Here is a 56027-nt window from a genome sequence, read left to right as displayed (position 1 = left end):
GGAGCAGGGCGAGCTGCCCAATGGCCGCCACTTCGTCACCTGGGAGGACCCGCACCCCAAACCGAGCTATCTGTTCGCGCTGGTCGCCGGCAGCCTGGAGAAGGTCGAGGATCACTTCACCACCCAGAGCGGCCGCGAGGTGCTGTTGCAGATCTGGGTCGAGCCGGAGAATCTCGACAAGACCGACCATGCCATGGCGTCGCTCAAGCGCTCGATGCGCTGGGACGAGGAGACCTACGGCCGCGAGTACGATCTCGACCGCTTCATGATCGTCGCCGTCAATGACTTCAACATGGGCGCGATGGAGAACAAGGGGCTCAACATCTTCAACTCGGCGGCGGTGCTGACCCATCCGCAGACCGCCACCGATGCTGCCTTCCAGCGGGTCGAGGGGATCGTCGCCCACGAGTATTTCCATAACTGGTCGGGCAACCGGGTGACCTGCCGCGACTGGTTCCAGCTCTCGCTCAAGGAGGGCTTCACCGTCTTCCGCGATCAGACCTTCTCCGCCGACGTCAACTCGGCCCCGGTCAAGCGGATCGAAGACGTCTCCTTCTTCCGCACCGCCCAGTTCGCCGAGGATGCCGGCCCCACCGCCCACCCGGTGCGCCCGGACCACTACATCGAGATCTCCAACTTCTACACCCTGACCATCTACGAAAAGGGTGCCGAAGTGGTGCGCATGCTGCGCCATCTGCTCGGCTGGGAGGATTTCCGCCGCGGCAGCGATCTCTACTTCGCGCGCTTCGATGGCCAGGCGGTGCGCATCGAGGATTTCGTCGCCTGCATGGCGGAGGTCTCGGGGCTCGACCTCGATCAGTTCATGCGCTGGTACGCCCAGGCCGGCACCCCGGAGATCGACGCCCACGGCGAGTACGACTACGCCACCGGCGAGTACCATCTGCGCCTCTCCCAGCGCACCCCGGCAACCCCGGGGCAGAGCGAGAAGCTGCCGCTCCACGTGCCGATCCGGCTGGGCCTGGTGGGAACCAAGTCGGGCCACGACCTGACCCTCAAGCTCGCCGATGGACAGGGCGGCAGCGAGACCCTGGGCAAGGATGCGGTGATCCATCTGCGCGAGGCGGAGCAGACCTTCGTCTTCCAGGATGTCGAGGAGGCGCCGGTGCCGTCACTGCTGCGCGGTTTCTCGGCGCCGGTGAAGCTGCGCTACCCCTACTCGCGCGAGGAGCTGGCCTTCCTGCTGACCCACGACAGCGATGGCTTCAACCGCTGGGATGCCGGTCAGCGCCTGACCATGCTGGCGCTGGACGATCTCATTGCCGCGCACCGCAACGGGGTCGAGAAGGTCATGGACGTGCGCCTGGTCGAGGCCTATCGCAGCCTGCTTGACGAACCCGGTGACGACCAGGCGGTGCTGGCAGAGATGCTGACGCTGCCCTCGGAGGCCTATATCGCCGAGCAGCAGCCGGTGGTCGATGTCGACGCCATCCACGCCGCGCGCGAGTTCGTGCGTCAGTCGCTGGCCTGGGCGCTGCGCGATGCCTTCCTCGCGGTCTATCGCGACAACCAGACCGACGAGCCCTATGCGCCGACGCCCGAACAGATCGGTCGGCGCAAGCTCAAGAACGTCGCGCTGGCCTATCTGATGAGCATCGCCGACGACGAGGCGATCGCCCTGACCCAGGCGCAGTTCGCAGAGGGCGGCAACATGACCGACGTGCGCGCCGCGCTGACGCTGCTCGCCCACAGTGATCGCAGTGACCTGGCCGAGCCGGCGCTCAAGGCGTTCGGCGAGCAGTGGGCCCACGACCCGCTGGTGATGGACCAGTGGTTCACCATCCAGGTCACCCGCCCCCAGCCGGACGTGATCGAGCGCGTGCGCTTTTTGATGGAGCATCCGGCGTTCTCGCTCAAGAACCCCAACAAGGTGCGCGCCCTGATCGGCGCTTTCGCCCAGAACCGGGTCAACTTCCACCGTCTTGACGGTCAGGGCTATCGGCTGCTGGCGGACGTGGTGATCGAGCTCAATCGTCTCAATCCGGAGATCGCGGCGCGCATCATCACCCCGCTGACCCGCTGGCAGCGTTTCGACGAGGCGCGCCAGGCGCTGATGAAGGCCGAGCTCGAACGCATCCGCGGCGAGAAGCTCTCGCCCAATGTCTACGAGATGGTCGAGCGCGCGCTGGCCGACGCCTGATCCGGCGCCGCTGCAACACAAAACGGCCGCTCATCGAGCGGCCGTTTTTCTGTGCTGCCAACATGGCACGACCCTGAGGTCGTGCCGGTGGCTGTCAGGCGATGCGGTTCAGGCAATGTAGGTCAGGCGTCGTGGGGCGGGGGCCGCGGCTCAGGAATAGTGCACGTACATCGTCTTGCTCTTGACGTAGGCCTCCAGCCCGTACTTGCCGTCCTCGCCACCGAGCCCGCTGTTGCGGTAGCCCTTGTGGAAGCCCTGGACGGATTCGCCGGCCCCGCGGTTGACGTAGATCTCGCCGAAGTCGAGCTCCCGGGTCAGCGCCATCAGATGGCGCACGTTCTGGGTGAACACATAGGCCGAGAGGCCGTACTCGGAGGCGTTGGCGTAGGCCATCGCCTGTTCGAAGTCATCGATCTTCATGATCGGCACCACGGGCCCGAAGATCTCCTCCTTCATGATCTGCATGTCGTTGTCGACGCCGGTGAGAATGGTCGGGGCGTAGTAGTTGCCCTTGTCGTAGTCGCCACCGCTCAGGCGCTTGCCGCCGGTGAGCAGCTGTGCACCGTCACGCTGGGCCTGTTCGACCATGGCGTGAATCTTGTCGAGTTCGGCGGCGTTGATCTTGGGCCCCATGTCGACGTCTTCGTCGGTCAACGGGTTGCCTACCTTGAGCGCCTCGACGCGCTGCTTGAAGCGTTCGAGGAAGCGGTCGTAGATGCCGGACTGGACGTACATGCGCTCGTTGCAGGTACACACCTGGCCGCAGTTGTCGAAGCGCGAGGCGATGGCGGCATCCACCGCCGGGTCGAGATCGGCGTCGTCGAGCACGATGAACGGCGCCTTGCCGCCCAGTTCCAGGCGCACGATCTTGAGATGCTCGGCGGCAGCCTTGTTGATCTCGCGGCCCCCGCGCACGCTGCCGGTCATGCTCACCAGCTGGGTAATCGGGCTGGCGATCAGCTGATTGCCGATATCGCGCCCGCGGCCATTGACCAGATTGACCACTCCTGAGGGAATGCCCGCCTGGCGTGCCAGCTCGACGATCTCCAGCGCAGTCAGCGGGGTCTCTTCCGAGGGCTTGAGCACGATGGTGTTGCCCGCGGCCAGCGCCGGGCCGAGCTTGCGGCCGATCAGCGCGGCGGGGAAGTTCCAGGCGGTGATGCCGACCACCACGCCGTGGGGCACCTTCTGAATCCAGATCTGCTCGTCGGGGTCGTCCGCCGGGATGATGTCGCCCTCCAGTCGGCGGGTGTTCTCGGCGGCGAAGCGGATCAGATTGGCGCACATGCCGACATCGGCATCGGCTTCGTCCAGCGGCTTGCCCTGCTCGGTGGTGATCAGCCGCGCCAGGCGCTGGCGCTGTTCGAGAATCAGCTCGACCAGCCGGTAGAGGTGATCGGCGCGCTCCACCGCGGTCTTGCGCGACCATGCGGGGAAGGCGCGCTGAGCGGCCTCCAGGGCACGGTTGGCCAGGGCCTCGTCGGCCAGGGAGACACGCGCGATGATCTCGCCGGTGGCCGGGTTGAGCACGTCCAGGCGCTCGCCGCCGCCGGTGGTCCATTCGCCGTCGATGAACTGGTTGTAGAGATCGACACCTTCGTGGGATGACTTCATTGACTGGGTCATGCTCGACGCCTCCTTGTCGGTCCTGCGGCGCCCGCGGGCGCCGCCTCGTGTATCCGGACTCTCAAGGTGGTAGAGGAAGGGCGGACTGACAAGCCGCACCCCAAAGCGTCACAGGATCGGGCACGTCGGCAGCAGGATGATGCCGACGCCTGTCCTACTGGATCAGCCAGCCCAGCACCAGCAGCCCCAGCAGCAGGCCGATCACACCGCCGACCACGCCGCCGCGCAGCAGGGCGCGCACGCCGCTGATCAGCAGCAGCACGCCGATCACCAGCACGCCGAGGCTGAACAGCGAGTCGCTGATGCCCAGCGCCTGGGTGAGGCCGTCGACGAAGCCGTCCATCGCGCGCCACAGGCCGCCGAACACACTGTCGAGCAGGCCGACGACGGTGCGAATGACGCGACCGATGGCATCGCCGAGCCAGTTAAAGAATCCGTCCATGGGGGTATTGTCCTGTTCCGAGGCGCGGCGTGCGAGTCGCCGCGCAAGCTATGAATATCAGAGGTGGGCGTTCGCTGTAGACGTCAGGTGTCAGGTGCCGAGCTGCTGGTCGCGCAGCCACTGGATCTCCTGGGGCCAAATCGTCGGCTCGATGGTCTCCAGGATCAGCGGGATATCGTCGGTGCGTGGGTCGCGCATCAGCGCGGCGAAGCCCTCGCTGCCGATATTGCCCTGGCCCAGGCTGTGGTGGCGGTCGACGCGGCTATTGAAGGCGCTCTTGGCGTCGTTGAGATGCATGCCGCGCAGATAGCGCAGCCCCACCACGCGCTCGAAGGTATCGAGCATGGCGGTAGCGTCTGCGGCGCTGCGTAGCTCGTAGCCGGCGGCGAAGGCGTGGCAGGTATCGATGCAGGCGCCGACCCGCGACTTGTCCTCGACCTGGTCGATGATCTCGGCCAGATGCTCGAAGCGAAAGCCCAGGTTGGTGCCCTGGCCGGCGGTGTTCTCGATCACCGCGACGACGAACTCGGTCGCTGCGTGGGTCTGGTTGATCGACTCGGCGATCCGCGCCAGGCAGTCGCTCTCGCTGATCTTGTTGAGATGGCTGCCGGGGTGAAAGTTCAGAAGCTCGAGCCCCAGTTGCTCGCAGCGCTGACACTCGTCGAGAAAGGCCGCGCGGGACTTGGCCAGGCCCTCCGGCTCGGGGTGGCCCAGATTGATCAGGTAGCTGTCGTGGGGCAGGATCTGGCCGGGGCCGAAGCCGTGGGTGTCACAGGCGCGCTTGAACGCCTCGATGGTCTTCGCCTCCAGCGGCTTGGCTTGCCACTGACGCTGGTTCTTGGTGAACAGGGCAAAGGCGTTGGCGCCGATCTCGGTGGCGCGGATCACCGCCTGGTCGACACCGCCTGCGGCACTGACGTGCGCTCCGATGGTCTTCATGGCTTCTCTACTCGTCACTCGTCACTCGTCACTCGTCACTCGTCACTCGTCACTCGTCGTGGGTCGCTGGGCTTCGAGTTTACCAGCCGCCAGCCCTGGCGGCTGCGCGCGGCCGCTCATCCGTCCAGGTGCAGGCCGGTATTGATCTCGCGCAGAGCTTGCCATGCCGCATCGCGGGAGAAGGGCGCCTGACGCGGCGGATCGTAGACCTCACCGTTGCTGCCCTCGACGATCAGATCGACGGCGTAGCAGGTCGCCGCGATCACGCTGCGATAGCTCTCGACCTCGCGGAAGTGGTTCATGCCGGCGTCGCTCTGTGTGAATAGGGTGGCATCATGCCCGCCGAGGGTGCTCGGGCCCGGCTGGCGCTGGGCATTGGCAGGCAGGCGCTGGCAATGGCGCACCGCCGCCGGGTCGCGGCTGATACCCAGGCGCCAGAGCCCGGTGGTGATGGCGTTCGAGCCGGGCAGGGCGAGCGTGATCAAGGTCTTGCCGGGGGCCGAGGCGTAGAGCTGCCAGCTGCCGTTGTCGAAGTAGCCTCTGACCGCCGGTGTGTCGGCATTGCCGTCGACGCGCTCGAGCGTCGCCGGGTAGGCGAGGGTCACGCCGGCCTCGGCGTCATGGAAGGTGCGCTGCGCCTCACCGCTGCCGGCGGCGGCGCTCTGTGTTTGGGGCTGACAGCCGGCCAGCAGCGCCGCCGCGACGCCTGTTGCGGCCAATATCGCGGCGACGCGCTTGCGCAGCGATCGTGAAAGCTGAATCATCGAAGCATCACCTCCGCATGGGCACTGGCGTGCCGAGTGTCGAAACCGGCAGTCTATAAGCTAAAGCCTGAGGCGACAGCCGCCGATACAAGATCTGAGGGTAATCCCTCTCAACCGAGAACAGGAAATAGGGAGTCTCCTATGGATAGTGCAGTCAATGCTGTCGTCGGTGCCGGAGTCGCGCTGCAGCAGTTCAATCAGGATCAGGACATGCAGGCGTCGCTGCTCAAGCGCTCGCTCGACAATCAGTCCGCGCAGGTCGCGCAGCTGATGGACTCGATGGCGCCGGAGCCCAAGCTGGCCGCCACTGGTACCGTTGGCACCCAGATCAACACCTACGCCTGAGCAATGGTGGGGGTCGTCACTCGGCCGAGCCGGGCGTCGATCCCTGATCGTGTGACAACGCCAAGATGCTGCCAATGATCGACGCGCTGCGACGATGAATCTATGTCGTCTTGTCCTGCAGCACTACCGAACCGTGACTCTGGCGATATATGACCTGGGGTTGCGGTTTTTTTCTATCGCACGCTCGACGGATATCGAGCACTTTTTTCGATAAGCATATTGACGCGTATAACGGCTCTCGCTTTTAATCGAAAGGGCCGCGAATGTCATTCAGACACGCCGGCATTTCTGCCGATTTTCGGCATTTTCCCTGGACGCGATCATGACCCTATTCCATCGCCCGACTTTTTCGATGTTCTCGATCAATGTGCGCCAGCATAATCGTCGAGTTCGTCGTTGCGTCGCGCGCCTGGGATAGCAGATCGTTATCGGCCGCGACGAGTATCGCGGCCGATAGAGAGTGGAAGATCCAACCCGCCATGATCGCGATACTTGTCCGGCCTCCGCCTGAAGGAGTGGACAAGTATGACGCTCAAGACTCTCATCGATGCCCTCAAGGCCCGTCTGGCCCTGGCTCGTCGCCGCCGGAACGACTGGCGCGCGCTCTCCCATCTCGATGCCCACATGCTGCGCGATCTCGGTCTGCGCGCAGAGCAGGGCACGATCGTGCCGATCGCCACGGACCTGACGCAGACTGCGGTGCCGGCACCGACCGCCGCCGATAGCCAGAAGGCAGCGGCTGCCGAGGCGCCGCAAAAAGTAGTAAGAGTGTGTCGATATTGTGGAGAAACGCTCGCTTAGCGAAGCCCCGGTCACGCTGTGTGGCCGGGGCTTTTCATCACCCTGAAACGTGGGTTCATCGACCTGGCGTGGGCAGGAATTGCCCGCGCTATTGGTGCTTGTGTGGCATCAATAGCCCACACTCGAGGACGCCGGTGAGATGTCCTTTTTATACCGCGACACCGTCTCGATCGCGGCCCGACGCAGCAGGCTGATATCGATACCCACGGCGATGAAGTCGAAGCCCCATTCGGCGTAGCGCTTGGCGTCCGCTTCGGCCGGCGCCAGGATGCCGGCTGCCTTGCCTGCGGCCTTGGTGACCTCCAGGGTATGGCGGATCATCGCCTGGACGTCGGGATGATTGGGGTTGCCGACATGGCCGACGCCGGTGGAGAGATCGATCGGCCCGACGAAGATCGCATCCACGCCTTCGGTGGCGGCGATCGCGGCGGCGTTGTCGACCCCGGCACGGGATTCGACCTGGACGATCAGGCACAGCGTCTCGTGGGCGCGGGCGAGATAGTCGGGGATCGCGTCCCAGCGCGTGGCGCGGGTGAGGCCGCCGCCCACGCCGCGGAAGCCGCGGGGCGGGTAGCGGGTCGCCGCGACCAACTGCGCGGCCTGCTCGGCGTTATCGACCATCGGTACCATCAGCGTCTGGGCGCCGATATCGAGCAACTGCTTGAGCAGCGCCGGGTCGTGATTGACGCAGCGCACCACCGGCGCGCAGGGGTAGGGCGCCACCGCCTGCAGCTGCGCCAGGATGCTGGGCACCGTATTGGGTGCGTGCTCACCATCGATCAGCAGCCAGTCGAAGCCGGTGGTGGCGAGTATCTCGGTGGCATAGCCGGTGCCGAAGCCGGCCCAGCAGCCGTAGCGGGTCTGCCCATCCAGCGCGGCGTAAAACGGATTGTGCGGGAGCTGCATGCGTATCGGTCCTTGGTGGTCCGGCGTCCGGCGACGCCGGTGTCAGGATGGTGGCCTCAGTGGGCCAGCCCCATCTGTTTCATGATCTCGCCGAACTTGGCATCGTCCTCGGCCATCAGGGTCTCGAAGTCGTCGGCATCACGCCACACCACGCCATAGCCCTGCTTGGCCATGAAGTTCTGATAGGCATCGCTGTCGTAGGCCGTCTTCAGCGCCGTCTCGAGCCGCTTCACCACCGCCTCGTCGAGCCCCTTGGGGCCGACCACACCGCGCCAGGCGCCGAGGCTGAAGTCGCTGCCGAGCTGCTCGTGGAAGGTGGGGATGTCGGGAAAGCCGCTCAGGCGCTCCGGGGTCATCACGCCGAGGCTACGAATCTCGCCGGCCTCGATCATGGCGCGCGCTTCCGGCAGCGAGGAGGCGACCACGTCGATGCTGCCGGAGGCGAGCTCGGTCATCGCCGGTGCCGACCCCTGGCTGGGAATCCAGGTCAGCTTGCCGGCGGCGATGCCCTGATCCATCAGGAAACCGTTCAGGGCCACGTGCCAGATGCCGCCGAGACCAGTGCCAGAGGCGGTATAGGTGCCCGCCGGGTGGGATTTGACCTGCGTCACGAAATCCTCGAGGTCCTTGAAGGGGGATTCCTTGCCCACCGAGAGGCTGGCCGAGTCGAAGTTGATCTGGCCGATCGGGGTAAAGTCCTGGTAGGTCAGGCTGGTGAGCCCCTGCCAATGCATCATGTCCAGCTCCACCGTGGCCAGGCCCAGGGTGTAGCCATCCGGGCGGGCGTTGGCGATGGCGGTGTGACCGACGACACCGCTGCCCCCGGTGCGGTTGACCACGTTGATCGTCTGGCCCAGTTCCTGCTCCAGCGCGCTGGCGATGATCCGCGCGGTGGCATCGGTGCCGCCGCCGGCGGCCCAGGGCACGATCAGGGTGATGGGCTTGTCGGGATACTCCGCCCAGGCCGCCGGGGAGGCCACCACGGCGGCGGCGAGCAGGAGCTTCAAGGTGCGCTTGACGTTCATGGAACCTCTCGGGGGATATTTTGGGCGCGGGCGGCGTGCCGGCGCGGAATGGGATGAGATGACTTTTGCACACAAAGTCATATCAAGCCGGCAGGGCGGGCACAATTGCGCCAACGTCTAAGAGGGTGTTTACAACACCGCTGACTATGGGTGCCGGGGGCAGGGCAAAGCGAGTGTCCTTGGCCAGGGATGGCAAAGGTAGCGCCCAGGGAGGGGGTCACAGCGCCGGCCAGGGGCGCTGCCGAGATCGGCCCGGCGCAGGGCGCCGGACCGAATATCTCGAGGGGAAAAAGCGTTACTGCGAGTCGATGCGCTGGCTGGCGCTGGTGAAGCCCATCAGCGAAAGATCCATGTCGAGGCGCTTGCCGTCCGGGGCGATGGCGCTGACGGTGGCCTTGTTGCCGCCACGCAGCTGGGCGAGCAGCTGCGGCGACAGCGCCAGATTGGCGCGGCAGCCCTGCTGCAGGCAGACCTGATAGGGCATGCCCACCGGCTCGTTGTCATCCACCTGCAGCTGGATACCCGGTGCCAGGCGCACGCCCAGTGGCAGCAGGAAGACCATGACCGGGCCATCGGCCTGGGCCGGGTGGCCGACCATGGCGCGCATCAGCGGATCGTTGCTGTCGGGGTTGTTGACTATCTGACTCATCACGCAGCTCTGGCGCTCACCGCCCTTGGGGCAGCGCACTTCCCAGGACTGGAACTGCTGGGTATCGACCTGCGGTGCGCTCGGCTGCTGAGCTTGAGCCGGCGTCATGATGGCGGCGGCCAGCGGCAGCAGCGAGGCGAGCAGGGTACGGCGCAAAGACATGGCATTTTCCTGTGTTGTGATCGGTCACGCGGTGTCATGCATGAGTATGGTCGAATTCACGCGAGGCGTGAGACGGCGTTCACTTCATTCCAGCACGCCCGATGTCGGAGTGGCCAGTCGCGGCCTGGGCGACGCCGGTCGGTGTCGGTTACGCCCTCAGGGCGCCACCGGCACGCCGCGATTTTCGAACACCGGTCGCAGCACGAAGTTGGAGTGAACGCCGGAGACGCCCTCGATCGGCGTGATGTGCTGCAGCAGAAGCTGCTGATAGTCGTCCATGTCCTCGACCCGGATCTTGAGCTGATAGTCGACCTCCTGGCCGGTGATCATCAGGCACTCCTGGACCTGGGGCAGGGCGGCCACCTGACGCTCGAAGTTGGCGAAGCGCTCCGGGGTGTGGCGATCCATGGAGATGTGCACCAGTGCCATTAGCCGATAGCCGAGCTGGCGCGCATCGACCAGAGCGCGGTAGCCGAGGATCAGGCCGCTCTCCTCCAGCGCGCGCAGGCGGCGCAGACAGGGTGAGGGCGACAGCCCGATGCGTTCGGCCAGTTCCTGGTTGCTGATCCGCCCCTCCTGCTGGATCAGTTCGAGAATGCGCCGGTCGTAGCGATCGAGTGCGAGAGTCTGTGGCGTATTCATTGGCATTATCCGTCTGGTTTTTCTTTCCCGTTGGCAGATTATGCCATCTGGCGTTGAGAAAGATCGATCTTCGCAATGTCCTGTCGGCATAAAAGCCGTACACTGTCTCTGCTGCCACAAGCAGCTTAGGGCCGGCTCCCGCATCCGGGGTCCGGCCCCCTTTCCGCCGCCATCCGCGGCGGCTCAACAGCGGGGCTCGCGCCCACGGCGCGCCCCACAATCCGTCGGCTCTATTTACCTCGTCAGGATGGTTGCCATGTCTGCCTTCGATCATCGCGCCTTCGATCACAGAAAATACCGCCCGGCTCCCCGGGTACCCGCCTTCGACCGCCAGTGGCCGGATCGTGATCTCGATCACGCCCCGATCTGGGTCAGCGAAGACCTACGCGATGGCAACCAGGCCCTGCTCGAGCCGATGAGCGTGGCCCAGAAGCAGCGTTTCTGGCACCAGATCGTCAAGGTCGGGATCAAGGAGGTGATGGTCGGCTTCCCCTCGGCGAGCCAGCCTGACTACGACTTCGTGCGCTGGCTGATCGAAGAGGATCAGATCCCCGAGGACGTCACCATCGCCGTGCTGGTGCAGTGCCGCGAACACCTGATCGAGAAGACCTTCGAGTCGCTGGTCGGCGCCAAACGGGCGATCGTCCACCTCTACAACTCCACCTCCACCACCCAGCGCGAGCGGGTGTTCGAGATGGACCGCGCAGGGATCGTCGATATCGCCGTGCAGGGGGCGACCTGGGTCAAGACCTACGCTGCGCGCTATCCGCAGATCGAGTGGTGCTTCGAGTACACGCCGGAGAGCTTCTCCAGCACCGAGATCGACTTCTCGCTGGAGATCTGCGAGGCGGTGATGGATGTCTGGCAGCCGACCCCGGACAACAAGTGCATCCTCAACCTGCCGACCACGGTCGAAGTCGCCGGACCGCACCACCACGCCGATCAGATCGAGTACTTCTGCCAGCACATCAAGAATCGCGACAGCGTGATCATCTCGGTGCACACTCATAATGACCGTGGTGGTGCCGCGGCCTCCGCCGAGCTCGCGCTGCTGGCGGGTGCCGAACGCGTCGAGGGGACCCTGCTGGGCAACGGCGAGCGCACCGGCAACATGGATATCGTCACCCTGGCGATGAACCTCTACAGCCAGGGGATCGACCCCGAGCTCGATCTCTCCAACCCGGACGAGATCATCCAGGTGGTGCAGGAGTGCACCGGTATCGCGATGCATCCGCGCCACCCCTGGGTCGGCGAGATGGTCTACACCGCCTTCTCCGGCAGCCACCAGGATGCCATCCGCAAGTCGCTCAAGAAGCAGCGCCCCGATGAGCCGTGGCAGGTGGCCTATCTGCCCATCGACCCGCGCGACATCGGCCGCGACTACCAGGCGGTGATCCGCGTCAACAGTCAGTCCGGCAAGGGTGGGATGGCGTTCCTGCTCGAGCGCGACTATGGCATCAGCCTGCCGCGCTGGATGATGCTGGCGCTGGCGCCGCACGTGCAGAAGGAGAGCGAAGTGCGCGCCAGCGAGCTCTCCAGCGAGATCATTCGCCAGGTGATGTTCGACAACTTCCAGCGCGAAGCGCCGCTGTCGCTGGCCGACTACCGTCTCTCCAAGGGGCAGGAAGAGGGCATCGAGGTGACCCTGTGGCAGGGTGCCGAGACCCTGCGCCTGTCGGGCAAGGGCAACGGCGCGATGTCCTCCTTCACCGATGCCTGGCAGCGTCATACCGGTACCAGCGTGGGGATCATCGACTACAGCGAGCACTCGCTGGGCGGCGACAGCGACGCCAATGCCATCGCCTTCGTCCAGCTCAATGTCGGCGGTCAGCGTATCTGCGCGGTGGCCGAGGACAGCGATACCGTCAGTGCCTCGCTCAAGGCGATTCTCTCCGGGATCAACCTGGCCGAAGCCCAGGGCGCGCCGCAGAGCACCGAGGCCCGCGCGACCACCGTCGACTGAACGTCACCGACATCCACGACGCAAGACGAGAAGGGCGCCCACTGGGCGCCCTTCTGCGTTGTCGAGGTCGTCTCGCGGTGAGCTCGGTTCAGGGGTAGTTGGGCGGCAGCAGCGTGCGCAGGTCGTTGTTGAGCGGCAGCTCGAAGCTGGTCGCGCCGAGAATGGCGCGATCGGCGATACGTACCACCCGGGCATTGACGAACAGCCGGTCCTGGGCCTGGGCGTAGGTGCCCACCAGCACCGCGCTGGCATCGTAGTCCTGACTCAGCCGCTGCACGTTGCGCGACAGGATCAGTTCGCCGGTGTTCTCTTCGATGTAGAGGCTGTTGCGCAGCTTGACCTCGATCACCTGCATACCCGATTCGACCAGCCGCGAGACGAACATCTCGCTCAGGGTGCGGCCCAGGGTCGAGGATTGCCCCAGGTGGTCGACGTCGACGAAGGTGGTGGCGACCAGCGGTGCGCCGTCATCGAGCCGCCCCCGGCTGTTCTCGACCAGTGCCTTGGCCGCCGCGTCGACCCGCTCCAGCGTGGTCGGCTGGTGCGGGCGGCCGTTGGGGTCGAGCATCGAGCAGCCTGTCAGTGCCGCCAGTAGCAGCACCAGCAACCAAAGCCGAGCGCAGCCGGATACGGACATTGCGGAACTCCCTGTGCTGCGCCTCACCATTGTGACGATACCTTGAGCTGGCCCCGCTCGGCGGTGGCGGCCGGCGCACGGCCATACTGGCCGCTATCGCCGGGGTTGATGTAGTAGAGATTGGAGGAGGAGTAGAGCAGGGTCTGATACTCGTCGGCCTGCACGGTGATGATCACCTCTTCGTCGCTCTCCGAGGTCCAGCTGCCGCTGAACAGGTCGACCAGCCCGGCGGCGGGAATCAGCGCCAGCGAGGGTTCGTACCACTGGTTGAACGGAATCGTCGCCACCGCGATGCCCGCCGCCAGCGCGGTCAGCGCGCCCTGGGGCGGACGAATCGGCTGGCGATCCCGGTGCGTCACGACCTGCACGTCGAAGGTGACGGTGGCCGCGCCGAGATCGCTGGTCCTGACCGTAGCACCCTGTTTCACCAGCTCGCTGGTCAGCAGCGAGCGAAAGCCGCGGCTGAAAGCGGTTTCGGTCTCCGGGGGCTTGAGATAGAGCGCGCGCCGGTCGAGCCGGCGGTCGGCCATGATGGCCTTGGCCTCGTGGCGCGCCAGCACCTCCCAGTGATAGGCGGCCTGCATGCGCTGCTGGGTGGTCGCCGGGTAGGTGGTGGCCAGCGGGGCCTGGGAGGTGTTGACGCCGAAGCAGCCGCTCAGTAGCGGCAGGCCGCAGAGCAGCACCCAAGGTTTCAATGACATGTGTAGAGAGTTCCTGTCCGATCGCCGTGGCGTCTGTATGAATATGGCTCTCGGAGAGTATCGGCGGGCGCGCGCTCGGCTTGAGCGCGGCCGTGTGAAGTCGTGTCTAGGGCTCTTGCGAAAAGTCGGCGAGCGCTGGCAAGACAAGGCAAAAATCGGCGATAAAGCGGAGTTTACGCGGTGTAAATGAGCATTTTGAGCCGATTTTTAACACAGTATTGTCGAGCGCAGGCAGTTTTCGTACCAAGCCTAGCGTTCGCCGTCGCTGCGGATCTGAGCATGACTGATCAGCGCGAAGATGAAGGTGCCGCCGAAGACGTTGCCTAGCAGCGTCGGCAGGCCGAAGTGGAAGAGGTACTCGGACCAGCCGGCGTGGCCGGAGAAGACCAGATACATCACCTCGGTGGAGCCGACGATGATATGGGTGAACTCGCCGATCGCCACCAGATAGGTGACGATCAGGATCACCCAGATCTTGGCGCTGCCGGCGCTGGGCAGCAGCCACACCATGGTGGCGATCATCCACCCGGCGACGATGCCCTTGGCGAACATCTGCATCGGCGTGTTCTCCAGGATATGCTCGCCCAGGGTGAGAAACGCCTGATGGGTCTCGGCGGAGAAGATCGGCAGGGCGAGGATCGCCCAGGCCGAGATCGCCACCCCGACCAGGTTGCCGAGCAGCACCACGCCCCATAGCCGCAGCAGACACAAAAACTTGCTTAGGCGCGGCTGGCTCATCGCGGGCAGTACCGCGGTGACGGTATTCTCGGTGAACAGCTGCTGGCGCGCCATGATCACCACCAGAAAGCCGATGGTGTAGCCGAACGACTCGACCAGGAAGCCGACGTCGGTATCCGGCAGATGGGCCCGCAGCAGCCCCTTGGCGAGCATCGAGAAGCTCATCGACAGGCCGGCGGCCACCGCTGACCACGCCAGCGCGGAGACGGTGCGGTTGAGCTCCTTCTCGCCCTCTTCGCGGATCTTCTCGTGGACCGCGGCGGCGCGGGAGGGAAGATTGTCGCCATCGAGCTGCAGGTCGTGCTCCTCCTGTTCATCGCGGACGCGGCTGGGCGGGGTCAGGTCGTTGGGCTTGTTCAAGGTCGGATCCTTCCGAGCGATGGACGGGACGCACGGCATGACCGCCGCGCGCGAACTAGTCGTGGCTACGACGGCGGTCATGCTGGAACGTGTCTGATGTTGAAACGATAGCGGTAAATGAGACAGGGAGATAGCCACGAATGTCGGCAGTCAGCGCGACCATTCTGACCTACCCGGGCATGGCCTGGCTGGTAGGCAGCCTGATTGGCCTGGAGCGCACCTTCCATGGCCGACCGGCGGGGCTTCGCACCCGCGCCGGTGACCGCCTGGGGCGGCTGAGGGTGCATCTGCGCGGTCTGTCGACGCTGTGCGAGTTTCAGCCGGCATCCGCCGGCGACAGCTGAGTGTCATCTCCGGCCCACCCCGCGCTCGCCGTCGGGCGGCGACGAGAATGCTTGTCATCCTCGTGCTAGCCGCTAGAGTGGGCGCTCTTGCCGGGATGACGAGGTTGCGATGCAGGGCAGAGGACGTCCGCCGTTTTGGGTGCTGATGGGCGCAGTCATGCTGTCGCCCTTGGCCATCGATATCTACCTGCCTGCCTTGACTGCGATGGCGCGCGAGTTCGAGCGTCCGTTTGCTGCGCTCCAGGTGACCATCACGCTGTTTTTGCTCAGCGTGGGCGTCGGACAGGTTCTGGTGGGGCCGCTGGCCGACCGTTTCGGCCGCCGACCGGTGCTGCTCGGCGGCGCCCTGACCTATTTCGCCGGCGCCCTGATGGGGCTCGGCGCGGCGACCCTGGAGTGGCTCTACGCCGCCCGCGTGCTGCAGGGGCTGGGCGCCTGCGCTACGGTCACAGTGGCTTTCGCGTCGGTACGTGACAGCTACCCGCCGGAGACCGGGGCCAAGCTCTATAGCTATTTGAACGGCTCGCTGACGCTGGTGCCCTCGCTCGCCCCGGTGATCGGTGGCGCGCTCACCGTAGCCTTCGGCTGGCGCAGTAACTTCGCTTTCATGATGGGGTTCGCCGCGCTGCTCTGCCTCGGTGCCTGGTGGCGCTTCGGCGAGACGCGGCCTGCCGATACCCCGATCGAGCGCAGGCTCTACCGCTGGTCACGCTATCGTCCGGTGCTCGCCCACCCGCGCTTCCTCTATTATGCGCTGTTGGTGAGCACGATGATGGCGGCGATTCTGGTCTACGTTTCGGCTGCGCCGGTGATCGTGATGGGGCGGCTGGGCCAGCCCGAGTGGGTATTCAGCCTGTGGTTCGGCGCCAACGCGCTGGTGAGCACCTTGGCGTTCTTCTTCGTGCCACGCCTGATGCATCGCTGGGGGCGCCAAGCCACGGTGCAGCGGGGGCTGCTGGTGGTGATGGGTGGGGGGCTTTTGATCACCGCGCTCTATCTGGGCGTGGCGCTCTCGGTGGCCACTTTCATGGCGCCAGTGGCACTGCTGTCGGTGGGCTTCTCGATGATATTGGGCTCCGCGGCCAGCCTGGCGCTGGAGCCGTTTCCGGAGCGCGCCGGCACCGCCGCGGCGTTGCTCGGGGCGATTCAGCTCGGCGGCGGGGCGATCGTCGCCACCCTGGCGCTGATGACGCCGCTGGCGCCTCAATTCACGCTCACCGCGCTGTGCACCGGCGGCGGGCTGCTGCTGTGGTGCCTGGCGCGGCGTTGGGGCTGAGAGCTACGAGGCAGCCCATAGCGGGCTGGCGCTCCAGCTGATTTTTAACGCTGTATTGCCGAGCGCAGGCAGTTTTGCGTACAAAGCCTAGACTGCATTGCGGTGACAGCGAAAGATCAAGGCGCGGCGCGAGCGTCGCCCCAAGGAAAGGATTCGATCGGTATGGCCAGTCATGGCGAGGGCACTACGTGGTTGATACTCAACGGCAAGTCCGCGCAGCAGCCAGAGATCCGCAGCGCGGTGACGTCGCTGCGTGAGCGGGGGCACGAGCTTTCGGTGCGCGTCACCTGGGAGGGGGTGACGGTACCCGGCTGGTCGACGAAGCGGTGGCGGCGGGCGCCTCCCGGGTGGTCGCCGGCGGCGGCGATGGCTCGATCAACGAGACCGTCGCCGGGCTGATGCGCCATCCGGCCGAGCAGCGTCCCGCGTTGGGTATTCTGCCGCTGGGCAGTGCCAACGACTTCGCCCATGGTCTCGAGCTGCCGATGACCCCGGCGGCTGCGCTCGAGCTGGCGCTGACCGGCGATACCCGACGCGTGGATGTCGGCATGCTCGACGACGAGGCGTTCATCAACGTTGCCTCCGGGGGCTTCGGTGCCGAGATCACCACCTCCACACCGGTCGCGCTCAAGCGTCTGCTCGGCGGCGGTGCCTACTCGCTGATGGGCATGCTCAAGGCGTGGAACTACCAGCCGTTCGAGGGGCATCTGCGCTGGCCCGAGGGTGAGGCGCGGGTGCCGCTGTTCATGCTGGCGATCGGCAATGGTGCCCAGGCCGGCGGCGGCCAGCGGCTGGCGCCTTCGGCCCGGATCGACGATGGCCTGCTGGAGCTGCTGTTCGTGCGCCACTTCAGCTCGCTCGGCGAACTCAAGCGCATCATCGACGAGCTGGAGAATCTGCCCAACGACGGAGAGTTCGTCCGCTATCTGCGGGTGCCTTGGGTGGAGTTCGACAGTGACGGTGCCTTCCCGCTCAACCTCGACGGTGAGCCGCGCCGCTATCGCCGCTTCCGCGCCTCGCTCGAAGGTGAGGCGCTGCCGCTGGTGGTGCCGTCACGCTGCCCGTTGTTGAGAGATGACTGAGCGATGCCTAATAGCCCATTTCCAACCCCATCTGACGATGGGCGCCGGTGGCAGGGCAAAGCGAGGGGCCTTTGCCAGGGATGGCAAAGGTAGCGCCCAGGGAGGGGTTCACAGCGCCCTCGCGACGCCCTGCCACCGGATAGGCCCACGTCGTCTGATGGTTGTGAAAGGCGTTCCAAGAGATGACTGAGCGATCATTGGCCCCAGCTATCAGGAGAGCACGATATGGATGACTTCATGCAGGCGGCTATCGAGCAGGCGCGTCTGGGTCTGGAAGAGGGCGGCGTGCCGATCGGCTCGGTGCTGGTGCACGAGGGGCGGATCATCGGACGCGGCCACAATCAGCGCCAGCAGCGCGGCAGCGCCGTGCTGCACGGCGAGATGGACGCGCTGGAGAACGCCGGGCGGCAGCCCGCCAGCGTCTACCGCAACAGTGTGCTCTACACCACGCTGTCGCCGTGTTCGATGTGCAGCGGGGCGATCCTGCTCTATGGTATCCCGCGGGTCGTGGTGGGGGAGAACCGCACCTTCCTCGGCGAGGAGGCGCTGCTGCGCGAGCGCGGCGTCGAGGTGGAGGTGCTCGACGACGCCGATTGTCGCGAGCTGATGGCGCGCTTCATCGATGCTCACCCCGAGGTCTGGAACGAGGATATCGGCGAGAGCTGAGGCGCCCGGCGACACCGGCACGAAAGGGTGTCCAGAAATGCGATGCCGGCGAGCTCGGCGTCTACGCAAATGACGTGCATAAAAAAGCCCACCGCTAAGGTGGGCTTTCTTCTCAAGGGCGGGCTAACTCAGCCGCTGACCTTGATGTTGGCGGCCTGAAGGCCTTTCTTGCCCTGGGTGACGTCGAAGGTGACCTTCTGGCCGTCTTGCAGGGTCTTGAAGCCTTCTGCCTGAATTTCGGAGAAGTGTGCGAACAGGTCATCGCCGCCGTCATCGGGGGAGATGAACCCGTAGCCTTTGGTGTCATTGAACCATTTGACAGTGCCGGTTGCCATTGTCGATTTCCTTAACTTGCCTAGTAATGAAGCCGAGCACCCCCCACGGGAAGCTCGAAATGCGTGGTAAGACGAGGGGGGAATGCGCAAGAGGAGTTCGACGAGCGACTGACAACTGACGACATTCTACCTGCAAACCTACGCAGCGGATGATGCATGGGGGTCATTCTGACCGTCAAGCATTGCCGGCTTGACTTTGGTCGAGTGATCTCCATACCCCGCTAAAGCACCATAGATGGAAAAAACGTGCACGTCTACAGCCCTCCCGCGCCTTTTTTCCGGGGCGATCGCGGCACCGGGTATGGTTTTATTAACCCTTTTTAAGAAGTTGCCCATATGCATATGACGATTGGATTGCACCGCTCGCGGCAGGCTAGCGGAATCGACTGGCGAACGTCTGCCGCCACGACCCCCTTGCCTGCGCGCTAGGCAAGCGCAGGGTGCATGACGGCAGGGCTCTCGGGTAAGCTGTCGCTCACCGCGAGCCGTGCTCGCGGTATACGTGTTTGGACAGTTCAGGAGTTGTTCCCGTGGCACGAGGCGAAGTCGCACTCAACGACACTCACAGCAAGATCATCGGCTACCTGCTGTGGATCTTCGGTTTCACCGGTTCTCACCGCTTCTATTATGGCAAGCCGGTGACCGGTACCCTATGGTTTCTGACGCTGGGGCTGCTCGGCATCGGCTGGCTGATCGATCTGTTCCTGATCCCGGCCATGGATCGGCAGGCGGATCTGCGCTTCCGCGCCGGCCCGATCAGCTACACCCTGGCGTGGATCCTGCTCACCTTTCTGGGTGTCTTCGGTATCCACCGCATGTACATGGGCAAGTGGCTCACCGGTCTGCTCTATCTGGTGACCGGGGGCTTCTTCCTGCTCGGCGTGCTCTACGATTTCTGGACCCTCAACGACCAGATCTCGCTCAAGCACGCGCGCCGCGGTCTCTGACCCTGGCCGGTGCGGCCGCATCTCTTTTCAACATCACAGGATTTCAAAGTTAAAGCGTTTCAAAGTTAAAGTGTTTCAACGTCACAGGGAGGTGACGCATGGCGGAGCGGCTGAAGCTCACCGCTATCTTCGACACCCTCGACGAGCGCGTCGAGGATGACACCATTACCCTCGGCGACATCGTCGAGACCTTCAATTCCCGCGGCTTCGGCCCGGTGGTGCTGATACCGGGGTTGATCGCGCTGCTGCCCACCGGCGGCGTGCCGGGCGTGCCTAGCCTGTGCGGGATCTTCATCGCGCTGATGGCGATCCAGCTGGTGCTCGGGCGGCGCGCGCCCTGGCTGCCCCGGCGGCTCGCCCGGCGGGGTATCAGTCACGCCCGCTGGCACCGCATCGCCGCCCGGGCCAAGCCCTGGACCCGGCGCATCGACCGCCTGCTGCAGCCGCGCCTGACGTGGCTGCTGGGCAGCTTGACCCAGCGCCTGCTGGCCTTGCTGATGACCCTGCTGGGGCTGTCGATGATGCCGCTGGAGCTGCTGCCATTCGCGGCCGCGCTGCCGGCGCTGGCGATCGTGGTGATGGCATTGGGGCTGACCGCCGGTGACGGCCTGATGATGCTGGCGGGGCTGTTGATCACCCTCGGCGGCGGCCTCGGGCTGGGAATCTGGCTGCTGTAGTCTCTTCACTCGGGAGCACAGCCATGCGGTGCAGGGCCGGTGCTCTTGCCATCTTTGGCCAGGCCCTGCGCGGGTCGCAGGGCCTGGCCGACTCTCCTTCAGACCTCTAGCAGCGTTTCAGTTGCTGGCGATCAGGGTCGGGTCGTAGCGCCCCTGGCGCTCGGCCGGCGTCAGCATGGCCACGCCCTGGGTATCACCCTGCTTGGCGAGACTCTCGAAGATCACCCGATAGGCGAGCACCGCCTGCACGTAGTCGCGGGTTTCGCGGAACGGAATGCTCTCGACGAAACGGTCGAACTCCCGCGGGGCGCTGTTGAGCCAGCGGTCGACCCGCTGGGGGCCGGCGTTGTAGGCCGCGGTGGCGGCGATGCGATTGCCGCGATAGCGCTCCAGCATGCTGCGGATATAGCTGCTGCCGAGGCGGATATTGGTCTGCGGCTGGAACAGCTCGCTAGTGCTGGGCGCGGCGATGCCGAGCTGGCGCGCCACGTGATCGGCGGTACCCGGCATCAGCTGCATCAGGCCGCGGGCTCCCACGGGTGACATCGCCTCGGGGTTGAAGGCACTCTCGCGGCGGGCGATGCCCATCAGCAGGAAGGGGTCGACCTGCTGGCGCTCGCCCCAGTGCAGGAAGGATTCGCGATAGGCGGCCGGGAAGCGCCACGGCAGGGCGTCCCACTGCTTGGCGGCGATGGTGGTCTGCACCGCCATGGCGTACCAGCCCTGGCGGATGGCGTAGTCGGCCAGGGCCGCGGCCTGCTCCGGGGTATCACGGGCGGCGGCGGTATACCACTCGCTGCGCGCCAGACCCTCCTCGCCGATGCGCATCAGCGCCTCGGTGCGCTGGACCACCGGCAGCATGTTGGTCAGCTCCTGCTGTAGCGTGGTGACATGGGTGTCACTCATCTGCAGATGGTAGGGCTGGCCCAGACGGTCGGCGGCGGCGAAGCCGAAGAAGCTGCGCTCGCTGGCCGCGTTCGCATAGGCACGTCGCGCAGCCTCGTCGTTGCCCAGTGCCGCCTGGGCGCGCCCCAGCCAGTACTGCCAGTGGGCATCACCGCGCGCCTCGGCGGGCAGCGCCTGGGTCCAGCGCACCACGTTCTGCCAATGGCCCGCGGTCACCGCATTGCGGATGCGCAGTTCGATCAGATCGGCATCGGCGAGTCGCGGCAGGTTGGCGTCGACCCAGCCCTGGTTGTTGGCGACATCGCGAACCATGGAGTAGAACGCCAGATCGCGCTCGACGCTTTGACGCTGGGCGTCGCTCAGCGCGGCGTGCGGCGCGATCTTGCGCCACGCCTCCAGCGCGGCCTCGGTGTCGGCGCGGGTGAAAGCGTACATGGTGGCAGCGGTCAGCGCGCCGGCGGCGCCTTTTCCGGGCCCCAGGTCCTGCGGGATCTGGGTGACCGCGGCATAGTTGGCGCTGACGCGTTCGAACTGGGTGATAGCGGGTTGCCAGGCATCTCCCAGGCTGCGCTCGAGGTAGCTCACCAGGCCGCTCTGGCCGTTTTCCCAGGCCAGCATCATGCGCTCCCAGGTGTCCTCGTCGGTGAGCACGCCGCGCTGGGTGAGGGTGGCGAAGAGGGTATCGCAGGCGTCCGGCTGGGAGGCACCGACATGCCACAGCGCCTCGCCCCCGGCCGCGGCGCGGGCGGGGTCACGGTCGAGCAGGGCGGTATAGTAGTAGCACTGGCGAATGGCGCCATCGGGCTCGCCGTCGCTGATCGCCAGCAGGTCGGCGAAGCGACCCTGCTGACCGAAGCGCGTCTGTGCCGTGCCGCGCATCCATTCCGCCAGCGGCGAGTCGCCGTAGCGCGTGATGAAAGCGTTGACCTCGGCGGCGGAAGCGGTGCTCAGCCGCGCACGCAGGCGGTGATACTCGACGTAGCCGGCGAGCACGTGATCCTGGATCGCGGCCTGATCGATGGCGTCCCAGCGCTGGTCGCGTGCGGCGTCCAGCGCCTGCTTCATCACCAGGTCGTCGCTCGATGTGGCGGCCAGCGCCGGGGCTGCCAGGGCCAGGCCCAAGGCACCGGCGAAACAGCGGCGCAGCCAGGGTTGGCGCTTGCCGAGACTACGCTGAAGAAATGCGGGCATTGCGAACTCTCTCGTCGGGTCGGTGCATCTCACGCCAGGCTAGACCGCCAGCGTGGATGTCGTGCGCCGGGGCGGCATGGCCGCGCCACCGCCTCCGGCGTTGAATCCAGGCACAATCGTAACCATGTATAGCCTCAGGGCGCCATTGCCCATCGCCCGATAAGCGGCGCTTTTCTCAAGGAGGCCGAGCGTATGACACCTTGGCGTTGGTTGACTCAACTCTCGCGGCTCAAGCAGCGCGGCGGCGCGCTGGCGCGTATCGGCCGGGCTTTCCGGGTATTCGGCCCGATGACCGCCGACGTGGTGCGCGGGCGCTACCGACCGGTGCCGTGGGCGGCCTTCGCTTGGATGGCCGCGGCGCTGGTCTATCTGGTCTCGCCGCTCGACCTGATCCCTGACTTCCTGATGGTGATCGGCCTGGTCGACGACGTTTTCATCGTCGGCTGGCTGCTCACCCGGGTCGATCACGCGCTCGACGGCTACCGGCGCTGGAAGGGCTGGGACGACGATCCCGCCGCGCCGCAGCGCGGTGGCTGAGAATCGCGGGGCCTGAAACGGCGGTGGTTGAAAAGCCACCGGCCACCCCCATATCGCTGATCGTCTTCATTTCCTTGGTCTTTTTACTTCGCAACCGTGTCAAGAGGCTCACCGATGACCACTGCCACTCAAGAAGAAACGCTCGGTTTCCAGACCGAGGTCAAGCAGCTGTTGCACTTGATGATCCACTCCCTGTACTCAAACCGGGAGATCTTCCTGCGTGAGCTGATTTCCAACGCCGCCGACGCCTGCGACAAGCTGCGTTACGAAGCGCTGGAGAACGACGCGCTCTACGGTCAGGACCCGGAACTCAGGATCGAGATCGAACACGATGCCGACGCCGGCACCGTCACCGTGCGCGACACCGGCATCGGCATGAGCCGTGACGAGGTGATCCAGAACCTCGGCACCATCGCCAAGAGCGGCACCGCCGAATTCCTCAAGCAGCTCTCCGGCGAGAAGCAGAAGGACGCCAAGCTGATCGGCCAGTTCGGGGTCGGTTTTTACTCCGGCTTCATCGTCGCCGATGAGATGGTGGTGCGTACCCGCCGTGCCGACAGCGAGCAGGGCGTGGAGTGGCGCTCCAAGGGCGAGGGCGAGTTCACCATTGCCGATATCGAGCGCCCCGAGCGCGGCACCGAGATCGTGCTGCACCTCAAGGAGGACGCCAAGGAGTTCGCCGACGACTTCCGCCTCAAGAATCTGGTGCGCAAGTACTCCGACCACATCGATGTGCCGGTGCGCATGCCCAAGGTCGAGAAGGCCCGTGACGAAGAGGGCAACGAGATCGACGGCAGCGAGACCGTCAGCTGGGAGACGGTCAACGAGGCGACCGCGCTGTGGGTGCGGCCCAAGGCCGAGATCAGCGACGAAGAGTACAAGGCGTTCTACAAGCACATCGCCCATGACTTCAGCGACCCGCTGACCTGGAGCCACAACAAGGTCGAGGGCAAGCTCGAGTACACCAGCCTGCTCTACGTGCCGGAGCGCGCTCCGTTCGACCTGTATCAGCGTGACGGCGTGCGCGGGCTCAAGCTCTACGTCCAGCGCGTCTTCATCATGGACGATGCCGAAGCCTTCCTGCCGCTCTACCTGCGTTTCGTCAAGGGCGTGCTTGACTCCAAGGATCTGCCGCTCAACGTCTCGCGCGAGCTGCTGCAGAAGTCGCCCCAGGTCGACTCGATGAAGTCGGCGCTGACCAAGCGCGCGCTGGACATGCTCAAGAAGCTGGCCAAGGACAAGGAGGCCTATCAGACCTTCTGGAACACCTTCGGCAGCGTGCTCAAGGAAGGTCCGGCGGAGGACTATGCCAACCGCGACAAGATCGCCGAGCTGCTGCGCTTCTCGACCACCCACACCGACAGCAGCGTGCAGGATCAGTCGCTGGCGGACTACGTCGAGCGCATGAAGCCGGGCCAGCAGAAGATCTACTACATTGTCGCCGACAGCTTCAACGCCGCGCGCCACAGCCCGCACCTGGAGATCTTCCGCAAGAAGGGCATCGAGGTGGTGCTGCTGCACGACCGCATCGACGAGTGGCTGATGAGCCATCTCACCGAATTCGACGGCAAGTCGCTGGCCGACGTGGCCAAGGGTGACCTGGACCTCGACGACATGGCCGACGAGGCCGAGAAGCAGGCTCAGGAGGAGACCGCCAAGGCTAAGGAAGATCTGGTCAAGCGGGTCAAGGAGGCGCTGGGCGAGGATGTCCAGGAGGTCCGTGTGACCCACCGGCTGACCGATTCACCGGCTTGCGTGGTGCTGCCCGAGCACGAGATGGGCTTCCAGATGCGCCGGCTGATGGAGGCCGCAGGCCAGACCCTGCCCGAGGTCAAGCCGATCCTCGAGCTCAACCCCGAGCATGCGCTGGTAGCGCGACTGGAGTCCGCCGACGGCGACCGCTTCAGCGATCTGTCGCGCATTCTGCTCGATCAGGCGGTGATCGCCGAGGGCGGTCATCTCGATGACCCGGCGGCCTACGTCAAGCGGCTCAACACGCTGCTGAGCGCCTGACCGTCCCGGCGCCGACCTCGCTCGGCGCCACGTCCGCTGGCTCGGCCGGCCCCGTTTCGGGGCCGGCCGAGTGCTTTTCGGGACCGGAAAAGTCACACCCTTGATGACGATTTTGCACGTTATTTACTCAACTTGGCGGCGAATTGCTGTTAGCCTGCTGCCATCTTTCCATACGAGGAGCGCCACCATGTCGCGATCCTTTTCCCCGGCCGGCGGGCGATCGACGCGCCGGCCGGGGCTCAGTCGTCGTACTACCGCTCTGGCCTTGACTGCCGTACTGACCCTGGCGCAAGCCCCGTTTCCGATGTCGGCTCAGGCCGAACCGGCATCCGAAACTGCGCCCACCCTCTACAGTAGCGTCACCCAGCCAGCCCTGGATCCGGTCAGCGAGCTGCCCGATCTGCGCGAGTACAAGGCCGGCGCCAAGCGCAAGGCGGCCTTTCTCGGACTGCTGGTGCCGCTGGTCCAGGCCGAGAACGCGCAGATCCAGCGCGACCGCAACTGGCTGTTCGCGATCAGCACCCGGGTCAATCCGCTGCGCGACGACGAAAAGGCGCGCCTGGCTCGGCTGTGCGATGCCTATGGGGTGAGCTGCAAGCCGGGTCAGGTCAGCTCGGAGCTGCTCAGCCGGGTCAATACCATTCCGCTGGAGATGGTGGTGATCCAGGCCGTCGAGGAGTCCGGTTGGGGCACCTCGCGCATTGCCCGCGAGAGCAACAACCTGTTCGGCATGCGCTGTTTCTCGCCCGGCTGCGGTATCGCCCAGAACGGCACCTCGCGGCGTTTCCAGGTGTTCGACAGCGTGCGTGACGGCGTGCGCGCCTATCTGCACAATCTCAATACCCACGGCGCCTATTCCCAGCTGCGCCAGGAGCGCATGACGCTGGCCACGCGCGGACGCTCGATCTCCGCCGAGCGGCTGATCGGCAAGCTGCACAACTACTCCACCTCGCCCGACTATCAGCAGCAGCTGCTGGCACTCCTGCGCACCAATGGCGAGCTGATTCGCGATCATGGTCTAGATGCCAGCGACAGCGACGCCAGCCCCGCCTGATCCGGCCTTCACCACGGTGTCTTGCCACATCACGGTCTCGCCACGCCTCGCGCCTGTCCTCGGGCAGCGCCCGGCGGGGTCTGCCTGCGCTGCCGGCCGGTGGCAGGGCGGGCTGGTGTGCAGGGCCGCGGGGTGAGGGTGTAAGCTAGAGCGTCATCCCCGCCACGATCTCACCACCACCCACCCCGCTTCGAGGAGGACGGCATGACGGCTGACAACGGTCTCGACGCGCTGGTTTTCGATAACGTCTGGTCGCGCTTCCCGGAGGACTTCTTCACCCGGGTCACGCCCAGCGTATGGGCCGAGACGCGGGTGCTCGACCTGAGTCCCACGGCGGCGCTGCGCCTCGGCCTCGACCCCGAGGCGATCGACCGCGACCAGCTCACCGCGCTGATGAGCGGCGCGACCATGCTGCCGGGCATGGACCCGCTGGCGCAGAAATATACCGGGCACCAGTTCGGCACCTACAACCCGGCGCTGGGCGACGGTCGTGGGCTATTGCTGGGCGAGGCGCTGACCCCGCAGGGGCCGTGCGATCTGCATCTCAAGGGCGCCGGGCAGACGCCGTATTCGCGCTTCGGCGACGGTCGCGCGGTGCTGCGCTCGTCGATCCGCGAGTATCTTGCCGGTGAGGCAATGGCCGGCCTGCGTATTCCCACCACCCTGGCGCTGGCGGTGGCGGTCAACGGCGAGAAGGTGATGCGCGAGCGGGTCGAGCCCGGCGCCACTCTGCTGCGGTTGGCCGAGAGCCACGTGCGCTTCGGCCACTTCGAGTGGCTCTACCAGCAGAAACGCAGCGACGATCTCGAGTGCCTGATGCGGCACGTGATCGAGCGTCATCGGCCGCAGCTCGCGACCCAGCCGGCGCCGCTGGAGGCGCTCTATCAGGACGTGGTGACCCGCACCGCGGAGCTGATCGCGCGCTGGCAGGCCTATGGCTTCGTGCACGCGGTGATGAATACCGACAACATGTCGATCCTGGGGCTGACGCTGGACTACGGCCCCTACGCCTTCATGGATCGCTACGACCCTCAGCTCACCCCTAACCATACCGACGCCAGCGGGCGCTACGCCTTCGACCAGCAGCCCGGCGTCGCGCTGTGGAACCTCACCGTACTGGCCCAGTGCCTGACGCCGCTGATCGCCCCCGAGCGCCTGCGCGAGATCCTCGACAGCTACGAGCCGACGCTGCAGGCGGCCTACGCCATTTTGATGCGCGCCCGGCTGGGGCTGGAGGTCGAGCGCGAGGAGGATGGGTCGCTGATCGACGACTGGCTGGAGATACTGGGGCGGGCGGGTGCGGATTTTCACCGCAGCTTCCGTGCCCTGTCCGAGAGCGATGTCGCCGGGGGCCTAGTGCTCAGCGAAGAGGTCGCTGATGCCCAGCTCGATGAGTGGCTCGCGCGCTACCGGGCACGTCTCGCGCATGAATCACGCGGCGAGACCGAACGATTGGCGGCGATGCGCCGGGTCAACCCGCTCTACGTGCTGCGCACCCACCTGGCGCAGCAGGTGATCGAAGCGGCCCAGGTCGGCGATGCCGAGCCGCTGCGCACCTTCCGCGAGCTGCTGGCGTCGCCGTTCGAGGCGCGCCCGGGCATGGCCGCCTGGGCCGAAGCGCCGGCGGCCAGCGCGCCGCCGGTATGTCTCTCCTGTTCCTCCTGAGCCTGTCTCGAGTCCGCCTGCGCCAGGTCCCGCCCGGGACCTAGCGCAGAGGCTTCCAGCCCCGGTACTTTTCCCCTGACCCTTCCTCTCCATGATGGCGGCGCGCAGAAAGCCGCCAATTGGTAGGAATAAGGGATGCGTTATGGCATCGATAACTCATTTTCAGGGTTTGTTTTTTATCTTTTTAATCAATGCCTTGGGTTGGATTTCAAGCATAACGATTCGGTTATGGTCACCATAAAATATTGAGCGGGTTGGTTTTTCTGTGTGTGTCTTGATCCCGCCGTCGGCTTTATCGAACACTTGGGCTCATTCAGGCGCTCTCCCTTGCGCCAGTGGCGCTGCTGAACGGCCGTCGATCGGCGTTCGGCGGCACCGCAGGTGCGGGGGAGAGCGCCCTTATCTCGACCCCACAGGAGAACCGACGCATGGCCGATCGAGCGATGCCGTGTCCGTTTTGGCGCTGCGCAGGGCTTGCCCCGCGCGGCCTGGCCGAATCCGACCTGAGCGGCGGCGTGGCGCCGTCGCTGTGCGAGGTGGCGGCATGAGAATTGGCGCCCCCAAAGAGATTGCCAAGGGCGAGGCGCGGGTCGCCCTGACGCCCGAGAGCGCGCAGCAGATCCAGAAACTCGGTCACGAGTGCCTGCTCGAGCGCGGCGCGGGTGTCGCCGCCGGTTTCAGCGACGACGCCTATAAGGCGGCCGGGGTGACCCTGGTCGACGATGCCGCAGCGCTGTGGGAAACCGCCGAGGTGGTGATCAAGGTACGCGAACCCCTCGATGCCGAGATCGAGCGGCTGCGCGAGGGGCAGACGCTGATCGCCTTCTTCTGGCCGGCGCAGAACGAGGCGCGCCTGGCGCGCTGCCGCGAAAAGGGCGCCACCGTGGTGGCGATGGACATGGTGCCGCGTATCTCGCGGGCGCAGAAGATGGATGCGCTCTCGAGCACCGCGAACATCGCCGGCTACCGCGCGGTGATCGAAGCCGGCAACCAGTTCGGGCGCTTCTTCACCGGCCAGGTCACCGCCGCCGGCAAGGTGCCGCCGGCCAAGGTACTGGTGATCGGCGCCGGCGTGGCCGGGCTTGCCGCCATCGGCACTGCCACCAGCCTGGGGGCGGTGGTGCGCGCCTTCGACGTGCGCCCGGAGGTCGCCGAGCAGATCGAGTCGATGGGCGCCGAGTTCCTGTTCCTCGACTTCGAGGACAGCCAGGACGGTTCGGGCAGCGGCGGCTACGCCTCGCCCTCGAGCCCGGAGTTCCGCGAGAAGCAGCTGGCGCTGTTCCGCGAGCAGGCCCCTGAGGTCGATATCGTCATCACCACCGCGCTGATCCCCGGGCGCCCGGCGCCCAAGCTGTGGCTCGAGGAGATGGTGGCGGCGATGAAGCCGGGCTCGGTGATCGTCGATCTCGCCGCCGAGAAGGGCGGCAACTGTGATCTGACGGTGATGGACGAGCGGATCGTCACCGACAACGGCGTGATCGTGGTGGGCTATACCGACTTCCCCTCGCGCATGGCGACCCAGGCATCCCTGCTCTACGCCACCAACATTCGCCACATGCTCACCGATCTGACGCCGGAGAAGGATGGCGTCATCGTCCATGACATGGAAGATGACGTGATCCGCGGCGCCACCGCCACCCATGCCGGCGAGATCACCTTCCCGCCGCCGCCGCCCAAGGTCAAGGCGATCGGTGCGGCCAAGCCCAAGGCCAAGCCCAAGGAGCCGACGCCGGAGGAGAAGCGCGCCGCCGAGCACGCCACCTTCCTTGCCCAGACCAAGCGTCAGGTCGGCCTGCTGGCGGCCGGGGGCGTGCTGATGTGGCTGCTGGGCATGGTCGCGCCGGCCTCGTTCATGCAGCACTTCATCGTCTTCGCGCTGGCCTGCTTCGTCGGTTTCCAGGTGATCTGGAACGTCAGCCACTCGCTGCACACGCCGCTGATGGCGGTGACCAATGCCATCTCGGGGATCGTGATCCTGGGGGCGATCCTGCAGATCGGCTCGGGTAGCTGGCTGGTCGGGCTGCTCGCGGGCATTTCGGTGCTGATCGCCTCGATCAATATCGTCGGGGGCTTCCTGGTCACCCGACGCATGCTCGCCATGTTCCAGAAATCCTGACCCGCGGAGAGAGATGATGTTGCAACACGAGTTCGTTTCCGCCGCGGCGATCGCGGCGAGTGTCCTGTTCATCCTGTCGCTGGGCGGGCTGAGCAATCAGGAGAAGGCCAAGCGGGCGGTCTGGTACGGCATCGTGGGGATGGCGATCGCGGTTGTGTTCACCGCACTCGGCCCCGGCGTCGGTGGGCTCGGCTGGCTGATTCCACTGATGTTGATCGGCGGGCTGGCCGGCGCCTGGCTGGCGCGCCGGGTCGAGATGACCGAGATGCCGCAGCTGGTCGCCGCGCTGCACAGCGTGGTCGGCCTGGCGGCGGTGTTCATCGGCTTCAACGCCGAGATGGAGCGCGCCCGGGTGGTGGCCACCCGCGTCGCCGGGATCGACGTCGAAGGGTTCTCGGCGTTCGCCGCGACCCTGGCCCACAAGACCCCGCTGGAACTCACCTTCCTGCAGATCGAAGTGGTGCTGGGTGTGTTCATCGGTGCGGTGACCTTCACCGGTTCGGTGGTGGCGTTCGGCAAGCTGGCCGGCAAGATCGGCGGCAAGCCGCACAAGCTGCCGGGCGGGCATCTGCTCAATGCCGGCGCCGCGCTGCTCTGCGTGTTGCTGGCGGTGGGCTACTTCAACGGTGCCGGGGCCTGGACGCTGGTGCTGCTGGCGCTGCTCGCCTTCTTCATCGGCTGGCACCTGATCATGGGGATCGGCGGCGCCGACATGCCGGTGGTGGTGTCGATGCTCAACAGCTACTCGGGCTGGGCCGCGGCAGCGATCGGCTTCACCCTCTCCAACGACCTGCTGATCGTTACCGGGGCGCTGGTCGGCTCCTCCGGCGCGATCCTCTCCTACATCATGTGCAAGGCGATGAATCGCAACTTCGTCAGCGTGATCCTGGGCGGCTTCGGGGTAACCCAGAGCGAGGCCGCGGAGATCGAGGGCGAGCAGGTATCGATCGACACCGGCGGTGTCGCCAGTGCGCTCAATGACGCCGACAGCGTGATCATCGTGCCCGGCTACGGCATGGCGGTGGCCCAGGCCCAGAACGCGGTGAGCGAGCTGGTGCGCAAGCTGCGCGCCGCGGGCAAGAACGTGCGTTTTGGTATCCACCCGGTGGCGGGGCGCCTGCCCGGACACATGAACGTGCTGCTGGCGGAGGCGCGGGTGCCCTACGATATCGTCATGGAGATGGACGAGATCAACGACGATTTCGCCAGCACCGACGTGGTGATCGTCATCGGCTCCAACGATATCGTCAATCCCGCGGCGCAGGAGGACCCGGGCAGCCCGATCGCCGGCATGCCGGTACTCAAGGTGTGGGAAGCCAAGCAGGTGTTCGTGTGCAAGCGTGGCCAGGGCACCGGTTACTCGGGCATCGAGAACCCGCTGTTCTTCAAGGAGAACACGCGCATGCTCTACGGCGACGCCCGCGGCAGCATCGACGCCCTGGTGCCGATGATCGACTGAGGCGGCGCCGCGCGCGACTCTGATCCGAGCGCATTTCGCCCCGCGACGGCACCCCCGTCCGGGGCGATTTTCGTTACACTGGCGGCATCGTTCAGTGGCCACGGATCGACCATGTCAGAATCCTACTCGCAGTCAGCTTCCCGCTCCTCGGAGCCCATGCGGGTCGCCGTGCTCGGCGGCGGCAGTTTCGGTACCGCCATCGCCAGCATCGCTGCCGACAACGGCGCCACGGTGCGCCAGTGGCTGCGCGATGCGGCGCTGGTCGACCAGATCAATCACGAGCACCGCAACGGCCGCTATCTGCCCGACTATCCGATCAATCCGGCGGTGGTGGCCTCCACCGATCTGGCCGCCACCGTGGCCGAGGCCATGGTGGTGTTCATCGCCATCCCCTCCAAGGCGTTTCGCAGCGTGCTCGAGCAGGCGCGCGAGCACCTGCGCCCGGAGCAGATCCTGGTGACCACCACCAAGGGGATCCAGGCCGAGGGCTTCAAGCTGATGAGTCAGTTGATCGAGGAGGAGACCGGTTCGTCGCACATCGGCGTGCTCTCGGGGCCCAACCTGGCCGCGGAGATCGCCCAGAAGCAGCTCACCGCGACGGTGATCGCCAGCGACGACGCGGTCACCCGCGCCTATGTCCAGGCCGCGCTGGGCTGCGGCTACTTCCGTGTCTATGCCGGCAACGACCGCTACGGCGCCGAGCTGGGCGGCTCGCTCAAGAACATCTATGCCATCGCCGCGGGCATGGCGGCGGCGCTGGGCATGGGCGAGAACACCCGCGCCATGCTGATGACCCGCGCGCTGGCCGAGATGAGCCGCTTCGCGGTGGCTCTGGGTGCCAATCCCATGACCTTTCTCGGGCTCTCCGGCGTCGGCGATCTGATCGTTACCTGCTCGTCCAAGCTCTCGCGCAATTATCGCGTCGGCTATGCGCTGGGCGAGGGCGCCACCCTCGACGAGGCGATCGCGGCCCTGGGTCAGGTGGCGGAGGGCGTCAATACGGTCAAGCTGGTGTGCGCCAAGGCGCATGAGGAGGGCATCTACATGCCGCTGGCCCAGGGGCTGCATCATGTGATGTTCGACGGCGTGCCGGCGCGCGACATGGCGCGGGCGCTGATGGAGAACGAACAGAGCAGCGACGTCGAGTTCATGCTCTCGCGCGAGGCGGTATCGCAGGCCCATCAGCTGGCACCGGACGGTGACGCATGAGCTGGCTGGCGATCGTGCGCCACGGCGAGGCGGGCCCCGGCGTACCCGACGCCGAACGCCGCCTGACCGCGCGTGGCGAAGGCGAGGCGCAGTCGGCGGCGCGCTGGCTCGCCAGCCGCCCGGAGCTGGCGGCAGCGACCGTGTGGGCGAGCCCGTATCGGCGCGCCCAGCAGACCGCGCAACCCATTGCCGCGGCGCTGGGCATTCCGGTCGACACCCGCGACGGCATGACGCCGGAGGATGACGTCGCGGCGCTGATCGAGCGCCTGAGCGCGCTGGGGGCATCGCCGGCGCCGCTGATCCTGGTCAGCCACATGCCGCTGGTCGGCACCCTGGCCGGACGTCTGGTCGATGGCGGGCCGCTCGCCGCCATGGGCTTTCCCACCGCCGGGGTGGCGCTGCTCGAGGGCGAGGTGTGGGCGGCGGGCTGCGCTCGCCTCGGTGCCTTCGTTGCGCCACCCCATGGTTGAGGCGCGCGCCGCGCAGTGAGTGAGCATGATGCCAAGCCGCGCTCGGCCCGGGCCACCGGCAGCGCCCGTCTGACCGATGTGGCGCGGGTCGCCGGCGTGGCGCCGATGACGGTGTCGCGGGCGCTCAATCGTCCCGAGCTGGTCAGCGAGGCGACCCGTGAGCGAGTGCGCCGCGCGGTCATCGAGACCGGCTACGTGCCCAATCAGGTCGCCGGCGCGCTGGCCTCCAGCCGTAGCCGCCTGGTGGCACTCATGGTGCCGACGGTGGCCCATGCGCTGTTCGCCGAGGTGGTGCAGACGGTCACCGGCCTGCTGGTACCGCGCGGCTATCAGGTGCTGCTGGGCCTGGTCGGCTATACCCCCGCCGAAGAGGAGGGCGTGGTCGAGACGGTGCTCAGCCGCCGCCCCGATGGGATCGTGCTCACCGGCTGCCACCACTCGACCCTGACCCGGCAGCGGCTGGCGGCCAGCCGGGTACCGCTGGTCGAGATCTGGGACATGAGCGACGACCCCATCGACATGCTGATCGGGTTCTCCCACCACGCCGTGGGGCGCGCCGTGGCCGATCATCTGCTGGCGCGGGGGTATCGCCGCCTCGGGGTGATCAGTGCCGACGACACCCGCGCCGAACGGCGTATCGATGGCCTGCGCGAGCGCCTGGCCGAGGCGGGGCAGCAGGCGCTGCCGCTGCGTCGGGTGGGAACCCCTTCGAGCATGCCCTGGGGGCGCGAGATGGCGGCCGAACTGCTCGATCACCATGCCCTCGAGGCGATCGTCTGCAGCTCCGATATCCTCGCCCTGGGGGTGATCGCCGAGGCCCAGAGTCGGGGGCTTTCGATCCCCGATGATCTGGCCATCATGGGCTTCGGCGACAGCAGCTACGCCGCGGCCAGCTTCCCCGCGCTGAGCACGGTACGCATCGATGGGGCCACCATCGGCCGCCGCGCCGCCGAGCAGCTGCTCGAACGCATGGCGCGCCCCCAGTTCGAGCGCAGCGGGGCGGTGGAGGATATCGGTTTCAGCCTGGTCGACCGCGCCACCACCTGAGCTTTATACGAAAACCGCCTGCGCTCGCCGCTTTTTCGCACCAACCCCAAGCCCTCGACGAACTCGCTCTGCAAGCGATCCATACCGCAGGGAGGCATCGCGCGGCGATGCTCATGCACGCGTTGTCACCTAGTGCTTTGGTCGTAATTTGCTTGTCGGCATCTTTGTCATACAAATGCCCCGCGCTACTATCCGTGTCCAACGACCTCTGACGGCGGCTGAATGATAGCGCAATCATTCAACTTGCCGACGAGCCCGAGAACGTCGCCGTGGCCAGATCTCTCCCCCTGCGACGACCCACGAGACTAGGTGCCGCGATGAACAACGATGCCATCAGTTGGATCCGTTTCTCCCACGTGCTGTTGCCCCTGGCGACGCCGATCAGCGATGCCAAGGTGCTGACCGGACGCCAGAAACCGATGACCGAGGTGTCGTTTCTGTTCACCGAGATCGAGACGCGTGACGGTCATCGCGGCATCGGCTTCAGCTATTCCAAGCGTGCCGGGGGCTACGGCCAGTTCGCGCATGCCAAGGAGATCGCGCCGGCGATTCTCGGCGAAGACCCCAACGACACCGACAAGCTGTGGCACAAGCTGGTATGGGCCGGCGCTTCGGTGGGGCGCAGCGGTCTTGCCACCCAGACCATCGCCGCGGTCGATGTCGGCCTGTGGGATCTCAAGGCCAAGCGCGCGGGGCTGCCGCTGGCCAAGCTGATCGGTGCCCATCGCGACTCGGTGCAGTGCTACAACACCTCCGGCGGCTTCCTGCATACGCCGATCGAAGAGGTCAAGGAGAACGCCACCCGCTCGCTGGAGAGCGGCATCAAAGGAGTCAAGATCAAGGTCGGCCAGCCCGACATGAAGGCCGACCTGCAGCGTGTCGAGGCGGTACGCCGCCACCTGGGTGACGACGTGCCGCTGATGATCGATGCCAACCAGCAGTGGGACCGTGCCACCGCGCTGCGTTTCGGCCGCGCCATGGAGCCCTACCACCTGGTGTGGATCGAGGAGCCCCTCGACGCTTACGACGTCGAAGGGCACGCCGCACTGGCCAGCGCCCTGGATACGCCGATCGCCACCGGCGAGATGCTCGCCAGCGTCGCCGAGCACCGCGCGCTGATCGACCATCGCAGCGCCGATATCATCCAGCCGGATGCGCCGCGCATCGGCGGTATCACGCCGTTTCTGAAGCTTTCCACCCTGGCCAGCAGCGCCGGCCTGCAGCTGGCACCGCACTTTGCCATGGAAATTCACCTGCACCTGGCGGCGACCTATCCCAGCGAACCCTGGGTCGAGCACTTCGACTGGCTGGAGCCGCTGTTCAACGAGCGCCTCGAGACCCGCGACGGGCGCATGCTGGTGCCCGACCGCCCGGGTCTCGGCTTCACCCTGACCGAGCAGGCACGCCAGTGGACAGTGGATAGCGCCGAATTCGGCAAACGCGGCTAGGAAACACTGAATCAATGTCTTCAGCGTTCCCGCAACGATCAAATACCGAGGAGTGCGAGATGAGTTTCCCCAAGATCACCAAGATGTCGGTCGTGCCGGTGGCCGGCTATGACAGTTTCCTGCTCAACCTGAGTGGCGGCCATGCCCCCTGGTTCATTCGCTGCGTGCTGATCCTGGAGGATGACAGCGGCCAGCGCGGGGTGGGGGAGATCCCCTCCAGCGAGGGTATCCTGCGCGGGTTGGAGCAGTGTCGGGCGCTGGTCGAAGGCGCGCGTATCGATCAGGTCAAGCAGGTCCTCAACCGGGCGCGGCTGGCGCTGGCCGGCAACGGGCGCGAGGAGCGCGGCCAGCAGACCTTCGATCTGCGCGTGGCGGTGCATGTGCTGACCGCGATCGAGTCGGCGCTCTACGACCTCTACGGCCAGGCGTTGGGCCAGCCGGTGGCGGACCTGCTGGGGCGTTTCGGCCGCCAGCGCGACGAGGTCGAGGCGCTGGGCTATCTGTTCCTGCTCGGCGATCCGGCCAAGACCGACCTGCCTTACCCGAAGGCCGATGATCCGGTGGACGCCTGGGACGCAGTGCGGCGTCGCGAGGCGCTGACGCCAGACGCGGTCGCCGAACTGGCCAAGGCTGCGCATGCGCGCTACGGCTTCAAGGACTTCAAGCTCAAGGGGGGCGTGCTGCGTGGCGAGGAGGAGGCGGAGTGTATCCGCGCGCTGCACGACGCCTTCCCCGAGGCGCGGCTGACCCTGGACCCCAACGGTGCCTGGACACTCGACGAGGCGGTGCGTGTGCTCGACCCGATCAAGCATCTGCTGAGCTATGCCGAGGATCCCTGTGGTCAGGAGGCGAGCTGGTCCGGGCGCGAGACGATGGCCGAGTTCAAGAAACGCACCGGTCTCAAGACCGCTACCAACATGATCGCCACCGACTTCAAGCAGCTACAGTACGCGGTGGCGCTCAATGCGGTGGATATTCCGCTGGCGGACTGTCACTTCTGGACAATGCAGGGGGCGGTGATGGTCGGCGAGCTGTGCCACGAGTGGGGCATGACCTGGGGCTCGCACTCCAACAACCACTTCGATATCTCGCTGGCGATGATGACGCATGTCGCCGCCGCCTGCCCGGGGGAGATCACCGCCATCGATACCCACTGGATCTGGCAGGATGGCCAGCGCCTCACCCGCGAACCGTTGGCGATCCGCGACGGCAAGCTGCGCGTGCCCACCACGCCCGGTCTGGGTGTCGAGCTGGACATGGCGCAGCTCGAACAGGCCCACGCGCTCTACCGCTCGCTGGATGTGCGCAGTCGCAACGACGCCATGGCGATGCAGTATCTGATCGATGGCTGGCGTTTCGATCCCAAGCGCCCGGCGCTGGTGCGCTGAGCTGGCAGTCGCACGAGGGGTGACATGAGAGGCGCCATGAGCGGTGGTATGAGTGGCAATACGGGGGAGTATGGCGGTGACGTAGTCGCGCGTCCGGCCATGGGCGAGCAGACAGGAGCACTGGGCGAGTGGAGGCCGCGCAGTCAAATCACCTTTTGATACTTATCCTGACACTTGGTTTCATGACACTATGAGCTTCCTTGAGGGGGAGCTCATCATGCGCGTGATCGGCGCCGTCACCGGCCTTTGCGTACTGCTGATCGGAATGTGGGTGGCTTGGAGCTGGGCCACGCGCGAGCCCCAGGGCGAGACGCCGAGCGTCGAGCCGAGCGGTTGGGAGTACCGTTGGGGCGACTCGCCGCGGGATGGCGCCGGGCTGCCGGCCTGGCTTCACGCCAGCGATAGCGGCTGGCAGCCGATCGCCTTTCCCGCCGACCCGCCGCAGCGTGACGGCCGCGACAAGGTGTGGTTCCGCCTGCGTCTGCCGCACAATCAATGGCACGACCCGGTGCTGTTCGTCTCCAGCATCGATCTGATCGCGCAGGTCTATCTCGACGACCGGCTGATCTACCAGCATGGCGACTTCAACGATGGCGATCATGTCACCTTCGTCGGCTGGCCCTGGCACATGATTGCGCTGCCCCACGACTTCGGCGGTCAGACCCTCTGGCTGCGCGTCTTCTCCGACTACACCAGCATCGGCCTGTGGGGCCAGGTGCGCTTGATGGAGCGCGGAGAGGCCTATCGTCAGATCATCCGGCGCTCGGCCTGGGACGTGGCGGTCAGCGCGCTGGCGCTGGCACTGTCGGTATTCGCCGCGATCTTCGCCGTCAGCGGCGTCGAGCGGCGCAGCTTCGGTGCCATCGCGCTGTTCGCCGGCGCCTCGGGGCTGATGCTGCTGGCCGAGGCGCCGGCGCGGCAGCTGATCGCCGGCAATCCGCTGGGGTGGGATCTGATCCGGGCCTTCAGCTACTACATGCTGCCGGTGGCGACCGGGTTGATCCTCGCCCACTGGCTCAAGGGCAGCGCGCGGCGCTGGATGCGGCGGCTATGGGCGCTGCATCTCGCCTACGTGGTGCTGGTCGTCGGCCTGGTCCAGGGCGGGGTGATCAACCTCTCGCTGACCTTTCCCATCTTCGACATGCTGCTGGTGCTGACGCTGCCGACGATGCTGGCGCTGGCGCTATGGCAGTGGCGGGCGCTGGACGGTACCCAGCGCACCGTGGTGCTGAGCTTCGCCGTGTTCGCACCGCTGCTGCTGGCCGACATCCTGGTGGCGCACGGCTTCATCCCGTGGCAGCCAATACCGTTGAGCTTCGGCACGCTGGCCTTCTCGCTCTCCTGCGTGGCGATCTCGCTGCATCGCTACCATCGGGTTCATCGCGAACTGGCGCGCTCCCACGAGACGCTGGAGCAGCAGGTGGCGCTGCGTACCGCGGAGCTGGCGGGGCTGGTCGAAGAGCTCGAAGGGTTGTCCTACCGCGATGCGCTGACCGGGCTCTACAACCGGCGCCATTTCGACGCGGCCTACGCCCAGGCGTGCCGGCGGGCGATGGCGGGGGGCGAATGCCTGACCCTGGCAATCGTCGATCTCGACCATTTCAAGCGCATCAACGACCGCTTCGGGCACGATGCCGGTGACAGCGTGCTGGTCGAGGTGGCGACGCTGCTCAAGGCGAGCAAGGAAGCGGGCGAGAGCGTGTGTCGCCTGGGCGGCGAGGAGTTCGCGCTGCTCTCCCATGCCTCGCCGACGGCGCTGGCCGCGCGTCTCGAGCGGCTTCTGGGGCGGCTCGCGGCAGCACCACTCAAGCGTGGCGACTTGAGCCTGGGGCGTGTCACGTTCTCGGCTGGCATTGCCAGCTTCCCGATGCACAGCGCAAGCCCTGACGGCCTGTTGCGCCTGGCCGACGAAGCGCTCTACTGCGCCAAGCGCGACGGCCGCAGTACGGTGACGATCTACTCGGCGTCGGCCGAGCCGTGTCTGCTGCGTCAAGATGGCGAGCAGAGCGGGGACTGTAAGTCCCACCTGGCCAACGGCGGTACTCGGCATCGGTGCGCAGCGTCGGGGGAGCGTGACCGGCATGACCAGGCCGAGGAGGGAACCTCGGCGGAAAAGAAGTCGGAGGTGGTCGCGAGAGACCCGGACGAGCGCCGGGGAGAGCGATGACACCGGCATCGGAATAGCGCTGAAGAGCGTTGCCATATGGCACATTCGGCAGCGCCGCGAGGATGCCAAAGTCTAATGTCTGAATAAGTATGATGTATGGCAATGTTGGCGGCGACGATAACAACATTGCGGCCTGTGCGGCGTCGCGATCGATCTGGCGAAGACGCCGGACGGCGGCCTCGGCGGCTGCGCCCATTCGACATGGAGCGCGTCATGACCTCACTCTTCTCCTCGCGTGTCTCGCGTACCTGCCTCTCTCTCGCCGCCGCCGGCGTGCTGCTGGGCGCCAGCCTGGGTGCCCAGGCGGCGACCTGGCGCGGGTGGAACGTGCACCCCGACGGCTACCCCAACTCGCTGGCGCTGAAGTCTTTCGCCGAGGAAGTGGCCAAGACCACCGACGGCCGCGTCGAGCCCAAGGTTTACAACAACGGCGTCCTCGGTGATCAGCCGGATGCGATCGAACAGGCTCGCAGCGGTGCGCTGGACTTCGGCAACTTCAACATGGGGCCGATGGGCCCGGTGGTGCCCGAGACCGACGTGCTCTCGCTGCCGTTTCTGTTCAAGGACGTCGAGCAGATGTATCGGGTCATGGATGGTGACATCGGCAAGCGCTTTGCCGCCGCCCTGGCCGAGAAGAACCTGATCGCGCTCTCCTGGTTCGGTTCCGGCGCGCGCAGCTTCTACGACACCAAACGCCCGATCGAGACACCCGACGACGTCAAGGGCCTCAAACTGCGAGTGATGAACAACGATCTCTACGTGCAGATGGTCGATGCCCTGGGCGGCAACGCCACGCCGATGGCCTACAGCGAAGTGTTCCAGTCGCTCAAGACCGGGGTCATCGACGGTGCCGAGAACAACTTCCCCTCGTTCGAGTCGAGCAACCACTACGAAGTGGCCAAGTACTATTCGCTCACCGAGCACCTGATCATTCCCGAATGCCTGTGCGTGGCCAAGTCGAGCTGGGAGGCGCTCTCCGCCGACGACCAGCGCGCCGTGCGCGCCGCCGCCGAGAACGCCGCCCAGGAGCAGCGCCGGCTATGGGCGGAGCGGGTAGCCAAGAGCCGCGCCATCGTCGAGAAGGCGGGGGTGAAGATCAATGAGGTGAAGGACAAGGCCGCCTTCCAGCAGCGCATGGAGCCGCTCTACCAGGCATTCACCGACAAGCACCCCGAGCTCGCCTCGCTGATCGACCAGATTCGTCAGACCCCCTGATTGCCCTCGCGAGGTCGGCGCGTCTCCGCCGGGAGGCGCGCTGGCCGCCTCTTCGCCGCAGTTGACAGGATCTCACCGTGAACGACTCCCAGCCGCCCGTGGCCGCTGGCACCTCGGCGTGTGACAAGGTGCTCGATACGCTGGCGCGACTCTGCCTGATCGTCGCCGGCGTACTGCTGGTATTTCTGATCTTCTCGTTTGGCTGGCTGGTCTTCGGCCGTTACGTGCTCAATGACACCCCGACCTGGATCGAGCAGTCGTCGCTGCTGATCGTGGTCTACATCACCTGCCTGGGGGCTGCCGCCGGGGTCAGGTTCCATTCCCACCTGAGCATCGACTTCCTGCGCGAGGGTGCGCCACGCCCGCTGCGCCTGCTGATGCAGCTGATCGCCGACGCCTTCGTGATCGCCTTCGGCGGTGTCATGGCCTGGCAGGGGTGGCTGATGATGCTCAACAACGCCGACCGCCCGATCCCCATGCTGGGGCTGTCGGAGAGCTGGCGCTCGGCACCGCTGGTGGCCTGCGGGGTGCTATTGGTGATCTTCACCGGCGCCGAGCTGATCCAGCGCGCGATCTCGACACGCAAGGGGCACTGACCATGGGACTGATCATTCTTTTCGGGGTGTTCGCGCTGGGCCTGATCGTGGGCGCACCGATCGCCTTCGCGGTGGGGCTGTCGGCGGTGGTGACCTTCCTCTACGAGGGGCTGCCGCTGTTCGTCGGCTTCCAGCGCATCGTCTCGGGGATCTCGGTGTTCTCGCTGCTGGCGATCCCGTTCTTCATCTTCGCCGGCGAACTGATGCTCCACGGCGGTATCTCGCGGCGGCTGGTGCGTTTCGCCTCGGCGGCGGTAGGGCGCATGCGCGGCGGTCTGGGCATGGTCAACGTCACCTCGTCGATGCTGTTCGGCGGTATCTCCGGCTCGGCGGTGGCGGATACCTCGGCGCTGGGCTCGATCCTGATTCCGGTGATGAAGGAGAAGGGCTACGACACCGACTACGCGGTCAATGTCACGGTCACCTCGTCGATCGCCGGGGTGGTGATCCCGCCCAGCCATAACATGATTCTCTATGCGGTGGCCGCGGGTGGCGGCATCTCGGTCACTCAGCTGTTCGTGGCCGGGATCGTGCCGGGCATCCTGATGTGTCTGGCGCTGGCGGTGGCGGCCTACGTGGTGGCGGTGAAGCGCGGTTACGGCGGCGAAACCTTTCCCGGCTGGGCGGCGCTGCTGATCAGCTTCTGCGCCTCGCTGCCGGGTCTGCTCACCGCGGTGATCATCGTCGGCGGGGTGCTCTCGGGTGTCCTCACGGTGACCGAATCCGGCGCCTTCGGCGCGCTCTACGCCATCGTGGTCACCGGGCTGGTCTACCGCGAGCTGCGCTGGGCGGCGTTCAAGACCGCGGTCTATCAGGCGGTCAAGACTACCGCGCTGGTGATGATCCTGGTCGGCTGCGCCTCGGCGTTCTCCTATCTGCTGGCGCTATACAGCGTGCCCGAGATGCTCGCCAACGGGCTGACCTCGGTCTCCGACAACCCGATCGTGGTGCTGTTGATGCTCAACCTGCTGCTGCTGGCGCTGGGCATGATCATGGACATGGCGCCGCTGATCCTGATCTGCACCCCGATCTTTTTGCCGGTGGCGCAGCAGTTCGGCATGGACCCGACCCAGTTCGGCATCCTGATGATGATGAACCTGGGCATTGGGCTGTGTACGCCGCCGGTGGGGGGCTGCCTGTTCGTGGGCAGCGCGATCGGCGGGATCAAGATCGAACAGACGGTGAAGACCATCTGGCCGTTCTACCTGGCGCTGTTCGCGGTGCTGATGCTGGTCACCTATGTGCCGGCGATCTCGCTGACGCTGCCCCATCTGCTGCAGTGAATTCGCGCCCGGTACGCCGGGCGCCATCCGCTGTGCCATCGAACATGAAGGAGTTTCAGCATGCTCAATCGATTACTGGTGACCGGTGCCGCCGGGGGCCTGGGGCAGGCGATTCGACCCCATCTCGCGCGTCTGGCGCATCAGGTGCGGCTCTCCGATATCCTCGACCCGGGCGCGGCCGCCGCCCATGAGGAGATCGTCACCTGCGAGCTTTCGGATGCCGCGGCCGTAGCGGATCTGGTCGCGGGCTGCGATGGGGTGATCCATCTCGGCGGCATCTCGGTGGAGAGGCCGTGGGACGAGATCCTCCCGGCCAATATCGTCGGCGTCTACAACCTCTATGAAGCGGTGCGACGCCACGGCCGGCCGCGGGTGGTCTTCGCCAGCTCCAACCACACCATCGGTTTCTATCCACGCACCACCCGGCTCGACAGCCAGGTACCGCACCGCCCCGACTCGCTCTACGGCGTCTCCAAGTGTTTCGGTGAGGACCTCGCCAGCCTCTATCACGACAAGTTCGGCATCGAGACGCTGAGTCTGCGTATCGGCTCCTGTTTTCCCCAGCCCAAGGACACCCGCATGCTGGCGACCTGGCTCGGGGTGGAGGACCTCGTCGACCTGCTGGCACGCGCCTTCGCCGCGCCGCAGCTGGGTCACACCGTGGTCTATGGCGCGTCCGACAACGCCGAGCAGTGGTGGGACAATCGCCATGCACAGTTCCTCGGCTGGCGCCCGCGTCAGAGTTCCGCGCCCTGGCGCGAGGCGGTCGAGGCCGCCGACGGCCGGCTCAACCCGGATGATCCGGCGGTGCGCTTCCAGGGTGGCAAGTTCGTCGCCCAGGGTCACCCCGACGAGGGGTGAATGACGTCCACCGCCAGCGAGCTGGTATGCTAGCGCCAATCGACAGCCAAGGGGCGGTCATCCCGGCGGGCCGCAGGGTGGCGATATCCGACGGCGATCTCCGGCACAGCAGAGGTAGAGGAAACGATGGAGCAGACCCAGGCCTTCAGCGTGCAGCGCATCTCGATGCAGGAGAGCCTGTCGCGCCAGATCGCGCGCCAGCTCGAAGCCCTGATCACCGAGGGCAAGATTCCGGTGGGCGACAAGCTGCCCACCGAGAGCCAGCTGTGCGACATGTTCGGGGTCAGCCGTACCGCGGTGCGCGAGGCGATCGCCCATCTCAAGTCGATGGGGCTGGTGGAGACTCGCCGCGGCATCGGTACCCGGGTGCTGCGTTCGGCGCCGGCCAGCGCCTTCCCGGCGCGGCGCATCAGTGCCACCACGGTGGAGGACATTCTCCACGTACTAGAACTGCGCTTGGTGCTGGACTCTCAGGCCGCGGCGCTGGCCGCAGAGCGGCGCAGTGATGCCGACATCGAGGCGCTGACCCGCGCCCACGAGGCGCTGGTGGCCGCCAGCCGTGAAGGCGGCCAGGCGCGCCAAGAGGATTATCACTTCCACCGCGCCATCGTCGAAGCCAGCCACAATCCGTTCTTCGTCGCCCTTTACGATCAGCTTCACGAAGGGGCCATTCCGCGGACCAAGCTGGTGGCAGTGGAGCTCGACTCGGCGGCCATGACCCACTACCTCGAGCGCGTGGCGCGTGAGCATGCCGACGTGCTCGCGGCCATCGTGGCGGGGCAGCCGCAAGCAGCGCGGGACGCCATGCTGCGACATCTCCAGCGCGCGTACGACAATTATGCCGCCTATCAGGATATTCCTCGCAGCTGACCCCGCCGCTGCGCCGCGGCGAACCCTGCCCTCGGCGTTTCCGGCGTGGGCCTAGGGTTTGTACGAAAAGTCGGCGAGCGAAGACAAGACAAGGCAAAAATCTGCGAAAAAGCGGAGTTTACGGGTGTAAATGAGCATTTTGAGCTGATTTTTAACGCCGTATTGTCGAGCGCAGGCAGTTTTCGTACAAAGCCTAGACGAGCCCCAGCCACTTCAGCACGATCAACCCCAGACTCAGGCTGAACATCGAGCCGAAGGTGGTGATCACGATGATATTGGCGGCCAGCTTGTCGTTGGCCTTGAACGCCTTGGCCATGACGAAAGAGGCCGCTGCGCCGGGACTGCCCAAAAACAGGAACAGGATGCCCAGGGCCGGCCCGCGGATGCCCAGCGCCAGAGCGCCGAGAACGCCCAGCAGGGGGACCCACACCAGCTTCCACAGGCTGGCATCCAGGGCGATGGTGCTGCTGCGTTTGAACGCCGTGATCGAGAGCGTGCCGCCGATGCAGATCAGCCCCAGCGGCAGCGACATCGAGCCCAGATAGCCGCCGGAGGTGAGCAGCCAGGTGGGGAGATCGAGCCCCAGCAGCGCCACCGGAATCGCCAGCACCACGCTCAGGATCAGCGGGTTCTTGGCCAGATTGCGCGCCAGTGAGCGCAGATCCGTGGGCACGTCCTCGCTGTAGATCGAGAGCACGATCACCGAGACCACGTTGTAGACCACGATCACCGCGCCGGCCAGGATGCCGCCCACGGAGAGCCCGTAGTCACCGTACTGGCTGGCCGCCAGGGCCAGACCGACGATACCGTTGTTGGCACGGAAAGCGCCCTGGGTGAAGATCCCGCGTTCGACGTAGGGGTGACGCCAGATCGCCCAGAGCCAGGCGAGGCAGAAGCTCGCCAGGGTGAAGCCGACGAAGTAGAGAATCAGCCGTGGCTGCAGGGCGCTGTCGAGATCGGCCTGGATGATGCTGAGGAACAGCAGCGTCGGCATGGTCACCCGGAACACCAGCGACGAGGCGGTGTTGATGAAGGCGGCATCGATCCAGCCCAGGCGCTTGAGCCCTAGACCGAGGAACACCATCAGAAAGACCGGTAGGGTAATCTCGAGGGTATGGGTGAATGCCGCCAGCAGGCCCATGGGTCACTCTCCGCCGCGAACCAGCCAGAAGCCGACCACCAGGGCGGCGAGGATGACGGCCCAGAACAGCCGATTTCTCAGACGAGTGTCGCGGTGGGAACCTTTGCGGGACACGTTACAATCCTTCTATGGAGCGCGAGCGCTCATGTGACACGAGCGCCCGTGTGGACAACGAACGCACGAACGTCGGCACGCGGATGAAGACGCCCGGAGAGCGCCTGCCCGGGCGTTCTCCCGATGCCGGCCGATGCCGGTGGCCGTTCGACGAAAAGGCGACAGTTTACGGGAATTCGACGATCGATGCTGCCTCAACCCCTGGTTTTCGCGCACGCCAATGGCTTCACCGGCGCCAGCTATCGCACCCTGCTGGCGCCGCTGGGCGAGCGCTTCGAGCTCCACCCTTTGGAGCGCCTGGCCCACCATCCCGATTTCCCGGTCGACCGCAACTGGCGCTCGCTGTGCGATGAGTATCTCGACGCGGTGCGCGCGGTGGGCCGGCCGGTGATCGCCGTGGGTCACTCGATGGGCGGGGTGCTCTCGATCATGGGCGCCTGTCGCGCGCCGGAGCACTTCCGGGCGGTGGTCGCGCTCGACCCGCCGCTGCTGATCGGGCGCGATGCCTTGCTGCTCAAGCTGGCCAAACTGACCGGATTCATCGACCGTATCACCCCGGCCGGCAAGACGCTCAAGCGTCGCGAGCACTGGCCGAGCCGCGACGCGATGCGTCAATCGCTGCGTCAGCACACGCTGTTCAAGGGTTTCACCGAGGCGGCGCTGACCGACTATGTCAGCGGTGCCACCCGACTCGATGAGCAGGGGGCGACTCGCCTGCTGTTCGCACCGCGCCATGAGGCGGCGGTGTTTCGCCATCTGCCCGATCACCTTGCCGGTGTGCTCAAGCATCTCGAGGTGCCACTCACGGTGATCGCCGGTCAGGATTCGACCCTGCTTAACCAGGCGCGGCGGCGCCAGCTTGCGCGCACCGGGCTCGCCCTCGACTGCGTGCCCGGCGGCCATATGTTTCCGTTCGAGCATCCCGAGGCGACCCGCGCGGCGCTGCTCGCCGCGCTCGATCGGATGCTGGAGGGCGCGGCATGCCATTGAGCCGTAGCGCGAACGCGGTGCCGATAGAGACGACGCTGGGGGAGGCCGGGCTGGCGGCGCAGGTATGGGGCGCGGCGGACGCGCCGGTATGGTTGGCGCTGCATGGCTGGCTCGACAACGCGGCGACCTTCTCGCGTCTGGCGCCGCTGCTGGTCGAGGCGCTGGGCGTCCGAGTGGTGGCGCTCGATCTTCCCGGCCACGGCCGCTCACCGCACCGCGGTGACGGCGGCGACTACTCGTCCTGGGGCTATCTGCCCGAGCTGGTCGAGGTGGTCGAGACGCTGGGCCCGGCGCCGCTGACGCTGCTCGGTCACTCCATGGGGGCCGGGGTGTCCAGCCTGCTCGCCGCTGCGCTGCCGGAGCGGGTGGCCCGGCTGGTGCTGATCGATGGTCTCGCCCCGTTGACCACCACGCCGCAGCAGGCGCCGGAGCAACTGCGGCTGGGGGTGCGGGCTCGTCGGCGGCCACGGCGCGGCGAGCACGCCTATGCCACGCTGGAAGCGGCGCTCGAGGCCCGGGTTAACGGCGGCCGCACGCGCCTGGATGCCGATACCGCGCGACCGATCGTCGAGCGCGGGCTGCGCCGGGGCGAGGATGGCCTGCTCTATTGGCGCAGCGACCGGCGCCTGGTCTGGCCTTCGCTGCTGCGTCTGAGCCCGGAGCAGATGCTGGCGATGCTCGACGAGATCACCGCGCCGACCCTGCTGATCCAGGCCACCGCCGGGGTGCTCGGCGAGCGCGCGCTGCTGGCCGAGAGCTGCCAGCGGGTGCGCCGGCTGCAGCGGCGGGTGCTGAGCGGCGGCCACCATCTGCATCTCGAGCGCACGCGGGTGGCGGAGGTGGCGGCGGAGATCGTACGCTTTGCGCGGCTGGACGATATCTCGCCGCCGCAGTGAGCGCTCGGCCTAGAGCAGTGATCAAGATGGCATAGCAGCGTTCGGAACGGCAGGGCAGCGGTCAGAACGGCAGCAACGTGATCAGGAAGGCAGGGCGCAGGCGGGCATCCGCAGCGAGCGCTGCCACCATAGAGACAGACGTACAGGCGACAGCCAGGAGAGACGGACGATGAAACCACGCGTGTCACTGGTGCTGGGCAGCGGCGGTGCCCGCGGTTACGCCCACATCGGCGTGATCGAAGAGCTCGAGGCGCGCGGCTACGAGATCGTCTCGATCTCCGGCTGTTCGATGGGCGCGCTGATCGGCGGCATTCACGCCGCCGGCCAGCTCGAGGGCTACCGCGACTGGGTGTGTCAGCTCGACTACTTCGACGTGCTGCGGCTGGTCGACATCACCTGGAGTGCGATGGGCGCGATGCGCGCCGGCAAGGTGATGACCAAGCTCAAGTCGCTGGTCGGCGATATCCAGATAGAAGCGCTACCGCTGCCGTTCACCGCGGTGGCCACCGATCTTACGCGCCAGCGCGAGGTATGGTTCCAGAGCGGCTCGCTGCTGCGCGCGATCCGAGCCTCCATCGCCGTCCCCGGGATCATCACCCCGGTGCAGGAGCACGGCCAGGTGCTGGTCGACGGTGGGCTGCTCAACCCGCTGCCGATCATTCCCACGGTCTCGGTGTCCGCGGATATCGTGCTCGCGGTCAACGCCACCGCGCAGACCCCGCGGCCGATCAGTCTGGAGGCGCTGCTGCCGGCCGAGCGCGCCGCCGAGGAGGAGCAGCGTGAGCGCGAGCGCGAGGCCGCGGGCAAGAGTTTCAGCGGCTGGCTGGGGGGCGTGCGCAACCGTGTCCAGGGCATGATCTCCTCCTTCAGCGACGAGGAGGAGAGCGCCGGCGATACCTGGTCGAGCCAGACCGAGCGCGCCTGGAGCAAACTCGACATGATGTTGGCGTCGTTCGATATCACCCAGGCGGCCCTGGCCAAGTACAAGATCGCAGGCTACCCGCCGGACGTGCTGATCGAGGTGCCCAAGAGCGTTTGCGGGGCCTATGAATTCCACCGTGCCGAAGCGCTGATCGAGCTCGGCCGTTATCTCGCCGCCCAGGCGCTGGATCGCCACGAGGCGCAGCGCGATCAGACCCGCGCCAGCGGCGAGCCGGTCAATGCGCGCCGGCATCCGCTCAGCAGCGGTGGCTCGCGCACGGAGATGCCGTTGCCGCTGTCATCGCCCAAACGTCAGGAGTGAGTGCCAGGAGTGAGCCCCGGGAGTGAATATCAGAAGTGAGTGCCTGGAGCGAGGACCAGAAGTGAACACCAGGCGTGAACGCCGGGTCTCACTCTGGCTCGCCGCCGCGGGTGCGCAGCAGCACGTAGAGCGCGCCGGTGCCGCCGTCGATCTCGCTGGCGGAGCAGAAGGCGAGCACCCGTGACCAGTTTTTGAGCCAAGTGTTGACGTGGCTCTTGATCACCGGATAGGCGGCGCCCCCGGCGCTGGTGCCGCGCGCCTTGCCGTGGACCACCAGCACGCAGCGCAGGCGGTTGGCGATGGCGTCGTCGATGAACGACTCCAGCTCCAGGCGCGCCTCGTCGAGGGTATAGCCGTGCAGATCGAGCCCGCCCTCCCACGGAATACGTCCGCGCTTGAGCTGGGCGAAGGTGCGTGGCGGCAGGTCGGGAATCGCGAAGGCCAGCGACTGATGCGGGGTGACCGCCTCGACGCCGCCATCGGAGAGGCTGGAGAGCGCCTGCGGTGGCGCCTGTTCGGCGGCCTCACGGCGTGCCGTGGCGTTGAGCGCGTGCCGGCGGCGGCGTCCGGTATCGGCGCGATTGATCTCGAGCTTCTTCACGCCGGCCGCCTCAAGCGCCTGACGAAAGGCGCCGAGATCGGCGTCGTCACCACCTGAGGGATCGTCGCCGGAAATCTGCGTCATGCCGTTCTACCTCTGTTTGCCATCTCGGTCGATGCCGGCCGGAGGTTGCCATCGGGCCGCACCGGGCGCGTTCGCGCCGCGGGCGAAAGGGTAAAGGATTGTCATCGCGGACGCATGCCCGGCTGTGAAGCGCCGACCCTTGCGGGTACAATCGTCGTCCGTTTTTCAGCCATTTGCGAGCCCGACCCATGTCCAGCCCGGCGACCACCCTGACGCTCACCGATCACGCCCTCGCCAGCGAGCTGATCAGCGTTCGCGACTGCCTGCGCTGGGCCACCAGTGAGTTTCTCACCCACCGCCTGCACTTCGGCCACGGCACCGACAGCGCCTGGGACGAAGCGGTGGCGCTGGTGCTCGGGGCGCTGCACCTGCCGTGGGATGCCGACCCGGCGGTGCTCGACGCGCGCCTGCTCGGTGTAGAGCGCGAACGCATCGTGGGCCTGGCACGCCAGCGTATCGAGACCCGTCGGCCATTGCCCTATCTGCTGGGGGAGGCGTTCTTCGCCGGCTACCCGTTCGAGGTCGACGAACGCGTGCTGATTCCGCGCTCGCCCATCGCCGAGCTGATCGAGGCGGGCTTTGCGCCCTGGTTCGAAGCCACGCCGCCGGCGCGGGTGCTCGACCTGTGCACCGGCTCCGGCTGCATTGGCATCGCCACGGCGCTGACTTTACCCACCTGTGCGGTGGACCTGGTCGACATCAGCCCCGACGCCCTGGCGGTGGCCAAGGCCAATATCGTGCGTCACGACGTGGGCCGCCGGGTGCGTGCGGTGGCCTCCGACCTGTTCGAGGGCGTCGCCGGGCAGACTTACGATCTGATCGTCAGCAACCCGCCCTACGTCGACAGCCGTGACCTCGCGGCGATGCCGGCGGAGTACCGCCACGAGCCGGACCTGGCGCTGGGCGCGGGCAGCGACGGCCTGGATATCGTGCGTCGCATCCTGCGCGAAGCGCGTGGCTATCTCAGCGACGACGGCATCCTGGTGGTCGAGGTCGGCAACTCCCAGCGCCACCTCGAGGCCGCCTTCCCCGAGGTGCCGTTCCTGTGGCTCGACTTCGAGCGCGGCGGTGAGGGTGTCTTCGTGCTCGACGCCGAGACCCTCGACGCCCACGCGGCCCAGTTCGCCGCCGCCTGATCGATTCGCTTTCGCTCCCTTTTCTCCGAGGAACCCGCATGTCCGGCAACACCTTCGGCAAACTGTTCACCGTCACCACCTTCGGTGAGAGTCACGGCCCGGCGCTGGGCGCCATCGTCGATGGCTGCCCGCCGGGGCTCGCACTCAGCGAGGCCGATCTGCAGCGCGATCTTGACCGGCGGCGTCCGGGCTCGTCGCGCCACACCACCCAGCGGCGCGAGCCGGACCAGGTGAAGATCCTCTCCGGGGTGTTCGAGGGGCGCACCACCGGCACCCCGATCGGGCTGGCGATCGAGAACACCGACCAGCGCTCCAAGGACTACTCCAAGATCCAGGCGCAGTTCCGACCCGCGCATGCCGACTACACCTATCACCACAAGTACGGCATCCGCGACTATCGTGGTGGTGGCCGCTCCAGCGCCCGCGAGACCGCGATGCGCGTGGCCGCCGGAGCCATCGCCAAGGCCTGGCTGGCGCAGCAGGGCGTGCGCGTGCGCGGCTACATGAGCCAGCTCGGCCCGATCGAGATCGCGTTCAAGGGCTGGGAAGGCGTCGACGACAACCCGTTCTTCTGCCCCGATCCGGACAAGGTGCCCGAGCTCGAGGCGTACATGGATCAGCTGCGTCGCGACCAGGACAGCGTCGGTGCCAAGATCACCGTGGTGGCCGAAGGCTTGCCGGTGGGGTTGGGCGAGCCGGTCTTCGACCGCCTGGACGCTGACCTGGCCCACGCCCTGATGGGCATCAATGCGGTCAAGGGGGTCGAGATCGGCGACGGTTTCGGTGTGGTCGCCAGCCGCGGCAGCGAGCACCGTGACGAGATGACCCCGGAGGGGTTTCTCTCCAACCACGCCGGCGGCGTGCTCGGCGGTATCTCCACCGGCCAGCCGCTGGTGGCGCACCTGGCGCTCAAGCCGACCTCCAGCATTACCCAGCCCGGGCGCTCGATCGATGTCGACGGCGCGCCGGTGGAGGTGATCACCAAGGGGCGTCACGACCCCTGCGTGGGGATTCGCGCCACGCCGATCGCCGAGGCGATGATGGCGCTGACGCTGATGGATCACTGGCTGCGCCACCGCGGTCAGAATGCCGATGTGCGGGTAGGCACCCCGCGTCTGGGCCAACTCTAGGCGCTGGACACGGCCAGGGCGGCGATCACTCGTCGCCCCGGGCCTCGCGACGATCGCGCCTGCGGCCTGCGTCTTCGCCGCCCCCGGGCTCTCCCTCTGGCGCTTCACTCTCACGGCCGCGGTTCTCGTCCGCGCCCGTTGTTTCCTCGCCATCGCGGTCGCTGCCTTGGTGGCCCTCCTCCTGCGCCTGCTGCTGGCGCGCCTTGACCTTGCGCTGGCGAAGCTGCTGGCGGTAGCCGTAGGTGGCGCCGCGGATGGTCTCGTCGCTCTCCAGGCTCGAGCCCAGGGCGCCGGCCACGGTGGCCACCGAGGTCGCCAGCCACGCCAGCGCCGGGAAGTTCCACCAGCCGATGGAGGACTCGACCGTGGCTTCGAGCAGGCTGGCGGGGACGAACAGGATCACCGCGACCAGAAACAGCGCGAAGAGAATGGCGTAGTAGCAGCCCACGCCCAGCAGCAGCGTCAGCAGCGTGGTCAGGTTGTAGAGCCGGGTCAGGTGCGGCGAGCCGGTATAGCGCTGGGGCTCCCACAGGCCATGATCGAGAATCAGCCAGATCACCATGGCGGCGATCGCGGCGACCATCAGCAGCACGAAGCGGTAGCCTTCATAGGCGGCGCTGAGGCGCCACAGGGTGGGGAAGATCAGCCCGTAGGCGCCGGTGGCGAAGGCCACCGCCACGATACGCCGGAACGCGGGCACAATGGTCCAGGGTCGGTTGGCGCGCACCATGCCCGCCAGCAGGCGCAGATGGCCGCGCACGGGGGCAGCAGAGATGAAGCGCACGTCGATCTCGGGTTGATCCGTCTCGTGCGCCTGTGACCGTTTCTCGTCGCCCGCCTGGTCGTCCGGGGTGACCCGACGGATCGGGGTCAGCCACTCGGCGAGGCGCGAGCCGATCAGCTGGCGCGCGCTGGCGTTGCGGATGCCGTGGGCACGGCGCGTGCGGCGGCTGCGGTCGACGTGCGCCTGCTGGCGCTCGCGATCGTCGGGGGCGCTGCCGTGATGCATCTCGTTGATCAGGTGCAGCGTCGCCTCGCGCAGCCGGTCGTGCAGCGGCGAGGCGCCCAGGGCCGGCTGCGAGATCACCGCCACGCCGCACGCCTCGCTGGCCTCGGCCACGATCAGCCGGCCGTCACGGAACAGCGGCAGGTCGGTGATGCACAGCGCGTAGTCCCAGCCGTGCTCATGCTTGAGCCTGGCGGCCTGCTGGATCAGTTCCGCACCGGTACCGTCGGCACCGATCAGCGGGTCGGTGACGCACTCGACCCGCCAGGCGTGGCGGTCGTCGGTGTGGCGTGTGAGCAGCGTCGGCAGCTCCTCGGCCAGCCCGGCGGCGATGCGCTCGGGCAGCTCCGGGGCCGGGATCAGGCCCAGGCGCTGCGGCGGGCGGCTGGATTCGCACTCACTCGTGCTGTCATCACGGCTTGCCTGCTCCGGCTCTCGCACGCCGCTCCGGGGCGCGGATGACGCTGACGCGGCCATGTCGTGTGCTCCTCGTGTCTCGCTCGGTCCGCTGAAGCTTAGGTTTGATCTGGCGTCTCGGCGAGGTCGGGGCGCGCCGCCTCGAGCTGGGCGAGCATGGCGCGGCCGGCGTTGGAGAGGGTGCGCTCGCGATGCACCAGATAGCCCAGACGGCGCACCAGCGGTGGGTGGTCGACGGCCAGCACTGTCACCTCGGCGTCGATCATGCTCTCCGGCAGCACGCTCCAGCCCAGCCCGATGCCCGCCATCATCTTGAGCGTCTCCAGATAGTTGGTGGAGAGCGCCACGCTGATCGCGAGGCCGGCTTGGGAGAAGGCATCGACCACGATGTCACGGGTGAAGGTGAGCGGGCCGGGCAGCACCGCCGGATGGCTGGCCAACTCGCCGAGCGAGACGCGACCGGCCCCGGCCAGCGGGTGCTCGGGGGCGGCGACGAAGCGCAGGTGGTCGGTCCATACCGGTACCGACTCCACCTGCGGGTTGGGGCGTGGTGCCAGGGTCACCACCGCCAGTTCGATCGCCCCCGAGACCACGCCCTGGTAGGCCTGCTCGGAGTCGAGGAAGCGCAGATCGAGATCGACCCCCGGGTAGCGCCGGGTGTAGGCCTTGAGCACCGGGGGCAGGCGGTGCAGCCCGACATGGTGGCTGGTGGCCAGGGTCAGGCTGCCGGCGACCTGCCCGCTGAGGTCGTGCAGCTGGCGCCGGCTCTCCTCGACCAGCTGCAGGATCCGGCGCGCCTGCGGCAGCAGCAGGCGGCCGGCCTCGGTGAGGCTGACGCGGCGATTGATACGGTCGAACAGCTTGGCGTCGGTCTGCGCCTCGAGCGCGGCGATGCGCTTGCTGATCGCCGGCTGGGTCAGGTGCAGACGCTCGCCGGCCAGGGAAAAAGATGCGGTGTCGGCAACGGCGATGAAGGCCTGCAGGCTCTGGGTGTCCATGGGGTGGCCCTCGCGATGCGGCTGGTGAATGCATCTATTCTGGTGTGGAATTCAAAGCATAATCAAGATGAATTGCTTTTATGCATGGCTCGGGCGTATCTTGGCTCTCCCAACCCCGAGCGGCCCGTGGCCGGGTCGCTCGCGGCATACCGACAGCGTCGCGCAACCGCGTCGAGACGGGCGACGGAGGAGATCGAGACATGGCAGGCCAAACGCTCTACGACAAGCTGTGGGCGCAGCATCTGGTGACCAGCCGCGACGACGGCTCGGCGTTGATCTACATCGACCGTCATCTGCTGCACGAGGTCACCTCGCCGCAGGCGTTCGAGGGGCTGCGTCTGGCCGGGCGCAAGCCGTGGCGCCGTGACGCCAACCTGGCCACGCCGGACCACAACGTGCCGACCACCACCAAGGAGCGCAGCGCCGGTAACGCCGGGATCGTCGATGACGTCTCGCGCATCCAGGTCGAGACCCTGGATGCCAACTGCGAGAGCTTCGATATCGAGGAGTTCCGCATCAATGACGAGCGTCAGGGCATCGTCCACGTGGTGGGGCCGGAGCAGGGCGCCACGCTCCCCGGCATGACCGTGGTCTGCGGCGACTCGCACACCGCCACCCACGGCGCCTTCGCCGCGCTCTCCCACGGTATCGGCACCTCCGAGGTCGAGCACGTGCTCGCCACCCAGTGCCTGATCGCGCAGAAGATGAAGAACATGCAGGTGCGCGTCGAGGGCCAGCTGGGGCTCGGCGTCACCGCCAAGGATATCGTGCTGGCGATCATCGGCCGTATCGGCACCGCCGGCGGTACCGGCTACGCCATCGAGTTCGCCGGCAGCGCGATTCGCGAGCTGTCGATGGAAGGCCGCATGACCATCTGCAACATGGCGATCGAAGCCGGCGCCCGGGTCGGCCTGGTGGCGGTCGACGACCACACCATCGAGTACCTGCGCGGGCGCCCCTTCGCCCCCAGCGCCGAGCAGTGGCCGGCGGCGGTTGCGGCGTGGCGTGAGCTGGTCTCCGATGCCGACGCCCATTTCGACAAGGTGGTCGAGCTCGACGCCGCCGCCATCGAGCCGCAGGTGACCTGGGGCACCAGCCCGGAGATGGTGGTCAACGTCTCCGCCGAGGTGCCCGACCCGGCCACCGCCGACGACGAGACGGTGGCGCGAGGCATGCAGCGCGCGCTCGAGTACATGGGGCTCGAGGCGGGCCAGAAGATCACCGATATCCGCCTCGACAAGGTGTTCATCGGCTCCTGTACCAACTCGCGTATCGAAGACCTGCGCGAAGCGGCCAAGGTGGCCAAGGGGCGCAAGGTCGCCGACAACGTCCAGCTCGCCATGGTGGTGCCGGGCTCCGGTCTGGTGAAGCGTCTGGCCGAGGCCGAGGGGCTCGACAAGATCTTCATCGAGGCCGGCTTCGAGTGGCGCGAGCCGGGCTGCTCCATGTGCCTGGCGATGAACGCCGACAAGCTGGGCGCCGGCGAGCGCTGCGCCTCGACCTCGAACCGCAACTTCGAGGGGCGCCAGGGCTACGGCGGGCGCACCCATCTGGTGAGCCCGGCGATGGCCGCCGCTGCCGCCATCGAAGGGCACTTCGTCGACGTGCGCGATTACGACCCCGGCAACGCGCGGGATCGTGACGACGCGCTCAGCGCCTGAGACCCGGCCCCATTCACGAGGAGTGACGACGATGAAGAAATTCGAACACTTGCAGGGACTGGTGGCGCCGCTCGATCGGGCCAACGTCGATACCGACCTGATCATTCCCAAGCAGTTCCTGAAGTCGATCAAGCGTACCGGCTTCGGCCCCAACCTGTTCGACGAGCTGCGCTATCTCGACGAGGGCTATCCGGGCCAGGACGTCTCCAGCCGTCCGCTCAACCCCGATTTCGTCCTCAACCAGCCGCGCTATCGCGGCGCCCAGGTGCTGCTGGCGCGGCGCAACTTCGGCTGCGGCAGCTCGCGTGAGCACGCCCCCTGGGCCCTGGACGACTTCGGCTTTCGCGTGGTGATCGCGCCCAGCTTCGCCGATATCTTCTACAACAACTCGTTCAAGAACGGCATCCTGCTGATCACCCTCGACGAGGAGACCGTCGAGCGCCTGTTCCAGGAGACCGAGGCCAGCGAAGGCTATCGCCTCGACGTCGATCTCGAACGCCAGCAGCTGACCACGCCGAGCGGCGAGACGATCACCTTCGAGGTCGACCCGTTCCGCAAGCACTGCCTGTTGGAAGGGCTCGACGACATCGGTCTGACGCTGGAACAGGCGGGGGCGATCCGCGACTTCGAACAGCGTCATCGCCAGGCGCAGCCGTGGCTGTTTCGCGACGCTTGATTGACTGACACCCGCATCGACACCGCTCTCCAGGCGGGTTTTCAAGGATTACGCATGAGCAAGAAGATTCTGGTATTGCCCGGTGACGGTATCGGGCCGGAAATCACCGCCGAAGCGGTCAAGGTGCTCGACGCCTGCCGCGCTGCCGGGCTCGATGCCGAGCTCGATGAGGGGCTGGTCGGTGGCGCCGGCTACGACGCCGAAGGGCATCCGCTGCCCGAGTCGACCCTGGCCAAGGCGAAGGCCGCCGACGC

52 protein-coding genes (2 of these 52 cut by a window edge) are annotated in these 56027 nt (G+C 66.6%); 35 read left to right on the top strand and 17 right to left on the bottom strand.

Translation table 11 applies throughout. The annotated features are described in order from the left end of the window. Nucleotides 1–2158 carry the 3' portion of an aminopeptidase N gene (gene pepN / locus QO259_RS11070; RefSeq protein ID WP_285950028.1) on the top strand. 494 nt of this gene lie to the left of the window's left edge, so 2158 of the gene's 2652 nt are visible here — the last part of the coding sequence; its start codon lies off the left edge, out of view; the stop codon is at nucleotides 2156–2158. Nucleotides 2159–2308: 150 nt separating this feature from the next. Here pepN and aldA read toward each other — a convergent pair whose 3' ends face one another. The 4 genes from aldA to QO259_RS11050 form a co-directional block, all read right to left on the bottom strand. Beyond that, nucleotides 2309–3784 (bottom strand): aldehyde dehydrogenase, encoded by a 1476-nt coding sequence (gene aldA, locus QO259_RS11065; protein WP_285950027.1) that lies wholly within the window; start codon nucleotides 3782–3784, stop codon nucleotides 2309–2311. 154 nt (nucleotides 3785–3938) lie between these two features. Continuing rightward, nucleotides 3939–4226 carry a hypothetical protein gene (locus QO259_RS11060; protein ID WP_285950026.1) on the bottom strand — a complete coding sequence of 96 codons (288 nt, stop codon included), beginning with the start codon at nucleotides 4224–4226 and terminating at the stop codon, nucleotides 3939–3941. A 90-nt stretch (nucleotides 4227–4316) separates the two neighbouring features. After that, nucleotides 4317–5165 (bottom strand): deoxyribonuclease IV, encoded by an 849-nt coding sequence (nfo, locus tag QO259_RS11055; protein ID WP_285950025.1) that lies wholly within the window; start codon nucleotides 5163–5165, stop codon nucleotides 4317–4319. A 116-nt stretch (nucleotides 5166–5281) separates the two neighbouring features. Next, nucleotides 5282–5929 (bottom strand): hypothetical protein, encoded by a 648-nt coding sequence (locus QO259_RS11050; protein WP_285950024.1) that lies wholly within the window; start codon nucleotides 5927–5929, stop codon nucleotides 5282–5284. Nucleotides 5930–6070: 141 nt separating this feature from the next. On the opposite strand from QO259_RS11050, the gene QO259_RS11045 reads away from it, so the two are divergent. Continuing rightward, entirely contained in the window at nucleotides 6071–6274 is a 204-nt protein-coding gene (locus tag QO259_RS11045) for a putative motility protein (protein WP_035471105.1), read from the top strand. Nucleotides 6275–6799: 525 nt separating this feature from the next. Further along, nucleotides 6800–7075: a YjiS-like domain-containing protein gene (locus QO259_RS11040; protein ID WP_285950023.1), complete on the top strand. Its 276-nt coding sequence runs from the start codon at nucleotides 6800–6802 to the stop codon at nucleotides 7073–7075. Between the two features lie 108 nt (nucleotides 7076–7183). Here the strand turns inward: QO259_RS11040 and QO259_RS11035 are convergent, their stop codons facing one another. The 4 genes from QO259_RS11035 to QO259_RS11020 form a co-directional block, all read right to left on the bottom strand. Continuing rightward, on the bottom strand, nucleotides 7184–7981 hold the full coding sequence (locus QO259_RS11035) for an HpcH/HpaI aldolase family protein (RefSeq protein WP_285950022.1): 798 nt from the start codon (nucleotides 7979–7981) through the stop codon (nucleotides 7184–7186). A gap of 56 nt (nucleotides 7982–8037) precedes the next feature. After that, nucleotides 8038–9006 carry a tripartite tricarboxylate transporter substrate binding protein gene (locus QO259_RS11030; protein ID WP_207036999.1) on the bottom strand — a complete coding sequence of 323 codons (969 nt, stop codon included), beginning with the start codon at nucleotides 9004–9006 and terminating at the stop codon, nucleotides 8038–8040. Nucleotides 9007–9301: 295 nt separating this feature from the next. Further along, complete coding sequence (locus QO259_RS11025) at nucleotides 9302–9817, bottom strand: invasion associated locus B family protein (protein WP_207037001.1); 516 nt, start codon at nucleotides 9815–9817, stop codon at nucleotides 9302–9304. Nucleotides 9818–9973: 156 nt separating this feature from the next. Beyond that, nucleotides 9974–10459: an Lrp/AsnC family transcriptional regulator gene (locus QO259_RS11020; protein WP_207037003.1), complete on the bottom strand. Its 486-nt coding sequence runs from the start codon at nucleotides 10457–10459 to the stop codon at nucleotides 9974–9976. 256 nt (nucleotides 10460–10715) lie between these two features. Between QO259_RS11020 and QO259_RS11015 the strand changes: the two genes are divergently transcribed. Further along, nucleotides 10716–12422 carry a 2-isopropylmalate synthase gene (locus QO259_RS11015; protein ID WP_285950021.1) on the top strand — a complete coding sequence of 569 codons (1707 nt, stop codon included), beginning with the start codon at nucleotides 10716–10718 and terminating at the stop codon, nucleotides 12420–12422. 88 nt (nucleotides 12423–12510) lie between these two features. Here QO259_RS11015 and QO259_RS11010 read toward each other — a convergent pair whose 3' ends face one another. The 3 genes from QO259_RS11010 to QO259_RS11000 form a co-directional block, all read right to left on the bottom strand. Then, nucleotides 12511–13059 carry a FlgO family outer membrane protein gene (locus tag QO259_RS11010; protein ID WP_285950020.1) on the bottom strand — a complete coding sequence of 183 codons (549 nt, stop codon included), beginning with the start codon at nucleotides 13057–13059 and terminating at the stop codon, nucleotides 12511–12513. 23 nt (nucleotides 13060–13082) lie between these two features. Then, nucleotides 13083–13760 carry a hypothetical protein gene (locus QO259_RS11005; RefSeq protein ID WP_207037009.1) on the bottom strand — a complete coding sequence of 226 codons (678 nt, stop codon included), beginning with the start codon at nucleotides 13758–13760 and terminating at the stop codon, nucleotides 13083–13085. 249 nt (nucleotides 13761–14009) lie between these two features. Continuing rightward, complete coding sequence (locus tag QO259_RS11000) at nucleotides 14010–14858, bottom strand: formate/nitrite transporter family protein (RefSeq protein ID WP_233076477.1); 849 nt, start codon at nucleotides 14856–14858, stop codon at nucleotides 14010–14012. Nucleotides 14859–14998: 140 nt separating this feature from the next. On the opposite strand from QO259_RS11000, the gene QO259_RS10995 reads away from it, so the two are divergent. The 4 genes from QO259_RS10995 to QO259_RS10980 all read left to right on the top strand — a co-directional run bounded on the left by QO259_RS10995 (nucleotide 14999) and on the right by QO259_RS10980 (nucleotide 18226). Then, nucleotides 14999–15202 (top strand): MgtC/SapB family protein, encoded by a 204-nt coding sequence (locus QO259_RS10995; protein WP_285950019.1) that lies wholly within the window; start codon nucleotides 14999–15001, stop codon nucleotides 15200–15202. Between the two features lie 109 nt (nucleotides 15203–15311). After that, nucleotides 15312–16478 carry a multidrug effflux MFS transporter gene (locus QO259_RS10990; RefSeq protein ID WP_207037011.1) on the top strand — a complete coding sequence of 389 codons (1167 nt, stop codon included), beginning with the start codon at nucleotides 15312–15314 and terminating at the stop codon, nucleotides 16476–16478. Nucleotides 16479–16804: 326 nt separating this feature from the next. Next, nucleotides 16805–17560, top strand: coding sequence for a YegS/Rv2252/BmrU family lipid kinase (locus QO259_RS10985; protein WP_353057280.1), 756 nt, complete (start codon nucleotides 16805–16807; stop codon nucleotides 17558–17560). A 225-nt stretch (nucleotides 17561–17785) separates the two neighbouring features. Continuing rightward, complete coding sequence (locus QO259_RS10980; RefSeq protein WP_285950018.1) at nucleotides 17786–18226, top strand: nucleoside deaminase; 441 nt, start codon at nucleotides 17786–17788, stop codon at nucleotides 18224–18226. Between the two features lie 128 nt (nucleotides 18227–18354). On the opposite strand, the gene QO259_RS10975 is transcribed toward QO259_RS10980, so the two are convergent. Further along, complete coding sequence (locus QO259_RS10975; RefSeq protein ID WP_035471072.1) at nucleotides 18355–18561, bottom strand: cold-shock protein; 207 nt, start codon at nucleotides 18559–18561, stop codon at nucleotides 18355–18357. Nucleotides 18562–19091: 530 nt separating this feature from the next. Between QO259_RS10975 and QO259_RS10970 the strand changes: the two genes are divergently transcribed. After that, nucleotides 19092–19508 carry an NINE protein gene (locus QO259_RS10970; protein WP_035471070.1) on the top strand — a complete coding sequence of 139 codons (417 nt, stop codon included), beginning with the start codon at nucleotides 19092–19094 and terminating at the stop codon, nucleotides 19506–19508. Between the two features lie 98 nt (nucleotides 19509–19606). Continuing rightward, nucleotides 19607–20185, top strand: coding sequence for an exopolysaccharide biosynthesis protein (locus tag QO259_RS10965; protein WP_285950017.1), 579 nt, complete (start codon nucleotides 19607–19609; stop codon nucleotides 20183–20185). Nucleotides 20186–20302: 117 nt separating this feature from the next. Here QO259_RS10965 and QO259_RS10960 read toward each other — a convergent pair whose 3' ends face one another. Further along, nucleotides 20303–22282, bottom strand: a complete 1980-nt coding sequence (locus QO259_RS10960) for a transglycosylase SLT domain-containing protein (protein WP_285950016.1) — start codon at nucleotides 22280–22282, stop codon at nucleotides 20303–20305. Nucleotides 22283–22474: 192 nt separating this feature from the next. Here QO259_RS10960 and QO259_RS10955 point away from each other — a divergent pair, with 192 nt between their 5' ends. From QO259_RS10955 to QO259_RS10875, 17 genes are all read left to right on the top strand, one after another. Further along, on the top strand, nucleotides 22475–22819 hold the full coding sequence (locus tag QO259_RS10955) for a YkvA family protein (protein WP_207037018.1): 345 nt from the start codon (nucleotides 22475–22477) through the stop codon (nucleotides 22817–22819). 114 nt (nucleotides 22820–22933) lie between these two features. Next, complete coding sequence (gene htpG, locus QO259_RS10950; protein ID WP_285950015.1) at nucleotides 22934–24832, top strand: molecular chaperone HtpG; 1899 nt, start codon at nucleotides 22934–22936, stop codon at nucleotides 24830–24832. Between the two features lie 187 nt (nucleotides 24833–25019). Continuing rightward, entirely contained in the window at nucleotides 25020–25886 is an 867-nt protein-coding gene (locus QO259_RS10945) for a glucosaminidase domain-containing protein (RefSeq protein ID WP_285950014.1), read from the top strand. Nucleotides 25887–26090: 204 nt separating this feature from the next. Beyond that, a complete protein-coding gene (locus tag QO259_RS10940) occupies nucleotides 26091–27551 on the top strand; it encodes a protein adenylyltransferase SelO (RefSeq protein ID WP_285950013.1) in 1461 nt (486 codons plus the stop codon). Between the two features lie 544 nt (nucleotides 27552–28095). Then, nucleotides 28096–29667 carry a Re/Si-specific NAD(P)(+) transhydrogenase subunit alpha gene (locus QO259_RS10935; RefSeq protein WP_285950012.1) on the top strand — a complete coding sequence of 524 codons (1572 nt, stop codon included), beginning with the start codon at nucleotides 28096–28098 and terminating at the stop codon, nucleotides 29665–29667. 16 nt (nucleotides 29668–29683) lie between these two features. Further along, a complete protein-coding gene (locus QO259_RS10930; protein ID WP_285950011.1) occupies nucleotides 29684–31126 on the top strand; it encodes an NAD(P)(+) transhydrogenase (Re/Si-specific) subunit beta in 1443 nt (480 codons plus the stop codon). 111 nt (nucleotides 31127–31237) lie between these two features. Beyond that, nucleotides 31238–32335 (top strand): NAD(P)H-dependent glycerol-3-phosphate dehydrogenase, encoded by a 1098-nt coding sequence (locus QO259_RS10925; RefSeq protein ID WP_285950010.1) that lies wholly within the window; start codon nucleotides 31238–31240, stop codon nucleotides 32333–32335. Then, nucleotides 32332–32805 (top strand): phosphohistidine phosphatase SixA, encoded by a 474-nt coding sequence (gene sixA / locus QO259_RS10920; RefSeq protein WP_285950009.1) that lies wholly within the window; start codon nucleotides 32332–32334, stop codon nucleotides 32803–32805. The genes QO259_RS10925 and sixA overlap by 4 nt, the downstream gene beginning before the upstream one ends. 15 nt (nucleotides 32806–32820) lie before the next feature. Next, the gene (locus tag QO259_RS10915; protein ID WP_285950008.1) at nucleotides 32821–33852 is read left to right on the top strand and encodes a LacI family DNA-binding transcriptional regulator; all 1032 of its coding nucleotides are present in this window, start codon (nucleotides 32821–32823) and stop codon (nucleotides 33850–33852) included. Between the two features lie 317 nt (nucleotides 33853–34169). Then, nucleotides 34170–35300: an L-talarate/galactarate dehydratase gene (locus QO259_RS10910; protein WP_285950007.1), complete on the top strand. Its 1131-nt coding sequence runs from the start codon at nucleotides 34170–34172 to the stop codon at nucleotides 35298–35300. 59 nt (nucleotides 35301–35359) lie between these two features. Beyond that, the gene (locus tag QO259_RS10905) at nucleotides 35360–36688 is read left to right on the top strand and encodes an enolase C-terminal domain-like protein (RefSeq protein ID WP_285950006.1); all 1329 of its coding nucleotides are present in this window, start codon (nucleotides 35360–35362) and stop codon (nucleotides 36686–36688) included. A gap of 217 nt (nucleotides 36689–36905) precedes the next feature. Further along, complete coding sequence (locus tag QO259_RS10900) at nucleotides 36906–38855, top strand: GGDEF domain-containing protein (protein WP_285950005.1); 1950 nt, start codon at nucleotides 36906–36908, stop codon at nucleotides 38853–38855. Between the two features lie 213 nt (nucleotides 38856–39068). Next, nucleotides 39069–40070: a TRAP transporter substrate-binding protein gene (locus QO259_RS10895; RefSeq protein ID WP_285950004.1), complete on the top strand. Its 1002-nt coding sequence runs from the start codon at nucleotides 39069–39071 to the stop codon at nucleotides 40068–40070. 77 nt (nucleotides 40071–40147) lie between these two features. Then, nucleotides 40148–40666 (top strand): TRAP transporter small permease, encoded by a 519-nt coding sequence (locus QO259_RS10890; protein WP_285950003.1) that lies wholly within the window; start codon nucleotides 40148–40150, stop codon nucleotides 40664–40666. 2 nt (nucleotides 40667–40668) lie between these two features. After that, complete coding sequence (locus tag QO259_RS10885; RefSeq protein ID WP_207037038.1) at nucleotides 40669–41949, top strand: TRAP transporter large permease; 1281 nt, start codon at nucleotides 40669–40671, stop codon at nucleotides 41947–41949. Between the two features lie 60 nt (nucleotides 41950–42009). Next, nucleotides 42010–42810 carry an NAD-dependent epimerase/dehydratase family protein gene (locus QO259_RS10880; protein ID WP_285950002.1) on the top strand — a complete coding sequence of 267 codons (801 nt, stop codon included), beginning with the start codon at nucleotides 42010–42012 and terminating at the stop codon, nucleotides 42808–42810. Between the two features lie 126 nt (nucleotides 42811–42936). Further along, nucleotides 42937–43680, top strand: coding sequence for a FadR/GntR family transcriptional regulator (locus QO259_RS10875; protein WP_285950001.1), 744 nt, complete (start codon nucleotides 42937–42939; stop codon nucleotides 43678–43680). Nucleotides 43681–43873: 193 nt separating this feature from the next. Here the strand turns inward: QO259_RS10875 and QO259_RS10870 are convergent, their stop codons facing one another. After that, complete coding sequence (locus tag QO259_RS10870; protein ID WP_207037045.1) at nucleotides 43874–44821, bottom strand: AEC family transporter; 948 nt, start codon at nucleotides 44819–44821, stop codon at nucleotides 43874–43876. A 300-nt stretch (nucleotides 44822–45121) separates the two neighbouring features. Between QO259_RS10870 and QO259_RS10865 the strand changes: the two genes are divergently transcribed. From QO259_RS10865 to QO259_RS10855, 3 genes are all read left to right on the top strand, one after another. Beyond that, entirely contained in the window at nucleotides 45122–45925 is an 804-nt protein-coding gene (locus QO259_RS10865; RefSeq protein ID WP_285950000.1) for an alpha/beta fold hydrolase, read from the top strand. Beyond that, complete coding sequence (locus tag QO259_RS10860) at nucleotides 45916–46821, top strand: alpha/beta hydrolase (RefSeq protein WP_285949999.1); 906 nt, start codon at nucleotides 45916–45918, stop codon at nucleotides 46819–46821. The genes QO259_RS10865 and QO259_RS10860 overlap by 10 nt, the downstream gene beginning before the upstream one ends. A gap of 169 nt (nucleotides 46822–46990) precedes the next feature. Beyond that, nucleotides 46991–48064: a patatin-like phospholipase family protein gene (locus QO259_RS10855; RefSeq protein WP_285949998.1), complete on the top strand. Its 1074-nt coding sequence runs from the start codon at nucleotides 46991–46993 to the stop codon at nucleotides 48062–48064. An 88-nt stretch (nucleotides 48065–48152) separates the two neighbouring features. Here QO259_RS10855 and QO259_RS10850 read toward each other — a convergent pair whose 3' ends face one another. After that, the gene (locus tag QO259_RS10850; protein WP_285949997.1) at nucleotides 48153–48749 is read right to left on the bottom strand and encodes a Smr/MutS family protein; all 597 of its coding nucleotides are present in this window, start codon (nucleotides 48747–48749) and stop codon (nucleotides 48153–48155) included. A 188-nt stretch (nucleotides 48750–48937) separates the two neighbouring features. Between QO259_RS10850 and prmB the strand changes: the two genes are divergently transcribed. Together prmB and aroC are read left to right on the top strand one after the other, a co-directional pair. Then, on the top strand, nucleotides 48938–49885 hold the full coding sequence (prmB, locus tag QO259_RS10845; protein ID WP_285949996.1) for a 50S ribosomal protein L3 N(5)-glutamine methyltransferase: 948 nt from the start codon (nucleotides 48938–48940) through the stop codon (nucleotides 49883–49885). A 38-nt stretch (nucleotides 49886–49923) separates the two neighbouring features. After that, complete coding sequence (aroC, locus tag QO259_RS10840; RefSeq protein WP_285949995.1) at nucleotides 49924–51015, top strand: chorismate synthase; 1092 nt, start codon at nucleotides 49924–49926, stop codon at nucleotides 51013–51015. Between the two features lie 25 nt (nucleotides 51016–51040). On the opposite strand, the gene QO259_RS10835 is transcribed toward aroC, so the two are convergent. Both QO259_RS10835 and QO259_RS10830 read right to left on the bottom strand, forming a co-directional pair. After that, the gene (locus tag QO259_RS10835) at nucleotides 51041–52498 is read right to left on the bottom strand and encodes a hypothetical protein (RefSeq protein WP_285949994.1); all 1458 of its coding nucleotides are present in this window, start codon (nucleotides 52496–52498) and stop codon (nucleotides 51041–51043) included. Nucleotides 52499–52536: 38 nt separating this feature from the next. After that, nucleotides 52537–53436: a LysR family transcriptional regulator gene (locus QO259_RS10830; protein ID WP_285949993.1), complete on the bottom strand. Its 900-nt coding sequence runs from the start codon at nucleotides 53434–53436 to the stop codon at nucleotides 52537–52539. Between the two features lie 200 nt (nucleotides 53437–53636). Between QO259_RS10830 and leuC the strand changes: the two genes are divergently transcribed. The 3 genes in view from leuC to leuB are tightly spaced (at most 54 nt apart) and all read left to right on the top strand, a layout consistent with a single transcriptional unit that may run on beyond the window. After that, nucleotides 53637–55097: a 3-isopropylmalate dehydratase large subunit gene (gene leuC, locus QO259_RS10825; protein WP_285949992.1), complete on the top strand. Its 1461-nt coding sequence runs from the start codon at nucleotides 53637–53639 to the stop codon at nucleotides 55095–55097. Between the two features lie 31 nt (nucleotides 55098–55128). Continuing rightward, nucleotides 55129–55773 (top strand): 3-isopropylmalate dehydratase small subunit, encoded by a 645-nt coding sequence (leuD, locus tag QO259_RS10820; RefSeq protein WP_285949991.1) that lies wholly within the window; start codon nucleotides 55129–55131, stop codon nucleotides 55771–55773. Nucleotides 55774–55827: 54 nt separating this feature from the next. Continuing rightward, a protein-coding gene (leuB, locus tag QO259_RS10815; protein ID WP_285949990.1) for a 3-isopropylmalate dehydrogenase crosses the window boundary here: on the top strand, nucleotides 55828–56027 show its beginning. The gene runs 880 nt beyond the window's last position; only the first 200 of its 1080 coding nucleotides appear in the window; its start codon is at nucleotides 55828–55830; the stop codon falls past the right edge of the window.

The sequence above is a fragment of the Salinicola sp. JS01 genome (assembly GCF_030284585.1).
Lineage (GTDB): Bacteria > Pseudomonadota > Gammaproteobacteria > Pseudomonadales > Halomonadaceae > Salinicola.
The sequence above is the reverse complement of the archived record's forward strand: the minus strand, read 5'-3'. Positions and strand labels throughout refer to the sequence as shown.

Bases quoted from the DNA above. Each gene is read 5' to 3' on its own strand.
- QO259_RS10925 (WP_285950010.1), top strand. From the start codon at position 31,238: ATGTCAGAATCCTACTCGCAGTCAGCTTCCCGCTCCTCGGAGCCCATG.
- QO259_RS10935 (WP_285950012.1), top strand. From the start codon at position 28,096: ATGAGAATTGGCGCCCCCAAAGAGATTGCCAAGGGCGAGGCGCGGGTC.
- QO259_RS10850 (WP_285949997.1), bottom strand. From the start codon at position 48,749: ATGACGCAGATTTCCGGCGACGATCCCTCAGGTGGTGACGACGCCGAT.
- QO259_RS10835 (WP_285949994.1), bottom strand. From the start codon at position 52,498: ATGGCCGCGTCAGCGTCATCCGCGCCCCGGAGCGGCGTGCGAGAGCCG.
- QO259_RS11025 (WP_207037001.1), bottom strand. From the start codon at position 9,817: ATGTCTTTGCGCCGTACCCTGCTCGCCTCGCTGCTGCCGCTGGCCGCC.
- leuC (WP_285949992.1), top strand. From the start codon at position 53,637: ATGGCAGGCCAAACGCTCTACGACAAGCTGTGGGCGCAGCATCTGGTG.
- QO259_RS10875 (WP_285950001.1), top strand. From the start codon at position 42,937: ATGGAGCAGACCCAGGCCTTCAGCGTGCAGCGCATCTCGATGCAGGAG.
- QO259_RS10830 (WP_285949993.1), bottom strand. From the start codon at position 53,436: ATGGACACCCAGAGCCTGCAGGCCTTCATCGCCGTTGCCGACACCGCA.
- QO259_RS11050 (WP_285950024.1), bottom strand. From the start codon at position 5,929: ATGATTCAGCTTTCACGATCGCTGCGCAAGCGCGTCGCCGCGATATTG.
- aldA (WP_285950027.1), bottom strand. From the start codon at position 3,784: ATGACCCAGTCAATGAAGTCATCCCACGAAGGTGTCGATCTCTACAAC.
- leuD (WP_285949991.1), top strand. From the start codon at position 55,129: ATGAAGAAATTCGAACACTTGCAGGGACTGGTGGCGCCGCTCGATCGG.
- QO259_RS10895 (WP_285950004.1), top strand. From the start codon at position 39,069: ATGACCTCACTCTTCTCCTCGCGTGTCTCGCGTACCTGCCTCTCTCTC.
- QO259_RS10990 (WP_207037011.1), top strand. From the start codon at position 15,312: ATGCAGGGCAGAGGACGTCCGCCGTTTTGGGTGCTGATGGGCGCAGTC.
- nfo (WP_285950025.1), bottom strand. From the start codon at position 5,165: ATGAAGACCATCGGAGCGCACGTCAGTGCCGCAGGCGGTGTCGACCAG.
- QO259_RS10955 (WP_207037018.1), top strand. From the start codon at position 22,475: ATGACACCTTGGCGTTGGTTGACTCAACTCTCGCGGCTCAAGCAGCGC.
- QO259_RS10870 (WP_207037045.1), bottom strand. From the start codon at position 44,821: ATGGGCCTGCTGGCGGCATTCACCCATACCCTCGAGATTACCCTACCG.
- QO259_RS10865 (WP_285950000.1), top strand. From the start codon at position 45,122: ATGCTGCCTCAACCCCTGGTTTTCGCGCACGCCAATGGCTTCACCGGC.
- QO259_RS10960 (WP_285950016.1), bottom strand. From the start codon at position 22,282: ATGCCCGCATTTCTTCAGCGTAGTCTCGGCAAGCGCCAACCCTGGCTG.
- htpG (WP_285950015.1), top strand. From the start codon at position 22,934: ATGACCACTGCCACTCAAGAAGAAACGCTCGGTTTCCAGACCGAGGTC.
- QO259_RS10965 (WP_285950017.1), top strand. From the start codon at position 19,607: ATGGCGGAGCGGCTGAAGCTCACCGCTATCTTCGACACCCTCGACGAG.
- QO259_RS10860 (WP_285949999.1), top strand. From the start codon at position 45,916: ATGCCATTGAGCCGTAGCGCGAACGCGGTGCCGATAGAGACGACGCTG.
- QO259_RS10910 (WP_285950007.1), top strand. From the start codon at position 34,170: ATGAACAACGATGCCATCAGTTGGATCCGTTTCTCCCACGTGCTGTTG.
- QO259_RS10975 (WP_035471072.1), bottom strand. From the start codon at position 18,561: ATGGCAACCGGCACTGTCAAATGGTTCAATGACACCAAAGGCTACGGG.
- QO259_RS10995 (WP_285950019.1), top strand. From the start codon at position 14,999: ATGTCGGCAGTCAGCGCGACCATTCTGACCTACCCGGGCATGGCCTGG.
- QO259_RS11045 (WP_035471105.1), top strand. From the start codon at position 6,071: ATGGATAGTGCAGTCAATGCTGTCGTCGGTGCCGGAGTCGCGCTGCAG.
- prmB (WP_285949996.1), top strand. From the start codon at position 48,938: ATGTCCAGCCCGGCGACCACCCTGACGCTCACCGATCACGCCCTCGCC.
- QO259_RS11040 (WP_285950023.1), top strand. From the start codon at position 6,800: ATGACGCTCAAGACTCTCATCGATGCCCTCAAGGCCCGTCTGGCCCTG.
- sixA (WP_285950009.1), top strand. From the start codon at position 32,332: ATGAGCTGGCTGGCGATCGTGCGCCACGGCGAGGCGGGCCCCGGCGTA.
- QO259_RS11015 (WP_285950021.1), top strand. From the start codon at position 10,716: ATGTCTGCCTTCGATCATCGCGCCTTCGATCACAGAAAATACCGCCCG.
- QO259_RS10940 (WP_285950013.1), top strand. From the start codon at position 26,091: ATGACGGCTGACAACGGTCTCGACGCGCTGGTTTTCGATAACGTCTGG.
- QO259_RS10855 (WP_285949998.1), top strand. From the start codon at position 46,991: ATGAAACCACGCGTGTCACTGGTGCTGGGCAGCGGCGGTGCCCGCGGT.
- QO259_RS10945 (WP_285950014.1), top strand. From the start codon at position 25,020: ATGTCGCGATCCTTTTCCCCGGCCGGCGGGCGATCGACGCGCCGGCCG.
- aroC (WP_285949995.1), top strand. From the start codon at position 49,924: ATGTCCGGCAACACCTTCGGCAAACTGTTCACCGTCACCACCTTCGGT.
- QO259_RS11060 (WP_285950026.1), bottom strand. From the start codon at position 4,226: ATGGACGGATTCTTTAACTGGCTCGGCGATGCCATCGGTCGCGTCATT.
- QO259_RS10900 (WP_285950005.1), top strand. From the start codon at position 36,906: ATGCGCGTGATCGGCGCCGTCACCGGCCTTTGCGTACTGCTGATCGGA.
- QO259_RS11030 (WP_207036999.1), bottom strand. From the start codon at position 9,006: ATGAACGTCAAGCGCACCTTGAAGCTCCTGCTCGCCGCCGCCGTGGTG.
- QO259_RS10885 (WP_207037038.1), top strand. From the start codon at position 40,669: ATGGGACTGATCATTCTTTTCGGGGTGTTCGCGCTGGGCCTGATCGTG.
- QO259_RS11020 (WP_207037003.1), bottom strand. From the start codon at position 10,459: ATGAATACGCCACAGACTCTCGCACTCGATCGCTACGACCGGCGCATT.
- QO259_RS10980 (WP_285950018.1), top strand. From the start codon at position 17,786: ATGGATGACTTCATGCAGGCGGCTATCGAGCAGGCGCGTCTGGGTCTG.
- QO259_RS10930 (WP_285950011.1), top strand. From the start codon at position 29,684: ATGTTGCAACACGAGTTCGTTTCCGCCGCGGCGATCGCGGCGAGTGTC.
- QO259_RS10880 (WP_285950002.1), top strand. From the start codon at position 42,010: ATGCTCAATCGATTACTGGTGACCGGTGCCGCCGGGGGCCTGGGGCAG.
- QO259_RS10905 (WP_285950006.1), top strand. From the start codon at position 35,360: ATGAGTTTCCCCAAGATCACCAAGATGTCGGTCGTGCCGGTGGCCGGC.
- QO259_RS11005 (WP_207037009.1), bottom strand. From the start codon at position 13,760: ATGTCATTGAAACCTTGGGTGCTGCTCTGCGGCCTGCCGCTACTGAGC.
- QO259_RS11010 (WP_285950020.1), bottom strand. From the start codon at position 13,059: ATGTCCGTATCCGGCTGCGCTCGGCTTTGGTTGCTGGTGCTGCTACTG.
- QO259_RS11035 (WP_285950022.1), bottom strand. From the start codon at position 7,981: ATGCAGCTCCCGCACAATCCGTTTTACGCCGCGCTGGATGGGCAGACC.